Here is a 57671-nt window from a genome sequence, read left to right on the forward strand (position 1 = left end):
CTTATAGACATTGAATAGTTTTTCCCCAATTAATTCATTATCATTTGGAATTTTTAATAATAACAAAACCCCTATACTGTAACAAATAGCTACTAATCGATCATACTCAATACGAATCATTCTTTCTCCCCTTCACTTTGTATTTTATTATCGATTTTAGCTATTATTACCATACTATACAATCTTTTTATAGAGGATAACGTAAAAAAGTTCCTTATAAATATATAAAGAACCTTATTAATATACACTATGAATTAAAAAATCAATATACAATTTTCACATAGAGATTTCTTCAAAATATGTTGGATCATGTATTGTAATTTTTTTATCTAAAATTGTAACAATGCTATCATTTTTTAATTGTTTTAATACGCTGCTAACTGTCTCTCGAGATGTTCCAGATATTTTGGATATTTCAATTGTTGTAAGTGGACATGAAATTACAATCTTTTCCCCACTCTGTTCTCCTAAATCCTGCATTAAATAATTTAACGTTTGGATCACACGATCTTGTGCATTAGGAATTGTAATATTTTGCACTCGATTTTCGTTCAATTTTAATATAGATGATAATTGCTGAACAACGTACATCAATTGCATTCTGCTGGATTTTACCATTTCTTCAAAGATTACCGTTGGAATATAATATACCTCCACATCCGTCATTGCTTCTGCTGTATAGTTATATCCTCTGTCTGTAAACATACCACCATAAGGAAAAATAGAATATCGCTTCACATAGTCATCGTATAATAAGTTCCCATTTTGATTAACCCGCTCTAACTTTACAAAACCATCTAACATGAAGTAAATTCTTTCTCTTGAATCCCCTTCTAAAAATAAAAATTGACCTTTTTTATAAGTTCGCCAATAAACAAACTCTGTTAAGCCTTTCAATTTTTTTTCTGTTAAATGAGCAAATAATTCGAACTGCTTTAAGTCTTTCACTACGTTCCGTCTATTCATAAAATTCCCTCTCTCTTGCTGTATATTGGAGCGAAAAAATCAAGAAAGCGTATTCAATTTGAATTTTATCATAATTAACTTACATATTCAGATTTCATCATGAAAACTTTATGAACAATGAGTACAAAAAATATTAATAAATAAAAAGAATGAAGTTACTAACTCCATTCTTTTTTACTACTAAGTAGCGTACATAAGAATTTAAACATACATGCATACATTCTGTTTTGAAATAATAGTACCAGCTTTTTCTTCTAGTGCTTCATATACTTTTTCTAAAGACGTAATAATTGTTTTTCTTTTTGGATTTGTATTAACAAAATTAATAGCAGCTTCAATTTTTGGAAGCATGCTTCCCGCAGCGAATTGTTGTTCTTCAATATATTCTTCTAATTGATTCACTGTGACATGCTCTAATTTTTTTTGATTCGGTTGATTATAATTTACATACACATGATCAACTGCAGTTAAAATAACGAGCGTATCGGCATCTACTAATTCTGCTAATTTCTGTGCAGCGAAATCTTTATCGATAACCGCTTCAGTTCCTTTTAACCCTTCTTCGGAATCAATTACTGGAATTCCACCTCCGCCAACAGCTATCACTATATTTCCATCTTCGACCAAAGAATTAATCACTTTATGTTCATGAATACTTACAGGCTTCGGTGATGGAACAACACGTCTCCATCCTCTACCAGCATCTTCTTTAAACACTGCTTTTGTTTCATCCATTAATCTTCTGGCCTCTTCTTCTGTATAAAAAGGACCGATTGGTTTAGTTGGATTTTTAAATGCCTCATCTTTTTTATCCACAACAACGCGTGTTATAACCGTTGCTACGTCTTTTTTTATATTCCGTTTTTTCAATGCCTTTTCAATCGCATTTTCCATCCAATATCCAATCATTCCTTGGCTCATTGCCCCACAAGTATCTAATGGCATTGCAGGTGTCTTTTCCGTTTCTGCAGCTTTTTGCTGTAATAAAATATTCCCCACTTGTGGGCCATTTCCATGCGCAATTACTATATCCACATCATTTTCCATTATTTTCACAAGTTGTTCTGCCGTTTTTTCCAACGCTTCTTGCTGCGCTCCCGCAGTAGCTTCTCCAGACTGTATCGCATTTCCCCCTAGTGCAACTACAATTTTTCTTCGTGCCATATTCCAGCCCTCCAGTTGATTTCGCTTTCACAGCGCTTTATAAAGTAATACTGCCTGTAATTAATCCATAAATCGCAAAGAATGCTAAAGCACCAATTGCTACGGATGATGCTAATTCCACTCGAGTAAATATTTGCTTCGAACTCTTTTGCTTTTGAACATTGTAAAAAATAAAAATACCTGGCGCATATAAAGTCATTGTTAATAATAAATACTCTAAACCAGCTGCATAAACTAGCCACACGCCATAAATACTGGCTATCAAGCCAATTATTATATTTTTATTTCGATCTGCTTCTTCAGACTTTAAGCTATGCTTCAGTTGATAAAACGCTGAAAAAGCATATGGGATTAAAATAGCTGAAGATGCTAAAGAGAATGCAAAGTTATACGCCTGATCAGAAACGACGAATGTTAACAAGAACATTTGTATTAAACCATTTGTTATCCATAATGAATTTACTGGAGCCTTATTTTTATTTTCTTTTGCAAACCATTTTGGAAATACTCCATCTTTAGCCGCTAAATATGGAATTTCAGAAGCGAGCAAAGTCCAACCTAACCAAGCACCTAATACAGAGATGACCAAACCTAAATTAATAAAAATAGCACCCCATTTTCCAACAACACTTTCAAATAAATAAGCCATAGCCGGATTTTTCAAACCTGCAATATTTGCTTGCTGCATAAGTCCAAGAGACAATAATGTGATTAAAATGTAAATGATGAGTGTACCAATTAAGCCAATAACGGTTGCTTTCCCTACATCACTTCTATTTTTTGCTCGACTGGATAAAACAACAGCTCCTTCTACCCCAATAAATACCCATAAAGTTACAAGCATTGTACTTTTAACTTGACTGCCAACTGCTCCCCATGAAAAGGAACCAGTTTGCCCCCAAAATCCATCTAAGAACGTATCAATATGAAACGCAAAGATTCCTATGACAATAAATACAAATACAGGTACTAATTTTGCGATTGTAGTTACTAAATTCACAAGTGCTGCTGATTGAACTCCACGTAAAATTAACATGTGAACACACCATAATAATACGCTTGCACCAATAATGGACGCTACATTTTGCCCGCCTTCAAAGATTGGGAAGAAATATCCTAATGAAGAAAACAATAATGTACCGTAAGCTACATTCCCAAGCCAAGCAGATAGCCAGTATCCCCACGCACTATTAAATCCCATAAAATTACCAAACCCTGCTTTTGCATAGCTAAAAATACCACCATCTAAATCTGGCCGTTTTACAGTTAGATTTTGAAAAGATAATCCAAGTGCAATCATCCCAATTCCTGTTATAACCCAGCCAATAATAATGGCTCCAGCACCAGCACCTTTTGCCATATCACTCGCTAAATTAAAGGCTCCACCGCCAATCATAGACCCAACTACAAGAGCCGTTAGTGTAAACAACCCTAATTTCTTATCTTCACCCATTCCACTCACCTCTCTTAAATTGCAATAACAATACAAAAGCAATAGTGAATGATAGTGTCTAAAGGAGGAGAAAGAAGAAAGGAAGACTCCCTTTCTTCTTTACTCCATGTTTCCTAAAGTAGCTGCCATAACCGCTTTAATTGTATGCATTCTATTTTCAGCTTGATCAAATACTTTTGAATGTTTACTGCGGAATACTTCGTCAGTTACCTCCATTTCTTTCAACCCATATTTCTCATAAACTTCTTCGCCATACATCGTTTCAACATCATGAAATGCAGGTAAACAATGTAAGAAAATCACGTTTTCATTCCCTGTTGCTTTAATCATTTTCATATTTACTTGATAAGGTTTCAATAACTCGACACGTTCAGCAAATTTTTCTTCTTCCCCCATAGACACCCATACATCTGTATAAATTACATCTGCATTCGCAACAGCTTCTTCCACATTACTTGTTATCATTACCTGTTCATTATATTTTTTTGCTAAATCAATTACTTCTTGTGCAGGCCATAAAGATTCCGGTGTACAAATACATACATCCATTCCAACGATTGCTCCACCAACTAGTAAGCTATTAGCAACATTATTTCGTCCATCGCCAACGTAAACGAGCTTCACATTTTTCAATTTCCCTATATGTTCTCTAATTGTTAATAAATCTGCTAGTGTTTGTGTTGGATGCCACATATCTGTTAATCCATTCCAAACCGGTACACCAGAATTTTGCGCTAAAGATTCTACGGTTTCATGATTAAATCCACGAAACTCAATTCCGTCAAACATACGCCCTAACACTTTTGCTGTATCCTCTACAGATTCTTTTTTCCCAAGTTGAATATCACCTTTCCCTAAATATTCAGGATTTGCCCCTAAATCTGTACATGCTACTGTAAATGCACAACGCGTACGAGTAGAAGTTTTTTCAAATAAAAGCGCTACATTTTTACCTTCTAAATAATGATGCGGAATACCATTTTTCTTTTTCTCTTTTAATTCTGCTGCCAAATCTAGAAAATATAACAATTCTTCTTGTGTAAAATCTTTTTCTGCTAGAAAGCTTCTTCCTTTTAAATTTGGTCTAGTCATTAACATACTTCATCCCTACTTTCTCCGTTATTTATACTAAATATCTTTACGAACAATTGGCATACTCATGCAACGTGGACCCCCACGACCACGAGATAATTCCGAACTTAGCACCTCAATCACTTCTATACCGTGTTCACGTAATAACGTATTAGATACATAGTTGCGATCATATGTAACAACTACACCTGGCGCAATTGCTAATGTGTTCGAGCCATCATTCCATTGTTCACGAGCAGAAGCAATTACATCTCCTCCTCCACATGGAATAAGAACTAATTCACTTAAGCCTAATACCTCTTTTAATGCTTCCATTAAAGAAGTACGATGTGTAATTTTAAGAGTTTCCTCATCTGATTCTTTTTCTAAAATATAAATATTCATATTCCCTTTTGGCCCTTGAATGGCTGGGTGAATTGTAAACTTGTCATAATCAACCATTGTAAATACTGTATCTAAATGCATAAATGCTCGACATTTTGGAATTTCTATTGCTAACACTTTCTTAATTTTATTTTGTCGGCTAAAGAGATTTTTAGCTAAACGTTCAATTGCTTTAGCTGAAGTACGAGCAGATACTCCAATCGCAATTGTTTCTTCATTTAAAATTAGCTCGTCGCCACCTTCAATTGGAAATTTATAATCACGATCTAACCAGATTGGTACATTATGTTTTGCAAATCTTGGATGATATTTAATGATGTACTCCATGAATAATGATTCACGTCTACGCGCTGGTTCTCTCATCTTATTTATCGTTAAGCCATCGCCCACGCTAGCTGCTGGATCACGAGTAAAATATAAATTAGGCATTGGATCTAAGTAAAACGGATAGTGATCTTCCATTAATTCATATAAATGTGTCTTCTTACTTGTTTCAATTTCGTTTTTCCGTACACCGCCCATAATTTTTTGAATTAATTCTTCATTTGAAAAGGAAAGTAAATATTCTTTTAAAGTTTGATGTGCAACATTTACGTCGGCCTGTCCTTCTTTTAAAATACGATCAACAAATTCTTCTCGAAGTTTTTTATCTACTAACGCCTCAGCGGCTAGTTTTTCTAAATAAAGAACTTCAACACCCCGATTGCGTAACGTTTGTGCAAAATAATCATGCTCTTTTTGAATAATTGGTAAGTATGGAATATCGTCAAATAATAATTGCTGCAAATAATCTGGCGTCAAGTTTTCCACTTCTTTACCCGGCCGTTTTAATAAAACCGTTTGTAATTCCCCAATTTCTGAAGTAACATGTATCGGATGTTTCATTTGTTGTACCTCCTTTTAAATATGTTTGATGTCTTACAAGTACATAATAAATGCTCTGCACTTTCATCTTTGTGAAAGCATCCACATTATCATTGTGAAATATTAAACAAGTTATTTTTTTAAAATCATACGAATATGTATTTTTATAACAAACTATCTCGCTTTCTCAATAAAAAATACATATATTACGCATATATGTTGAATATTTAACTTCCGTATTTAAACAAAAATCCTGTTTTTAATTTTATTAAAAACAGGATTTTTGCATCTAAATAATTAAATTTAATCTTTCTTCTATAATCTCCCTATCTGATTTCGACTGTGAAATTATAAGGCATGTATCATTTCCACATATACATCCTATTTTTTCTTTCCAATCTAACTCATCAAATAAAACACCAATAACATGTGCATTACCAGGTAATGTTTTAATAACCATTAATTGATCTACACAATCAATTTTTACAACAACTTCTCGTAATTTTTTCTTTAACTTTATATCAGTTTGTAAATGCTCTTCTGAGAAAACTTTATATATCATTAATCCTTCTTGAGAAGGTACCTTCGTTAAGTTTAACTCACGAATATCGCGAGAAACCGTAGCTTGTGTTACTAATACATCTTTTTTTGCTAACAATTCTACTAATCTTTCTTGCTTATCTATTTCATACTCCTTTACAAATTGTTTAATTAACCGTTGTCTTTTTTCTTTTTTCATAAAAGACACCCCTTTTAATATTATAGCTCGCTATAATTTTCATCCGAAAGGGGCAGAAAAGAATGTTGCGGAAACGTTCATAGTTTAACTGTAAATATTAAATCAAGCTAAATAAAAAAGAGAAGAACAGCATTCTGTTCTTCCTTTTACATTGAAAATCGTTCAATTGTTTGTTTCAAATCAGTTGCTTGCTTCTCTAAATCCTTTAATAATTGATCGATTACTATCATATTTTTAGACTGTTGTAGCGTCACACGCGCCACTTCTTGCGAACCAGCTGACGTTTCTTCAGCAATTGATGCTACAGCTTTTGTTTGTGCTCCTGTTTGATGAATGTGGCTCACTTGTTCATTCATATAACTACTAATTTGCTGAGTTGCATCGGCTACTTCCATAACACTTGATGACATTTCTTTTAAAATTAATTCCGTAGCTTCCCCACGTTTCGCCTCTTCTTTAGCTATTTTCACTTGTTCTGTCATTTTCATTGCAACTTGTTGTACTTCATCTTGCATATTCCGTAATAACTGCGATATGTTTCTTGCAGAATGATCACTTTCATCAGCAAGTTTACGTACTTCTTCCGCAACAACCGCAAAGCCTCTTCCATGCTCTCCTGCGCGAGCTGCCTCAATAGAAGCATTTAGTGCTAATAAATTCGTTTGGCTAGCAATCGCACTCACAACAGACACAATATGTTCTACTTGTTTCATTCGTTCTTCTAACTTCTGTACATTTTGCATTGAATCTTCATTTTCTTTTGCCAATGTTTGAATACCTTGAATTAAAGACGTAAAGACACGAGTACTATGCCCTAAAGCTTCAACCATTTCTGAAGACAATGTATCAGACTGCTTCGCTTTTTCTTCTACTTCACTTGCAATAGAAGTCGTTGTATCAACAGCAGAAACAATTGCTTGAATTGATGCCGCTGATTGCTCAGCGCCTGAAGAAATCTCTGCAAGTGTCTCAGATACACCTTGCGCTTGTCTCGTTGCTTGGCCTGTTTGTTTTCTAATCTGCTGTACTTGATTATTTGTATACGAAAATGTTGTATCAATATTTTTTACCATGCCTCTTAAGTTTCCTAACATCATATTAAATGCAACACTTAAAGATTTAATTTCATCATCTGTCTTCGGTAATGGAACATCTTCACGAATATCACCCTCAGCTGCTTTTCTTGCCGCCTCCTCTAACTTGCGAAGCGGTTTAATTAAAAATAGGGCTGCTCCATATGCTAAAATTCCAGACCATACTACCCCTAATAACATAACGATAATATTATATACAGTTTGACTTACATAACTTTGAAAATAATCGTATATCACGTAAATAAAAAAGATACTTGTTGAATATGTAATGAAAGCTAAAACTGTAGTGAATAGCATAAGTTGTGTACGTAATCCAAAAGAAAATGTTTTCCTTTCTTTTTCCATCTTCCCTTTCCCCCTTTTTATAAGCAATATAAATACTACCTATATATTATTATCCACATTTTCATTATAGAAGGATATAGAGATTTTAAAAAATATTATTTCTTTGAATATCAAATTGCACGAAAAAAATAAAGGATTCTGACAATTTATGACTAATAACAGAAATAAGGGGCAACATTTGTAAAATATATTTTTAACTGGGGGTTTTGTATGATTCAAGTTCGAAATCTAGTAAAATCATTCGGTTCACTTGATGTGTTAAAAGGAATTGATTTAGAAGTAAAAGAAAAAGAAGTTGTTGTTTTAATTGGTGCCAGTGGTTCTGGTAAAAGTACATTACTTCGCTGTCTTAACTTTTTAGAAATGTACGATGAAGGCGAAATTCACTTACAAGGTGAGCGAATTGATCCAAAGCATTCAAATTTAAATAAAGTCCGTGAAAATGTCGGCATGGTTTTTCAGCACTTTAACCTCTTTCCTCATATGACCTCACTAGAAAACATCATAGAAGCACCTATTCACGTAAAAAAATTAGAGAAAACAAATGCAAAGGATATTGGAACTCAACTTCTCCAAAAAGTCGGCCTTCAAGATAAAGCGGATGTAACTCCTCATCTTCTTTCAGGTGGTCAAAAACAGCGCATTGCCATTGCACGAGCTCTTGCAATGAGCCCTAAGATTATGCTATTTGATGAGCCTACCTCAGCTTTAGACCCTGAACTTGTTGGAGAAGTATTGCAAGTTATGAAAGAACTTGCTGAAGAAGGGATGACAATGGTTATTGTTACTCATGAAATGAATTTCGCAAGAGATGTAGCTGATCGCGTCATCTTTATGGATGATGGAAAGATTGTAGAAGATGCTCCGCCAGCACAATTCTTTTCAGCTCCCTCACATGAACGGGTAAAACAATTTTTACGCAACGTTTTATAATGTAACTTCTGTTTCAGACGAAAAGGAATACATTCATACGGTGCACAACTAATCATCCAAATTAAATATTTCAATAACATACTAAAAACCATCCGTATGATCAATATATAGGAGGGGTTTTATGAAAAGAAAACTATTAACCATTGTTGCTAGCATTACACTATGTACATCTTTCATACTAGGAGCTTGTAGCAAAGAAAGCTCTACTACTTCAACAAATGGTGAAAAAGAATTTCGCTATGCGATGAGTGGATTATACAAACCTTTTAACTATAAAGAAAATGACGGCAAACTTGTCGGTTTTGATGTAGAAATTGGTGAAGCTCTTGCTAAAAAGATGAACATGAAGGCTACGCCAGTTACAAACCCATGGGAAACGCTGATTCAAGGTCTTCAAGCGAAGAAATATGATGTAATACTGGGTAGTATGGCAATTACAGAGGAGCGCTTAAAAGCTGTTAGTTTCTCAAATCCGTACTATCGCTCTGGCGCCCAAATTTTTGTAGCTAAAAAGAATAACGCTATCTCTTCTCCAGAAGATTTAAAAGGTAAGAAAATTGGTGTTGTAAAAGCTAGTACCTTTAAAAATCTTGTTGCAAAATATACAGATCAAATCACAGAATATGACAGCGATATTACTGCTCTTATGGATTTAGAGCCTGGGCGTGTTGATGCAGTAATTACGGATCAAATGGTTGGTCTACGTATGATAAAAGAAGGAAAATCCAATATAAAAGAAGCCGGAAAACCATTAAATCTTGATGAAATGGGAATTGCTATTCGCAAAGATGATAAAGAAATGGTTGAGAAAGTAAATAAAGCGTTAGATGAAATCATTAAAGATGGTACGTATGAAAAGATCAGTAAAAAATGGTTCGGGCGTAATATTCTCGGTGAAGAGGAAAAAACGAAGTAAGTTAGCCATTCAAAAGATTCATAAACAGTGCCCCACTGATTAAATGTTCATTTTATGTGGGGCATTTCATTCTCTACTAAAATCTATACAATATGAGGTGAAACACATGTTTGAAATTTTTATCTCTACCTATCCCACACTCTTAAAGGCTACTATTGTCACATTACAATTAACATTAACCTCCCTAGTACTCGGTTCATTAATTGGATTATTATTTGCTTTCTTTCGAATCTCGAATAACAAAGTTTTAAATAGCATTGCTCATATCTATATTGCTATTATTCGTGGTACACCTTTAATCGTTCAAATCGCAATTCTCTATTTTGGCATTACATCTATCATTGTTTTCTCCCCTTTTTGGGCAGGAGCAATCGCTTTAGCGATTCATAACGGTGCATATATTACGGAAATTTTCCGAGGATCCATTCAATCCGTCGACCGGGGACAATTGGAAGCCGCTCGCTCCTTAGGTATGCCTTACCCTTTAGCTATGCGCCGGATTATATTACCACAAGCATTTCGTCTGTCTCTTCCTCCTCTAGGAAACCAATTTATTATCGGATTAAAAGACTCTTCACTTGTCGCTTACGTAGGACTGTCCGAATTATGGGGATCAGGTTTATCAATTGCAGCAGGTAACTTCCAACAATTAGATACTTACATAATCGTTGGTGTATACTATCTCGTACTTGTTCTTCTATTTACTTATTTTGTTAATCTTTTAGAAAAACGACTACAACGAAAAGAAACTAACTCCGTCCATTTCCATAAAAAGAACAAAAAGGAAGTTTCTTTATAAGAAAAAGCAAGCCTGAGATGGCTTGCTTTTTCATTGCAAAAATATATTAATTTTTACTGATTTACTTTTTTAATACTCTTTTCTTCCTCTATATGTTCCTCACGATATGAAATATTATGAGGATCTAGTCCATTTCCTAAAGAACCATAGAAATGCTCTCTATGCGGATCCACTAATTCACTTCCTTGATAATACACACGTGGTGTATTCCATAGCGCTGCCAAAGCTTTTGTCATCGGCATCTCATGATAGCGTTCCGGCCACATTTCTTTAATCTTCTCTTTTACTAACGGATAGTATTTAGAACTCATAGCAGGAAACAGATGATGTTCTGTATGATATGAGAAATTGAAATGTAAAACGTCTACCCAGCGCGGCACTGTTACTGACAAACAGTTTGCTAACGGATCATTTACTGGAACAATTGGATTTAAGCGGTGATTTGTTGCGATATATGCCATTACAATAAAGTTAGCAATTAACAACGGAATGACATATGCAAATAACCATTTTCCAGGTCCCATAATAAACAATAAACTAATCCAAACTGTCCAAGGCAAAAGAAGTTGAAGCCATACAGATTTTTGATTGGATGACTTGAACTCTTTTATAAAATGAAAGAACATTCGAGTCGAATGCAATGTAAATTGAATTGTTAGTGACAGAAAACTAAAGAATGAACGTACATGTAAAGGCATACGATATACCCAACTCAAAAACTTACTCTTCTTAAGTTTCTCAAGTGTCGGCCATGCATCCGGATCATTCTCTTCATGCTGTGTATGAACATGATGCGTTGCATTATGCCACTTTCTCCAAAGCTTTGGCCCTGTTGATAATGGCATAAATGCAATCGCGCCTAAGAAGTCACGAAGCCATGCCTTTCTTACAACAGTTCCATGTAAAATTTCATGCCCTAAAAATCCAAGTGAAGCAAAACATAATCCAAGAACAATCGCAATTCCTAGATTCGCCCACACATTCAATTCAAATACACCAATCGATATTAACCCCGCCAATGCCACAAGCAAATAAGCCAGTCCACCAAATAAACGAGTAGGCACTGGTTTAAATGCTTTTTTCGGCAAATGTGGTGATACACGTGCTGCATACCACCCAAACGTATGAAGCTCCTTCATCCTTTTGCTCCTTTCTTATGCCGCGCCTTGCGCAACTTACATATATCAATTCTTGCTTCCAGATTGATTTTACTAGATGATCCAAAAAGCATCTATTATAAGGAAAATATACTCACTCTATCGTCACTTATTTTTCGCTTTTATTATCAATGAAAAACATTTCTCTTTTTACTCTCTATCAACCTTTCCACATGATGAATCATAACAATAGAATTTCTATATTGTCAACACCTTTTATGACCTAGTAATAAAAGGTGGTTATATTTTTATAATCATACTTTATTTCACTAAAGAAAATGTATAGATTCCATAAGGATTTACCCACTATATATAGACATTTTCTTAAACGCCATAGACTCTATCTCATTCAATAACTCCCTATGTAATCAACAAACAGAATCACTTGAATTTAGTTTTATATAAATCCTACCACTTCATAATGCCCCATCTAATTAATTATATTAAAATAATTTGTAACCTCTTTTAATAAAAATAGACTACTTCTAAAACAGCACACATGAATTTCATATATTATGGAAATATTAAAAGGAAAATTGTTCTAAAATCAGGAGGTTTCCGCAATGACAAGTGATACATTTCCACAACTGCCGCTATCTTATTGGATTGAATCTACTCAGTTTCCTACTTTCCCTCGTTTATCCGAAAATATAAAGACGAAAGTTGCTATTATTGGTGCTGGGATTACAGGTATTACTACTGCCTATTTACTTGCAAAAGAAGGCATCGATGTTGTTTTAATTGATTCTGGTCGTATTTTAAACGGAACGACTGGGCATACAACAGCGAAAGTAACAGCACAACATGATCTTATTTATGATGAATTAATATACCATTTCGGTGTAGAAAAGGCCGGGCTTTACTATGAATCAAATAATCAGGCTCTACAATTCATAAATGAAACTGTTCAAACATATAAAATCGACTGTAATTTCTCAAATGATGATTCATATTTATATACAACTACCGATAACGGATTAAGAAATTTATCGAAAGAATATGAAGCTTATCAAAAATTAAATATACCTTGTGACTATGTTCAATCTCTATCGATTCCTATTCCAGTACAATCTGCGCTTATAATGAAAAATCAAGCACAATTCCATCCCCTTCTTTATTTAAAAACACTTTTAGAAAAGTTTGTGGAGATGGGCGGAAAGCTCTACGAACAAACAACAGCTATGGATGTGGAAAAGGGAGATCATCCACAAATAATTACAAAAGAGGGCCATCATATCACTTGTGAATATGTCGTCTCTTGTTCACATTTTCCTTTTTATGATGCAAATAGCTTTTTCTTTACGCGAATGTACGCAGAACGCTCCTACGCTCTTGCAATAAAAGCAAAAACGGATTATCCAGGTGGCATGTATTTAAGTATTGATGATCCAAAGCGCTCCTTACGCTATATAACAAACAATGGAGAAAAATTAATTTTGATTGGCGGAGAGAGTCATAAAACAGGACAAGGAATAAATACGATGCTTCATTATGAAGCACTTTATTCTTTTGCTGAAGCAACTTTTGGAATAGACGAAGTTCCTTATAGATGGTCAGCACAAGATTTAATCACTCTAGATAAGCTTCCTTATATCGGACATATTAACGAAAGAAATCCAAATATATTTGTTGCAACTGGGTATCGCAAATGGGGCATGACAACTGGAACTGCTGCCGCTCACCTACTGAAGGACTCCATCCTAAAAGTCCACAGTCCCTATAAAGAACTGTATGCACCATCACGCTTCCATGCAAATCCAGATATAAAAACGTTCCTCTCCCAGAACATTGATGTTGCGAAACATTTAATTGAAGGAAAGATTGAAACCGCATTACGTAAGCCAGAAGATCTCGAAGTTGGTGAAGGATCTGTCGTACATGTTAACGGTAAACGAGCAGGTGCTTATAAGGACAAAGAAGGAAAATTACATATCGTCGATACAACTTGTACACATCTCGGCTGTGAAGTTGAATGGAATAATGGTGATTGTACTTGGGATTGTCCTTGCCATGGTTCTCGTTTTTCAATTGAGGGAGACGTTCTTGAAGGCCCAGCAGATCAACCGTTAAAACGCGTTGATAATGAGTAAACAAATAAAGAAGTTCAACAGAATTACGGTTGAACTTCTTTATTTGTTATAAAACCTGTTCAGATAAATTTCGACACAGGGAGGAAAATATTAACATTAAATAAAATAATATATTCATCTACAAATTAAAAGAGGTGAATATTATGCAACCTTCAGCTCCACCTCATCTAGAATCTACAGAAACTATCTTTTCAAGCTCTATTACAAAACTTGTTGTTTTTATTTGTTGGCTAGCCATTTTAGCTGATGGATATGATTTAGGTATTTACGGTGCCGTTCTACCAAAGCTCCTAGAAGACAAAAGCTGGGCGCTATCACCAGCGCACGCTGGTACAATTGCAAGCTATGCTTTATTTGGGATGTTTATTGGGGCTATTCTAGTTGGAACGATTACAGATCTAATTGGGCGTAAATGGACGCTTATATGCTGTTTAGCACTTTTTTCTATCACAATGGGTTTAGCGGCTATCGCTTCTTCTCCTAAGTTATTTGGATTATCTCGATTTATAGGAGGAATCGGATTAGGCGGTGTTATCCCAACGGCTTCAGCACTTACTGTTGAATATTCACCAAAAAAAAGGCAATCTTTTATTTATGCTCTTATGTTTACTGGCTATCCTTTAGGTATCGTATTAGGTGCTATTTTGTCTATGTTTATGTTAGAAGATTTCGGATGGAGAATTATGTTTGGTATCGGAATGATTCCACTACTCCTCATTCCTTTCATTATTCGCTATTTACCTGAGTCCATTCAATTTTTATTATCACGTAATCGCCAAGAAGAAGTGAACCAAATTCTTAATCGTTTTCAAATTGAATTTCATGTAAAAAATAAAACTCATCAAGCTCCATCTACTATACGAAAGAAAAATGGATTTTTTACTTTATTCTCAAAAGAATACATAAAAGCAACACTACTTTTTTGGATCACTTATATAATGGGAATGTTTTTAATATACGGTTTAAATACTTGGTTACCACAGATGATGCGCCAGGCGGGATATCCTCTTGGATCTAGTCTGTCTTTTCTACTTATGCTAAATATTACCGCAGCTGTTGGTGCGTTATTCGCTGGAGCAATTGCTGATCGTATAGGCGCAAAAATTGTTATTAGCATCTCTTATCTTATGGCAGCCATATGTATCGGACTATTAACAATTAAGCCATCTGTTACAATCATTTATCTTTTAATTGGCCTTGCTGGTATTGGATCGGTCGGTATTACTCAAATATTAAATGCATATGTAACACAATACTTCCCATCACATATCCGAGCTACCTCCTTAGGCTGGGGACTGGGACTTGGCCGAGTTGGTGCAATTGCTGGCCCTATTCTCATCGGTATTATAATGACAATGCAATATGACTTAGCATGGAATTTTTACTTATTCTCCTTTGCAGGTCTTGTCGCAGCTATATCTGTTTTCTTCATTCCTACAAAATAAAAAGAGCACAAACTTACTTGTGCTCTTTTTCATATGCTTCAAACAGCATGTCTCGAAATAGTGTATTTAAAATTTCAATATCGATCCCTGATCCCTTTTCAATTCCTTTTACATATTGCCCATAGTAATGAATTTGTTCTTCTAAAAATTGATTTAGCACCTTAATTTTCAATCCAACATCTAATTCAGTACCTGCTTTTTTCTTTATTAACAACTTTTCAATCTCATCTAATACACTACGTTCTAATGGTAATTCTGTAATCAATCGATCAAATTCTACAGGTGGTAAAGTTGCTTTCTCTTCTAGCCACTTACAAGCTAAAATAGGACGTAATACATAAAAGTACTTTTTCAGCTTTACATTCTCACCTTGCAAAAATTCACGATAATTTTTCGACGCCATATGTAAATAATGATATATCGTTGCTTTTGGATCAAAATTCTTCTCACTCATCTGTTGAAGTAGTTCTGGAAAATTAGAGTTTTTCGAATAAAAAATTGGTGATCGAATCCACTCAAGTAAAGCTGGGTTCGACTTCGCGAATAGTTGCAACGCCTTTTTAATATCCCAACCACTTATATCTAAATCATCACTAATTGGATATTCAATTACATCACGTTTGTCATGAATTGATAAATACCATTCTACCGGATGTATATAAACAAACCTAACATCATAATCGCTATCTTTCGATGGAAACCCCCAAGCACGACTCCCTGATTCCACCGCAAATAAAATTTTCACATCATTCTCTTTTTCAATTCTTTCTAACTCCAACTCGATTTTCTCTCTCATTTCATAACATCTCCATTTTTTGATTATTTCCTTGGAAATTCGACAATACACTATTAATGTTACTACATACTAAAAAAACTGTCAGAAATTACTGACAGCCTAATAAAACTTCTATTGTTGCTTTTCAATTACAGTAGCAGCAATTCGTTCAAACTCTTTTTGAATCTCCTCTTTATATGCATCTACTATTGAAAAATCCATAGCAGCAATATAAATTCGTTCTAATTTATCACGAACCGATTTTGCTTTCGCTAAGAAAGACATTGCCTCATTCATTTTTGCTTTATACTGAATGGAAACATCACGAATTTCCTTCGCATATTTCTCATCAGTCCCTGGCGTAACAATAAGGGCATACATATCAATAATTTCATCACCCTCACGACTTGGAAAATATTCATGCGGTGCGGTGCTATCAAAAATTGCAAAGCCTAATTCTCTTACGATAACCATATCAAGACTATGCGGGTCAAATCCGCAATGATATACTTCAACTTCAAATCCTTTTTCTTCAGCTGCCTTAGCTAACTTTTTGAGCATTGTTGATTTTCCAGAGCCTGGGCGCCCTTTTATAAAATAACGATGTGGTAACCCTTCTGTTAAATTAGGAACAAAGTCAACTGCTCCTTTCGGTGTTGCAGCTCCTAAAAAACGATGTTTGACAAGAGATTGTCTCCCGCTTTTATCTGCAAATAATTTCTGGATTAGCTGATCGGTTAGTTCATTTGCTTTATTAAAATCTATATTATCAATATATATCTTCTCCCACTCATCATGTATAACCAATGCCTCTTTAAAACGTGCGTAAGCAGACTGAAAAGCTTTGCTTGCTTCTGAAACAAATCTTTCAATTTCTAACTTCTGCTTTCTTAGTTTATCTGAGTCCCAAGCAATTCCTAAATTTATATACTCTTCAACAACTCCTGGCATTTTTGGCTCAATAACATGCGGTGATGTCCCATCAACAATTCCTACTTTTAATTGTGGGATAATTACACCATCAACCGATTTATTGTCAGAAGAACAATGTAAAAATTCAATATCATATCCTTTTCCAACCCATTCACGACCTATTGCCTTTATTAAAGAAGATTTTCCCGTTCCTGGACCACCCTTTAAGATAAATAATCTGTCTAATCCTTTTAAATTCTCTTCGTATAAATTGTGAAATCCCCTAGCTGTATTACCACCAGCATAATAATTCAATACATTTCCTGTCACTGCACTCACTCCTTCGCAGCATTCTATTTACATAAGCTACAATATGCGAGCGGCTTTATTTGGGTGAATACCTATTTTGTATTGCACATAAAAAGGAAATGAATTACAATTTAACTATCAGAAAATTAAGATTTTGAAACCGAATACTTCTTTATCAAGAGAGGCAGAGGGACTGGCCCTTTGAAGCCCAGCAACCTCAGTTTATACGAACTGAATAGGTGCTAATTCCTGCAAAATGCATTGCATTTTGGAAGATAAAACTCAACTAGCATGTAAAGCTCATCTTTCTTGATACTGAAGGATGAGCTTTTTATTATTTGAAAAACATATATTGGAGGTATGTAAAATGAAAGTAATTGATTTATCACAAACATTTGAAAATAATATGTCTCAATTTCCTGGAACACCTAAAATACAACTAGAAGCTGTTACAAGTGTTGAAGAATCAGGCTATCAAGTTACAGATTTTCATTCTGTCGTTCATGTTGGCACGCATTGTGATGCTCCTGCGCATTTTATTTCAGGCGCAACGACCATCGATCAATTACCGCTGGATCAATTTGTAGGTGAAGCTGTTCTTATTGATGTAACTCATGTACAAGAACGAAAACTACCTAAAGAAGTACTGCACGATGCTGATATAAAAGAAGGAGATATTGTTATTTTCCATTCCAATCTATCTACTAAATGGAACACGGAGGCGTATGAGAAAGAAGCTTTTTATCTTTCTGAAGAATTAGCCGAGGAACTAGTACAATTAAAAGTAAAATCTGTCGGTTTAGATTTTATTTCTCCTGATGAGGTAACGACAGAAACATCACCAATTCATCACATACTACTTGGGAATAATATTTATTTAATCGAAAACTTAACAAACTTAGATGCCATTCACACGAAACGTTTCTTCTTCTCAGCAGCACCTTTAAAAATTAAAGATAGCGACGGTGCTTTTGCAAGAGCATTTGCTGTAATTTTTTAAACAAACTATACAAAAAAGCAAAGATCATCATTGACCTTTGCTTCTATTTTTTTTATTTAAATTAAGAAAGAATTGCTCAACATGAGGACGTAACCAAGCTAAATAATCCTTCTCTTTCTTCTTTGTACAAGCTATTTCTTCCCCATCTACCATTTCAACAAGTTCTAGTTCTAACAGTTGCTTCGTGAATGCTAACATATTCACTTCTTCGGATGGATACTCTTCTTTTAATTTCTCCTCAATTTCCCCCAATAAAAAACCGTCACGCATCATTGCCAATGCATCAATCCAAAGTGGCGGCATTTCATATTTTTCTCCTGTAATTGTGTCTTTTACAGTATAATTCTTTTGCTCTTTTCGAAATTGAATCGTGTGTAAACATACAGTCGAATTTAATGTTAATTCCATCATACCACCTCTTTCATAATATCTGCATAGAAAAAAGGATGCGCGTGCACCCCTTCTTATCTTTTCATAACACTACTGAACCGTTACATGAGCAATCAATCTCATGTCGATATTTTCCTCCATTATAAACGAAGTATTTTATAAAAAAAACCCTTCTTGAAACATTTTATAAAATGTTTATATTTACACAACAAGAACACTTTTCTGAAAAATCTTTTCTCAAATACATTAAACGGTCGGCAGAAAAATTTCTACTTTCGTTCCTACTCCTAGACTACTTTGGATCGTGATACTCCCTTGATGTTCCTTAATAATTTTATATGTAATCATTAATCCAAGTCCTGTACCATTCTCCTTTGTTGTGTAAAACGCCTTGCCGATTTTTTCTAACTTCTCATTCTCTATACCACATCCTTGGTCTTCAACAGAAATACACAAATGTCCTTGCGTTTTTTGATATGCACGGATATGAATTTCTCCACCCTCTGGCATTGATTCTATTCCATTTTTAATGATATTTAATAACACTTGTTTTAATTGCTTATCATCTCCGTTTATAGCCGTTAAATTTCCATCTACTTGTAAATTACATTTAACTCTATATTGCGTTGCATAACTTTCCATTAGATGCACAACATATAGAAGGGTGTCTCGTATATTACACCTTTCATAATTTGTTGGCTTTGGTTTCCCTAACAACATCAATTCACTAACAAATCCATTAACCCTTTCAATTTCTTGTAGCATAATGTCGTAGCTCATCGTATCAGTTGGATTTCTTTCTTTTTGCATTTGCGTAAACCCTTTTAACGCTGTTAGTGGATTTCGAATTTCATGGGCAATTGTTGTAGACATAGTCCCAATCACAGCTAAATTTTCCGTCTCTTTCATATTGTTCATCATTTCAACCACTGTTCTTACATAAGATTGAAATCGTTTTAATAAAGAATGTGAAATAATGAAATAAAATACACATAAAACAAGTGGAATTATCACTTTTAAATCTTGTAATAGCAATGTGAAAAATACGTACTTTCCAATTACACTAAAGGAAACTAAATAAAAGTATTTTCTATTCACGAAAACTGGGGCAAATAAAATTAACAACATTTCTACCATACTACCATGTTCAAAAGGTCTATCCGTTCGCAAATAAATCATTAAATTATTAACAAGATTGATAAACATGTATCCAAATAAAAATAAATATTTTACAGAATATACATACCCTCTTTTTTGAAGATATATAGAAATAGGAAATAATGCTATTACAAATATAGGCACACCTATCCCAAGACTACCTTCTGGCCACCCTACCGCTGTTCCACTAATATTCATAGCAGGATATACAAAATAATATATAGCGTCATATAAAAAGAATATAATATAAAATAATAATATAAATACCTTTAAGGCTCTTCTTTCTTCATAAATCAAGCTCTTGTATTTGTTCATATAAAAACTCCCCTTGATCGATACAAAAAACTTTCATTGTTATCTCCTTAAAGTATAAGTATGAAATTGCTTTCAGGGCAATATTTAACCTTATAATACTAAAAGGAAGGAGATCTCTCCTTCCTTTTAGTAACAACTTATATCCACCTTACCCTATCATGTAACAATCCATCAGTAAAATTATTATGCCCTATTACAAAATCCTTCATATATAAATTTAAATACTCACCGTACTTACTTTCTGTATTTAATAACAACTCCTCGACGTAATAAGCACCTTGTTCAAATTGATCTAAAAGTAAACTAGACAAGCCCGCATAAATTCCGCACCCTACCTGAAAATACGTTGCATTCGTTTTATATTTACGAAAAACTTGGCTACTATTCATTACATTATACATATATGTCTCACTATTTTCATAAACGAGTAACACACCGACCAAGTCCTCTCCAGCAACCTCTTCTTCCGCTGGATTAAACACTTTACGATTCCAGTTCCATAAATCTTCTACTTGATCTAAGTTCTGTCTAATTATATTTGTTGTATACTCATTAATTCGGTAAAGAAAACCAACTTCCATATTGAAGTTTTTCCCTAAAATTAATACTTCCTCATGTGGCATTAAACAACCATAGAATTCTTTTTCTCCTAACTTCACTTTATACTCTGAAGCATATACATCTTCATAAAAGTAAAGAGGCCGATGATGACTCATATACATCGGATAACTCCAGATTGCTTCATCTAAAAATCGCTCTACTGCCCATGAAGCATAAAGTGTATGTGGCTTTATAAGTGCTGTATCATGCAAAAACGACGTGTCATGTTCTACAATATAACATGCTCTTGGCCTTTCATTTGGTCGTTCCTTCATAAGCTCAACAACCATCCATTGAACAACACCTGGATTCATACCTGAACCTATAATCGCTTTTGTATTTGTAAATTTCTCTTTCTCCTTCTCAAACCTTGTATATCTTTCCGTAAGCTGAAAGCCGATTAAGCTGTCGTCCTGATCTACTGCTTCATTTTCCAAGGCTGAATTAATATAACAAATTCCTAATTCATTACAGCAGCTTAATACTCTAACTGTATCTGCCCCTGAAACATCAATCACAACACTCGTACTTTTTTCTTTTAAATGTTGTTTAAATTCCACTACATTTTGAAGGTTTATCTCATATAAATATAATTGATCTTTCAAATTCGAAAACAACTCATCGTAATAATTCCTATCTTTTTGTTTTATATCCACCAAATGAAATTTAGCATTCTTTAATACTTCATAAATTGGATCTTTTTCATTTGCTATCGCTTGATTTAAAATTGCTAAAACTGCTTTTGCTGCTCCACCAGCACTACCAAGCAATGTAATTGATAACGAATTCGGAAACTGCTCCACAAACAAAACCCCTTTAATAAATTAGTTGAGCAGCTCCTCCTCAAAAAATAAATTGAATACATAAAAAGATAGCTCGTACACAATTTTTATAAGTTAGTGCAAAGTTACCTTTTAAAAAATCACACTATACTATGTTTATATTCAATTCATTTTCCCCTCATATCCAAATTAAACTAAAACAAATAGGCTCGACCTTTTCTTCTCCGGATAAAAGAAAAAGCCAGCCCTTTCAACTAATCTACGGACAATGGACGGATTTTACATGTTGAATATTCACATACATTTTTGCATCACGTGCTTTTGATATTTCAATATGACCTTCATCAATTTTCGCCATTTTTCCAATTTTATTGGACTCCTCACCTAAATCGAACACCATAATTTTCCCAGCCATTTTAATAAGCTGTTCTTCAAACGTTCTAGCTAACGTAATATTTAACGGATTTACGGGGAGTTCATTTTTATTGAGGGCATACGGTACTTGGTTTTCTTTATACGGAATTAACCATTTTAAATGCTTTAAAGATATATATACCGTTTTATAAACCGGACTATAAAAAACAATATAGTCGTTCATCACACTTGTAACATAACCATGTATTGGAGCATTTCCTGCTACATAAACTTCTGTAAAAATCCCTTTAGAAGTACTTAATACTTTTCTCAAAGAAATTGAAGGGGATTCCCTCTTAATTACAGAATCAACATCTGGTTTTAGTATGTCTTCGTCATGTGCTCTTAAAAATTTATAGTATTGTACATGATATAAAGATATATATACATAGTCTTGTCCATTGTAAAGAACAATAATGTCATTTCCTACGTCTATTAATATACCTTTAAACCTTTTTTCACCGATTAATTTAACATATATATTTTCCCCAATACTTTTGTTTAACTCATTCATCTATATCCTCCTTCCTATGAATTTCAGCTTTACTATCTTCCATTTCAAAAAAATAATCAGGGCAATGTTCTGTCTTAATAGTAAGTAATTCCTTTTCATACTATCGAAATAAGAAATTGTTCTTCTCTTTCCCTCATAATGCCCCTCTTATTTATTAAACATTATTCATCTTCATTCTTTTTACATTTCACTACTTGACTCACACTCTTAATATGATAATTAATGATATAAATAACTTCATCACCGTTTACTAGCGTAATACATTCTTCATGCACTTCACTTAATAAGCCTTCTACACACTCTGGGCCGCCACGATTAATCTTTACCCACTTATACTTCAAGTCACGTAATACATCGACAAAAGTATCATCATCAGAGCAGAAACATGAAACATAGCCATCGCCACATTTACTTTCTTTCACTTTCTTAACTAGACTTTTCACATGTTTCAATTGGTAATATACTAATTCACCAAGAGGAAGTTGTAATGTAAGGTAATCTCTTCCTAACGATACAAGTACCCCCACTCGACTCTCTGGTCCACGAAGATTTACTTTTACAGTCTCACCGACTAAGCCTTTAATTTGTTCACAGCATAATATACTTTCCAAATTTATATCCTCCTTTCTTATTATCTTCCTCTTCTTGACTGTCTTTGTGCGCGAGCTCGACCTGAATTATTACTTTCACTTTCGCTTTCACTTTCGCTTTCTTCGCTCTCTCTACAAGGTACTGTTACACTCTTAATATGAGATACTGCAACTAATATAACTTCTTCTTTTACAATTAGTGTCACAAATTCACAAGAAACATCTTGTAAAATACCTTCAACTTTCTCTGGGCCACCACGATTAATTTTCACCCAGCAATATTTGAAGCTTTGAAGTAACTTTTCAAAGTCATCTTCACATTCACATTCCAACCATCTGCAATCATCTGCTTTACAATCTTTCGCATTTTTTGTAATACTTTTCAGATGACGAATCTGATAGTAATAGAGCTCTCCTTTTTCATTCTTTAATACAAAGTAATCCGAACATACAGCGACTATTGTCCCTTTTTGAGATTCTGGACCACCCCTGTTTACTCTCACAAAAGATCCAATTAAGTCTTTCAGAAAATCACAATGAAATAAACTCACGAGAAAACCCCTTCCATTAATTTATAAGCTTTTGCACTGATAGTATATGTATCTGTACAGGTTACGTTCTCTATGTTTGTCCTAGCTAGAAAAAAATATGCTTTTAACATGGTAGACTACTACCTATCAAAATTTGAAGAAAGGCTAAGAACTCCTTATGTTTTTGATATCTTTAAACAAAAAATCCCTTATGAATATACATTTCTGCATATCTTCATAAGGGATTTTCCATAGTTTAATCTTCGTCTTTAACATCCATATCTTCTGGAATTGGTTCGTTCAATATTTCTTCCACTAATTGCTTATATTTCTCCATTTGTTCTAAATGTGTATTAAATTGTTCTTTATTTACTAAATATTGCTCTCCATCGAATAGCGCACGAATTTTCTTTTGCTGAATTAACTCTTCAATATACGATTTTGGTAAATTCAAATACTCCGCAGTCTCTTCTACTGTTATATACAATGCGTTCATTCCTTTATTATTTTTTCATCTATACTGTATCTTACTTTACTTTATTTTTGTAAACAAATAAAAAAGATTTTGTAAATGCAGTTCAAAAAGCAGGTAGATGCATTCCATATATTGTATAGTATTATATAGTAAGAATTTTTTAAATATAGAATGGTATTACCCATTTACACAAAGGAGAGTTAACATATGGCTACTCGTCACATCATTACAATGTTAGAAAAAACACTACAAGTTGAAACAGAAAACACAATTTCTCATTTAAATGTATCTTTATCTGATCGTTTTCTTTCTCAAAGCACAGCAATACATGAAAAAAATTGTTATCATACAATTGGTGAATGGTACAAAAATCATTTCTTATTCCAACAAGATGATTTCCTTTGGGCTAAATATGCCTTCTATGACGCATATTGTGAAGCCATCAAAAAACAAGGTCATCTTACAAAACGTGTTCGCCAAATATTAGAATCATTAGCTCGAATGCATGGAAAACAGTATATTGCTTCTATACTAAATATGCCATTTCCTAATGAACGCGCTAAAGGGACAGCGTAATTTAGCCATGTTCTGCGTAAGCAAAACATAGCTAAATTATTTTCTAGGATGCTTTACCAATAAAATGTTCATATCATATGAACTGATGAAACCGGTGTCATTATAATGATAGAAAATATAGTAAACAGGAAAACCCCCACGTACATCTCTCATCCATTGGAATAGAGAAATACGTGGGGGTATACTTGTTCCTTATTATTTCATCATCTGCTTAATCAGTTCGCGATTTCTCTTCTTAAATACTTCATTATGAGAAGAAACCATTCCATACTCACTTGCATCTGGTTGGATAAATTGTTTTGCTTTATTCACAGCATTTCCAGCATCTTGGAATGCACCTGCAATTAAGTGTAGTTTCCCTTCGTGCTTTAAAATATCTCCAGCAGCATATAATCCATCTACTGAAGACTCACTATTTGCATTACCTGCAATATAATAATTATCTATAATTGCAACGTCTAACTCACTATTTTCTAATAATGTAATGTCGCGTTCATATCCATGATTAATAATAACTTCATCAATAGGTAAATGAGAAACCTCACCTGTTTCATGATTTGTTAATTCTACATATTCGATCGCTTCATGATTATCACCAGCAATTAATTTTGTAATCGATGTATTAAAGAAACACTCCGCTGAGCTGTTCATAAGTTGTTTTACTTGTGCTTCATGACCAGATAATTCTTCTTTTCTATAGGTTACATACACTTTTTTCGCAATTGGTTCTAATTCATTTGCCCAATCAACAGCAGAATTGCCTCCACCGGAAATAATAACTGTTTTACCTTTAAAACGCTTTAAAGATTTAACTGTATAATTTAAATTTGATACTTCAAATCGCTCAGCACCCTCAATAGATAACTTTTGCGGTTTCAATATACCACTTCCTGTTGCGACGATAACTGTTTTTGAAAAGTGTTCTTCCCCAGTACTTGTTTTTAATGTAAAAGTACCATCTTGATTACGAATAATTGATTCCACTTTTGTATCTAATACAACTTCTGGCTTAAATGTTAACCCTTGCTGTACAAGTTGTTCAATTAACTTATCACCTGTAACTGGTAATAGTCCTCCTACATCCCAAATCATTTTTTCCGGATACACATGTATTTTTCCACCTAAATGTGGTTGAAATTCTATTATTTTCGTTTTCATTTCTCTGAGTCCACTATAAAAAGCTGAATAAAGCCCTGCAGGTCCTCCGCCTATCACGGTTACATCAAACAATTCTTCTCGATTCATTCGTGCTCACTCCTCAGCTACTAATCATTGATTATCATTCTCAATAAAATATAACCTGTTTCCGCAAAATTTACAATCAAAATTACTATTGACAATACACCTATATAAAATTATATTATTTAAAGAATCAATAGTGATAATCATTATCATTTTGTTAATAATTAGCAAATTTGAGATTACATCTTCTTTCATTAATATGGTTATTACCATATTATAAAATCTCATATTCAAGATTTTTAATAAATTATTTTGCATTACCACTACTATTTCAAAAAGATTACAGTTAAACAAATTATTGTATACACATATCATCTATGTTAAAGGAGAAAGACGATGAAAAAGTTATTTATTTCACTAACAGTCCTTTTCGTTCTTGTTATGAGCGCTTGTAGCAATAGCTCTACAGACAAAAAGGACGATGCAAAAGGTAGCAAATCAGAAACAATTACATACCAATCTGAAAATGGTAAAGTAGAAGTTCCTGCAAATCCAAAACGCGTTGTTGTATTATCATCATTCGCTGGTAACGTAATGTCATTAGGTGTAAATCTTGTTGGGGTAGATTCATGGTCTAAACAAAACCCACGTTTTGATAGCAAACTTAAAGATGTTGCTGAAGTATCAGATGAAAATGTTGAAAAAATCGCTGAACTAAATCCAGATTTAATCATCGGTTTATCAAATATTAAAAATGTCGATAAGTTAAAGAAAATCGCGCCTACTGTAACATACACTTACGGAAAAGTTGATTACTTAACACAGCATTTAGAAATCGGTAAGTTATTAAACAAAGAAAAAGAAGCAAAAACTTGGGTTGATGACTTCAAGAAACGTGCACAAGAAGCTGGTAAAGAAATTAAAGCAAAAATCGGTGAAGATGCTACAGTTTCTGTTGTAGAAAACTTCAACAAACAGCTTTATGTATACGGCGAGAACTGGGGCCGTGGAACAGAAATTCTGTACCAAGAAATGAAATTAAAAATGCCTGAAAAAGTAAAAGAAAAAGCATTAAAAGAAGGTTACTACGCATTATCTACTGAGGTATTACCTGAATTTGCTGGTGATTACTTAATCGTAAGTAAAAATAAAGATACTGATAACTCATTCCAAAAGACAGAATCATATAAAAACATCCCAGCAGTAAAAAATAATCGCGTATATGAAGCAAACATGATGGAATTCTATTTCAATGATCCACTTACATTAGATTTCCAACTAGACTTCTTCAAGAAGAGCTTTCTTGGTAAATAATACAAACATGAGGAATTCTTAATTTAAGAATTCCTCTTCCTTTATTCTATGAACAGAAAAGATGTGAAACGAATGACAAAAGATCATGACAATCCACGTTCTATAGCTTTTACATACAAACTAATTTTAAGCTTAATTGCATTCTTTCTTATTTTTATGGTTGCAATGGTATTAGGTGCTGCAGATACTTCGATAAAAGATGTATGGTCAGCACTCACTTCCTCCGCTAAAGGAGACAAAATATCTATTATTCGAGAAATACGTTTACCACGTGAAGTTGCTGCTATTTTTGTAGGAGCTGGATTAGCCGTTTCTGGAGCAATTATGCAAGGATTAACACGAAATCCACTTGCGGATCCTGGATTATTAGGGCTATCTGGTGGAGCAAATGCTGCGCTTGCACTGACACTTGCTTTCAACCCTTCCATCAGCTATCTTTACTTAACATTAGCTTGCTTTATCGGTGCTGCAATTGGCGCAATTATGGTATTTGGAATTGGTATGGTGAAAAAAGGCGGCCTTTCTCCTCTTCGAATTGTATTAGCGGGTGCTGCAGTTTCAGCATTTCTACTCGCAATTTCAGAAGGAATTGGCATTTACTTTAAAATTTCACAAGATGTATCACTTTGGACTGCTGGTGGCGTAATTGGAACAACTTGGAACCAATTAAAAATTATTATTCCAGTCATTTCAATTAGTATCTTTATCGCTATCTTACTAGCAAAAAAATTGACAGTTCTTAGTTTCAGTGAGGAAGTGGCTATTGGACTAGGTCAAAAAATTATTGTTATTAAAACTATTTTATTTATCATTATTATCTTACTTGCAGGTGCATCTGTAGCGCTTGTTGGAAATATGGCATTTATCGGCTTAATGGTACCTCACATGGTACGCCCAATTGTCGGTCCAGATTACCGATTTGTTATACCGATGTCAGCAATTGCTGGAGCTTCCTTTATGCTACTTGCAGATACAATCGGACGTACTATTAACGCTCCATACGAAACACCAGTTGCAGCAATTGTCGCGATTGTAGGGTTACCATTCTTCCTATTCATTGTACGTAAAGGAGGAAAAACATTCTCATGATGCAATCTATTTTAGGAAAACAGCGTCTCATTATACTCACTTTACTTATAGTAATCATCACAACCATTGTAGTTGGAATGGGACTTGGTTCAGCATCTTTATCTTATGATCGACTACTCCCAACATTAATGGGGCAAGGGACTTTTAAAGAGGAGTTTGTTTTATACTCTTTAAGGCTACCTAGAATTGTCATTACATTATTAGCTGGTATGGCTCTCGCTTTATCAGGAGCTATTCTTCAAGGAATTACTCGAAATGATTTAGCTGAACCTGGTATTCTTGGTATTAACTCTGGGGCCGGTGTTGCTGTTGCTATTTTCTTTTTATACTTTCCAATAGATGTAGGTTCATTTCTCTACTTACTACCTGTAGTTGGATTTATCGGAGCATTTCTGACAGCTGTTCTAATTTACGTATTTTCATATAGTAAATCAACTGGACTTCAACCAATCCGATTAACATTAACCGGTATCGGTTTTGCATTTGCACTATCTGGAACGATGATTGTCCTTATTTCATCCGCGGATCGTATGAAAGTAGACTTTATTTCAAAATGGATTGCCGGAAATATTTGGGGAGATGACTGGATATTCGTTTTAGCAATGCTCCCATGGCTAATCGTATTAATTCCGTTTGTTTTCTATAAAGCAAATCGATTAAACATTTTAGCATTAAACGAACCAGTCGCAATCGGTGTTGGAATTGAAATTGAAAAAGAACGTAGGTACTTATTAGTTGCAGCTGTTGCACTTGCAGCTGCAGCTGTTTCCGTAACAGGAGGAATTAGCTTTATCGGATTAATGGCTCCTCATATCGCGAAATCTTTAGTAGGCCCAAGACATCAAATCTTCATGCCTATCGCCCTTTTAATCGGCGGATGGCTATTGTTATTAGCAGATACAATTGGAAGAAATATCGTTGATCCTAATGGCATTCCAGCAGGTATTGTCGTTGCTTTAATTGGGGCTCCTTACTTTATGTATTTGTTGCTTAAAAAAGCTTAAAAGACACCCTCAAGATCTTTTCTTGAGGGTGTCTTTGTTTCATTCTACTGCTGCCCATATCCTTCAAACTTCTTCGCCAAATTCTCCATCTCATCTTCTGGCAATAGCTTTGGTTCCCCAATGCTTTTCGTTTGATAATAAATTTGAGCACAAAACTCAATCTCTTCTGCAACAGTAAATGCCATTTTTATATTATTTGCACCTGCAATTAAACCGTGGTTCGCAAGTAAAACAGCACGGCGATCAATCATGCCTTCAAAAGCAGCCTCTGCTAATTGCTTCGTACCAAATGTTTCATACGGTGCACAGCGCACATTCGGTCCTGCGAAAGCAATTAAATATGACACAGCCGGAAGCTCCCATCCTAATGACGCAATCGTCTTCGCGTAAGGAGAATGTGTATGCACAAGCGCATTTATATCTTCACGCTTCCTATAGTAAATAAGGTGCATATCTAATTCACTTGATGGTTTTCTCTCTCCTTCTACTACTTCACCATTTAAGTTTAATATAACTACATCTTCAGGCTTTGTTTCATAATACTCTAAACCACTTGGGCTAATCGCAACAAGACCTTGTTCACGATTAAAGATACTAATATTACCACCCGTCCCCTTTGTTAAACCACTAGAAATCATTTTCTTTCCATACGCTACAATTTCTTCTCTTTCTTTTTGTAATAACATATACATCCCCCTAAGTATGAAGCTTATGATGACTGACTTTTATATTTATCTACTTATTGAAATATCTTTTTTAAATTCTCCGTAAACGGTGCCTTTACAATCCCTTTTTCTGTAATAATCGCTGTTACATTTTCATGTGGAGTAACATCAAATGCTGGATTATATACTTTACTTTCTTTCGGAGCAGAATATTGTCCGAAGCGATTAATCACTTCAGAAGCATCTCTTTCCTCGATGGGAATTTCTTTTCCTGTCGGTGTTTTTAAGTCAATTGTCGGCGTTGGCGCTGCTACATAAAACGGAATGTTGTAGTATTTCGCTAAAATAGATACGCCTAATGTTCCAATTTTATTTGCTATATCACCGTTCGCTGCCACACGGTCGCATCCAACAATTACAGCGTCAATCTTCCCTTGTGACATGACCATAGCCGCCATATTATCCGTAATGACAGTAACATCAATTCCCGCTCGCTGTAGTTCTAATGCCGTTAACGTTGACCCTTGTAATCTTGGACGTGTTTCATCCGAAAAGATTTTTAAGTCCCATCCTTTTTCTTTTGCTAAGTACATTGGAGCCGTCGCAGTACCATACTTAGTCGTCGCTAACGCACCAGCATTACAATGTGTTAATACTCCCATTCCATCATGGAATAATGTTAATGCATGTTCTCCAATTTGACGGTTAATTTCTTCATCTTCTCTATGAATTTCTTTTGCCTCTTCTAGTAATCTATCTTTCAACTGTAAGATTGATAAATGAATATTATCTGCCGCTACACTTTCCATTCTTTCAAGTGCCCAAAATAAATTTACTGCAGTCGGTCTTGATGTCGCCAAGTATGTACATACCTTTCTTACTTCATCCATAAATCCTTCTTCCGTACTTTCAGCAAATTCCTTTACCCCTAAATACACTCCATAAGCTGCTGAAACACCAATCGCTGGTGCACCTCGTACTTTCATTACTTGAATGGCATCCCACACACTTTCAGCTGTTTTAAATGATTCATAGACAATTTCATTCGGTAATAACGTTTGATCTAACAAAACTAAAGCATCATCTTTCCACTGAATTGGTATTAATTGCTCTTCCATCATATTCTCCCCTTACTCCGCGTAGTGCATTGACTGTTCTTTTAACGTTTCTACAAAACTTGTACCTGTTCTATATTGATTCGCTCGTAAAATAAAACTCCTCGCTACTTTAAGACAAATTCGCTCCGCTCTAGCACGTGCTTCCTCATTCTCAATACAAGTAATATCTTTTACTTTCGCTAATCCAACAATACGGCGGATTAATTCAAGACCTGTCACTGCAGCTGTATCCTCTAATACAGATTGTAAATATACTTCGTTAAAGCCTTCTTCCTTCGCCATAATCTCGGTCACATGAATATCCCAAGCATCTAAAAACTTCTTCTTAAATAAATCAATTACCTCTACCATCGTAGTTTGTAACCAATCCATATACGTATCTTTCTCAGCTCCAGGTGGCATCGTTGCATCTGCATTCACCCAAGCAAACATTAAATTCGCCATTACATTCCCAACGTCATATCCCATAGGTCCATAAAAAGCAAACTCAGGATCAATAACCTTTGTAGAATCATCTCTTACAAAAACAGAACCAGTATGTAAATCACCATGAAGCAATGCCTGTGCATTCGTCATAAAAGAAAATTTACGTTTCGCTACTTCCATACGAAGCTCTTTATCACTATAAATATGCTCCCTAATCCATCCCTCATTTAAAGGAAATAACTCATTACGCTTATTATGATTTGTAAATGGTTCTGAATATACGAGGTCCTCTGTAATCTCACATAATCCAGGATTTATATAATTCTTCACAAGTTCCTTCTTCTCTTTATGATTCATTACAACATCAGATGTTAATAAAAGTGTATTTACCATAAAAGTAGTTAAGTCGTCAGCAAGCTGCGGAAATATTTGATGATTTATAAGTGCTGTACGTAATATTGTGTGATTCGATAAATCTTCCATTACGCAACAGTTCATCACACTATCAAATAAATACACCTTAGGAACAAGTCCAGGTGCTAACTCATTCTCTAACTGCAAAACATCTGATTCTATACGAATACGATTCGTCGATAACTTAAACTCATCTGAAATGCGAGCTGTATCCCCAGCTTGCTTTACGATGACAGACATGTTCTCTTTTTCATCCCAAACGCGGAACACATAATTTAAATTGCCATCACCTATTTCTTTACACTTTAGCCCCTTTGCATGTTCAAACTTAGATAATTTCTCTTTCACATATGCAATCACATCGCTAGCTTCCATTAAAAAATACTTTGTGAACTTAGACATGGTTTCCCCTCCACACCAATTGTAAGCGTTTTCTAAAAGCTATAAAAAATAATAGGTTGAATTTTTTCATCCTATAAATATGTATTCTTCTTTTTGAAAGGTATATCTAGGTTTTATTATATCTTGTTAGCACTTTGAGTCAATGTTTCTAACTATCAGCGTAATATACTTCCTAATTATATATTTGAGATGACAAAAATTGTTCAAAAAGATTTCGATTCATTTTATTTTATTTATCGCACAATTCTTTGTAAAATAGAAATAAGCAGTTCCTTTTCAAATACATAACTTCTAAGAAATATTTCCTTCCTAAGAATTTACACTTACACCATATCTCTAACATACACACTACTCTTTCAAACAATCATTGAAAATTTATAAACTGAAAGTTACCTTTCCATTCCCTGTTAGCCTTAATTGAGAATAAATATTAATTAAATTGGTATAAAGTTGGTTTATTCTCTTGACAAAATAACCACTTCTATATGATAATTAATATCGAATTAGAATTATTATAGTTAATTAAAAAATATATTTTATGAGCACACTATTTTTTGATGCTCAAAACCAACATTTAGGAGGAATTTTAACATGTTATTAATCGGCACAGAAGTAAAACCGTTTAAAGCTAATGCTTACCATAATGGAGAATTTATCCAAGTTACTGACGAAAGTTTAAAAGGAAAATGGAGTGTAGTTTGTTTCTACCCAGCTGACTTCACATTCGTTTGCCCAACTGAACTTGAAGACTTACAAAACCAATACGCAACTCTAAAAGACTTAGGCGTTGAAGTATACTCTGTATCTACAGACACTCACTTCACTCACAAAGCATGGCATGATAGCTCAGAAACTATCGGCAAAATCGAGTACATCATGATTGGTGACCCAACTCGCACAATCACTACAAACTTCAACGTTTTAATGGAAGAAGAAGGTCTTGCTGCTCGTGGTACATTCATCATCGATCCAGACGGCGTTATCCAATCTATGGAAATCAATGCTGACGGTATCGGCCGTGACGCAAGCATTCTTGTTAACAAAATTAAAGCTGCTCAATACGTACGTAACAACCCAGGTGAAGTTTGCCCAGCTAAATGGCAAGAGGGTTCTGCAACACTTAAACCAAGCCTTGACCTTGTAGGCAAAATCTAAGGAGTTCGATCAAAATGATACTAGATGCAGATATAAAAACACAACTATCCCAATACCTTCAATTAATGGAGAACGATATTTTACTTAAGGTAAGCGCAGGAGACGATAACGTATCTAAAGATATGTTAGCTCTAGTAGACGAATTAGCTACTATGTCATCTAAGATTACAGTAGAAAAAGTTGAATTAGAGAGAACACCAAGCTTTAGCGTAAACCGCCCTGGTGAAGACACTGGTGTCGTATTCGCTGGTATTCCATTAGGACACGAATTTACATCATTAGTGTTAGCTTTACTACAAGTAAGTGGACGCGCTCCAAAAGTTGAACAAAAATTAATCGATCAAATTAAAAACATTCAAGGCGAATATCATTTTGAATCTTATATCAGCCTAAGTTGTCATAACTGTCCTGATGTTGTACAAGCTCTTAACGTAATGAGCGTTCTTAACCCTGGTATTACACATACTATGATTGATGGCGCTGCATTCAAAGAGGAAGTAGAAAGCAAAGACATCATGGCAGTACCAACTGTTTACCTAAACGGCGAATCTTTCGGAAGCGGTCGTATGACACTTGAAGAAATTTTAGCTAAAATGGGTAACGGTCCAGATGCATCAGAGCTTTCTGATAAAGATCCATACGATGTTCTTGTTGTTGGTGGGGGCCCTGCTGGTGCAAGTGCAGCAATTTACGCAGCACGTAAAGGCATCCGCACTGGTATCGTTGCTGAGCGCTTCGGTGGTCAAGTAATGGATACTATGGGCATTGAGAACTTCATCAGCGTAAAAAAGACTGAAGGTCCTAAGCTAGTAGCAAGCCTTGAAGAACACGTAAAAGAATACGACATCGATGTAATGAATCTACAACGTGCGAAACGTTTAGAGAAAAAAGAACTTATTGAAGTGGAACTTGAAAACGGCGCTATTCTGAAAAGTAAGAGCGTAATCGTTTCTACAGGTGCTCGCTGGCGTAATGTTGGCGTACCAGGTGAAGCTGAGTTCAAAAATAAAGGTGTAGCATATTGCCCACACTGTGACGGCCCATTATTCACTGGAAAAGACGTAGCAGTTATCGGCGGAGGTAACTCTGGTATTGAAGCAGCTATCGACTTAGCAGGTATCGTTAAGCACGTAACTGTTCTTGAATTCATGCCAGAATTAAAAGCTGATGCTGTATTACAAGAGCGTCTTAACAGCTTACCAAACGTAACTGTTCTGAAAAACGTTCAAACGAAAGAAATCACTGGTACTGATAAAGTAAACGGTATTTCTTACATCGATCGTGAAACTGAAGAAGTTCATCACGTTGAATTACAAGGTGTATTCGTACAAATCGGTCTTGTGCCAAACACAGACTGGTTAGGTGAAACAGTTGAACGTGTTCGCGGTGAAATCGTAACAGACAAGCACGGCGCTACAAACGTACCAGGAGTGTTTGCTGCAGGTGACTGTACAAATAATCCGTACAAACAAATCATCATCTCTATGGGTTCAGGTGCAAACGCAGCTTTAGGTGCATTTGATTACTTAATCCGTAACTAATAAAAAACAGGTGCCTTGGCACCTGTTTTTTTATTACCCTAATGTATAAACTAAAAACCTCTCATTCCCATTCTTCTCATAAGCACCTGGCAATCTAACTTCTTTCTTCAGCTCAAACGCAGTCTGATTTTCTAAGAAGAAAATATAGTCCTCAGAAGGATAATATAAAATAATATCCACTTCTCTCCCCGTATTTTCTACTGAAAGCAAAATGTTATTTACTACATTCATAAACACTTGCACAGAAAACGGATTAAAGAAATAAAACCTATTATCATGTGGATCAATCTTATATTCCTGCGCTAAACAACATTGGAATTGAATTTTCCCCTTACTGTTTCGTGCCTTTCGGGCATAACGATCTCGATTATCCATCGCTTCTTTATAAAATTCTTCATTCATTTCAATTCCAACTGCTGAAGCCCCACATTTATGATGCATATAAAAGTTTAATCGCCCTTTTCCGCACCCAAAGTCTACAATTCGGTCGCTACTTCGTATTTCATATTGATTCAATAACTCATCTAACCCGCTATACGGCGTCGGTTCGTAGCGGTGATAATGCATAGACTTGTTAAACCCTTTTTGCTCACCGACTGTTTTTATATGTAAAACTGCATCGTAATATTGTTCGTTCATTCGTTTTCTCCTATTAAAAAATGGTACTTATTATTATACACCATGTACTGGAGGCTCATTTTTCATCAAATTAATAGGTACGTGAAATTATATTAACGATTTTCTTAATATATCTATCGTAACTTCAAATATATCAACGATTTTCTCAATATATCTATCATAACTTCAAATATATCAACGATTTTCTCAATATATCGATTTACCGACAATTCACGACAAAAAAACAGGAGCTCTTTAGCCCCTGTCTTCTAACACTTTCAATACAGTTTGTTTCAATATTTCTACCCCATCCATAATACAACTATGATCAAACCTCATATACGGATGGTGTAATCCAGGTTGTAGGTCTGCTCCTAGTCCAAGCATGACAGCTTTTAAATGTGGTCTTTTCACTGTATAGTAATGGAAATCATCGCTTCCTGTCGTATAGAGAGGCCCTGTGCATCTCTCTTCCCCATACACTTCGAGAATACCTTTACGCATAAAGCGCTCTGCTTCTTCAGAAACCTCTGCTCCTGGTGCAAGATCCATCCATTCGTATGAAGTTTTCGACCCCATCGATGCAGCTGATTCTATTACATGCTCAATCTTTTTCTTTAATTCTTCTAATAGTATATTACTCTCTGCTCTTACATCTAAACTGAAATGACCATTTCCCGGAATAATATTTAAATTATCACCACCAGCTTGGCATCTCGTCATTTTTACTGAATAAGAACTTTGCGGTGGCAGCCAAATATTTTTCAAACCGACATTAATCATGGAAATGACATCAATCGCATTCACACCTTGGTGTGGTCTTGCCCCGTGTGCATCCTCCCCATGAATCATACCCTCTAAAAATCCTGCTGCTCCATGGCGAATAGATGAGGCTGCTTGTTTCAAAGATAGTTCTTCAATTGGTCTTAGATGGACGCCAAATAAGAAATCGGCATCATCTACAGCACCTTTCTCCACCATCTTCAAAGCACCATTACCCTTCTCTTCTGCCGGCTGAAAAATAAATCTAACCGTACCACTTTTCCATCTCATATTTTTCAATTGTAAAATAAGTCCCATTACAATGGTCATATGAGCATCATGGCCACATGAATGGTTCGCTTTAAATTCTCCATTTACTTCTTGCCAAAGTGCATCCATATCAGCACGAATCGCAATAACTGGATTCCCGCCTCCAATCTCAGCAATTACACCTGGACAATCATCAAATGTTCTATATGAAATTCCTTCTTCTTTTAAAAAGTCAGTAATATACGTTGTCGTTTCATATTCTTTCCAACTTACTTCAGGGTTTTCGTGTAAATGCTGAAAAATCTCCGTTAAGCGCTCTTGTAGTTCTAATGTTTTCAACGTTCCAGTCTCCTTCCCACATTACAAACGATTCGGGTTAATTATACTTATGAAAAACAGATGTTTTTATGAACATATTGAATTTTAAGAAAAAAGTCAATTGTTTATTTTTAAATACTTAAAAACCTTACTCTGCACTTATATTACAAACTAAACAAACAACTAGAACATTCCTTATTTTCTGTTTTTTATGTTGACGCTTACATAAACTTTTAGTTATCATAACCTAATAAACGTCTATTTTACGACAATTCTAAAAATACAAACAAACATACGTAACAAGGAGGAACTTTATGAAAAAAGAAATACCTTTTGGAATAGCGATTATCCCTATTATCATTACCGTTGCAGTTATGATGGTTACAATTGTTGTATTAAAACAAACCCCTCACGTTCCACTTATTATCGGTACAACCGTTGCTTCTATTGTCGCTTGGCGTTATGGTTACAAATGGAATGATCTTGAAGAAGCAATGTATAAAGGGATTCGTCTTGCATTACCTGCTATCGTCATTATTATTCTTGTTGGCTTAACAATTGGTGCTTGGATTGGCGGTGGAATCGTCGCAACGATGATTTATTACGGTTTAAAACTTTTAACTCCATCACTATTTTTAGTTTCCATTACCGTCATTTGTTCTATCGTTGCATTAGCAATTGGTAGCTCTTGGTCTACAATGGGGACAATTGGTGTTGCTGGAATGGGAATTGGCCTAAGTATGGGAATCCCAGCTCCAATGGTTGCTGGTGCCATTATTTCAGGCTCTTATTTTGGCGATAAAATGTCACCGCTTTCAGATACAACTAACCTAGCCGCAGGATTAACAAATACAGATTTATTCGCACACATTCGTCATATGTTATTTACTACAGTTCCAGGTTTAATTATTACTCTTATCGTTTACGCGCTCTTAGGAAGAAGCTTCGGCGCTAACAATATTGATGCGAAGAGCATCGATCAAACGTTACAAGTATTGCAACAAAACTTTGTTATCTCACCTTTCCTACTCATTATACCCGTAGTCGTTATGGTATTGGTCGCAAAAAAAGTTCCTGCTATACCAGCGATTCTCGTCGGTATTATTTTAGGATTTTTATCACAAGTCTTTATTCAAGGTGGTTCTGTCTCAGCATCTGTCGGTGCACTCCAAGCTGGATTTGTTATAGACACTGGAAACAAGCTAGTAGACGAACTATTTAACCGCGGTGGCTTAGATTCGATGATGAATACAGTCTCTATTACAATTGTCGCTATGACTTTCGGAGGAGTATTAGAACATACAGGTATTCTTCGCTCAATTGTAAATCAAATTTTAAAGTTAGCGAAATCAGCAAAAGGGCTTATCGCTTCTACTATCGCATCTTGTTTTGCAACAAACCTTACTTGCTCTGAACAATATATTTCAATTGTTGTCCCTTCAAGAATGTACGCAAATGCATACACAGAAAAAGGACTATATTCAAAAAACTTATCCAGAGCATTAGAAGATGGCGGAACATTAACTTCTGTCTTCGTTCCTTGGAATACGTGCGGTGTATTTATTCTCGCTACACTTGGCGTAGGTGCATTTGAATATGCCCCTTATGCTATTTTGAATTTCATCGTACCTATTATCTCAATCATTTATGGCATAACAGGCTTCACAATTGTAAAACTATCAGACATTGAAAAAGCAGAATTACTAAAGAAACAAAAAGCTCAACTAGAAGCTTAAAAATAGCGGTAAATTCAGTTCATATAGTGCGCGAGGTCGCCCTTGTTGATAGGGCATTTCCTCGCCACAAATATGAGCATACCCGTAATCAACTAATTTCTTTAACAACCTTTCTGTCGATCTTCGAGTCACTTGTAAGTACTCAGAAAGGTCAGCTGCTGTAAACTTCAATGACGGATGCGATTGACTAAATTGAATGATTTTTGACAAGTTGGCCGGACTAAGCTTCGTTTCCTTCGCTATTTTCATTAGTTCCGGATTATCATTTTTCAAACTTTGTACTCTCTGTTCTTTCGGGAACGGACCAAACAAATCTTTATCACTTGTTAGTATATAAAAACAACGATCTATTGGATTATTCTTTGCAAAACTTTGAGCAATTTTTGCATTTTGCTCCGCCTCTTTCACGGTTTTCCCATAACCAAATCCAATAGCTATCGTTCCTTCTACGCTCGCAAACAAGTTATCTATCGCATTTGTTTTAATAATTGATTCGATATCACCACGAGTTGTATACAAAATGCATGTCATTTCATCCACTTGTTTAAATGAACCACGTAGTTCTTTTGAAATGAAATCTAGTTTTTCAAGCAAACTCGCTCGTAATTCTAAGGAAGAAATAATACAAGCACCAACAGTAGCTGAATAGCTTTTTGCTAACTCAGCTTTTATTTTTGCATCTTTTAGCCCATGTATAATGGACTGTGTTGGATCAATCATACGCTCTGAAGGAACACCTATTTTTTGAAGCTCATCGTAAACAGCGTGAATACTAGTTAAAGCTAAATGAGCCTCTCCAGATTGATATTTAGCTACATGAAAATCGATAACTCTATTTATTTCATCTTTACTCCACAGCATATTTTCATAATCCAACACTTGCGGGCTTTCTTTTATACCAATATCATGGAACACATTTGTAATAAACGAGCGGTCTACTAAATCGATGGAAATGTTATGTGGTTGAATACTTTGATGATACATGATAGAAAGAATTGAAGATGCGACAGTTGTCTCGTCTTGCTGTAAGTATGTACTTGGAATTCGTAATTGTTCTCTTATTTCTTTTGCCATATAATAAGGTAAAGCACCTGAGAAAAAGATGACATCACAAGGCTTTAGACACTTTAATAATTCAGAAGATTCCGCCGGATGAAGGTAAATATATGGATCAATTTCTATTCCTTCTAATTTTTGAGCAATAGGAAAAAGGTTCTCCATAAACTCCTTTGAACCGACAACTGCAATTTTTATCATCATTTTCTCTAACTCCTTATCATTAATTAACGACTATTTAACGTCAACTATATCAAATGTACAAAACTATTGTAAACAGGAAGGGGTTTCTATTCAATGAAAATTACAGCTATTCATCTTTACGCAATTCGTTTACCGCTTCGCAATCCGTTTGTTATTAGTTATGGCTCTTATTCTGATATGCCCTCTATTATCGTCAAAATGGAAACAGATGAAGGTATTATCGGTTACGGTGAAGGCGTTGCTGATGATCACGTCACAGGTGAATCATGGGAAAGTACTTTCCATACTTTAAAACATACGCTAACCCCTGCTCTAATCGGGAAAAATCCAATGAATATCGAAAAAATACACGACATGATGGACAATACAATTTACGGTGTTCCAACAGCGAAAGCTGCAATTGATATTGCTTGTTTTGATATAATGGGCAAAAAACTAAATCAACCTGTATATCAATTAATTGGCGGGCGCTATCATGAAGAATTCCCTGTCACTCACGTTTTAAGTATTGCCGATCCTGAAGATATGGCTGAAGAAGCTGCTTCTATGATTCAAAAAGGTTACCAATCTTTCAAAATGAAAGTTGGTACGAATGTAAAAGAAGATGTGAAACGTATTGAAGCTGTACGAGAACGTGTAGGAAATGACATCGCTATTCGCGTTGATGTAAACCAAGGCTGGAAAAATAGCGCAAACACATTAACAGCACTGCGGTCATTAGGACATTTAAACATTGACTGGATTGAACAACCTGTTATCGCGGACGATATTGATGCCATGGCTCATATCCGTTCTAAGACAGACCTCCCGCTTATGATTGATGAAGGACTAAAAAGTTCTCGTGAAATGCGCCAAATTATTAAATTAGAAGCTGCTGATAAAGTGAATATAAAACTAATGAAATGCGGTGGCATATATCCAGCTGTAAAGCTCGCTCATCAAGCTGAAATGGCCGGCATTGAATGCCAAGTGGGATCAATGGTCGAATCATCTGTTGCCTCTTCCGCAGGATTCCATGTCGCTTTCTCAAAGAAAATCATTACGAGCGTAGAGCTAACAGGACCATTAAAATTCACGAAAGACATTGGAAACTTACATTACGATGTACCATTCATTCGCTTAAACGAAAAGCCCGGACTCGGTATTGAAATAAACGAAGATACACTACAAGAACTAACCGTCTTTCAAGACGTTGTACGCTAAAGGAGGACTATCATATGACGGTTCTATACAAAGGAACATTAAAACAAAATAACGAATCATTTCACGTTACATTACTATCACTAGAGCACATCGAACAAATTTTATCACTACAAAACATCGTAGTTGAAGCACTAGAAGATAAAAGTCGTTTACAACCACTCTCACTAGAAGAATTTCAATACATTCTAGAAGGAAACGGCATGATGATCGGTGCTTTTATCGAAAACAAACTCATCGCATTTCGCGCTCTACTCGTCCCTCCTATCGACGATGAACATTTAGGGCTTGATATTGGTTTGCCAGAAAGTGAACTACACCGCGTCATCTATCAAGAAATCTCAAACGTTCATCCGAACTGCCGAGGAAATGGTATGCAAAAAATATTAGCAAAAGTCATTATGGAAGAATTACAAAAAGAAGACAGCAAATATGATTATGTATGCTGCACCGTTGCTCCTTTTAACATTCCGAGTTTGAAGGATAAGTTTGCGCAAGGGATGGAGATTGCTGCGCTGAAGGAAAAGTATGGTGGTAGTCTGCGGTATGTTTTTGTGAAGGAATTGCGTGAAGACAAGAAAAGAGATTGGACGGATGTTCAAAGTATTCTAATGAGTGATGCTAGTGGACAGCAGGCTTTGCTTTCGGAGGGGTATCGTGGGTATGAGATGGGGAAAGTTGATGAAGATTTTGTTGTGAAGTTTGGGCGATAATCTATATACTCGAAAAGAGGAGATGTCTGCTGTGACCTCTCCTTTTACTTTCGCTTCATTGAACATATCGATTGCAACTCCAAATATATCAGCGGTTTTCGAAATATATCGGCGCAACTCCGAATATATCAGCGGTTTTCGAAATATATCGGCGCAACTCCGAATATATCAGCGATTTTCGAAATATATCGGCGCAACTTCAAATATATCAGCGATTTTCGAAATATATCGGCGCAACTTCAAATATATCAGCGATTTTCGAAATATATCGACTTACCGACAAAGATTGACAATAATTGCAACCTATACAAAGCGCAACATTAAACCGTCATCTTCCAACTAGATAAAGCTAACCAGTTCTCCATTTCCTTATAATCGGGCATGATTTTCCCGACAAGACGCCAAAACGATCGATCATGATTTAAATGAACCATATGACACATTTCATGAACAACTACATAGTCAATTACTCGCTGTGGTGCCATTGCTAGCTTCCAATTGAATGTTAGTTGTAAATTCGAATCGCAAGTACCCCAAGTACGACTACTATCTGTAATACGAATAGAACGTGGTTTTGTTTTGAAATTACTTTGATGCGCTTTAATACTCTTCTCTACTAAAGATTTACACTGCTTATAGTAAAATCGTTTTAAAGCTTGTTGTATTTTCTCATCCTTAAGCTCTTTCACATAAATATGTAACTTATCCCCTTTAAATACTGCGTTGTCTTGCTCAATGCTTGCATCTTGGGAAATCTGTATCGGATACGTATTCCCTAAATACAAAAAGCCTTCTCCTTGATCATAATCCTTTTCCTGTGGTCCATGCGCTCGCTCCTGCATTTCTTTACGTGTTGTCTGAATCCAACCCCACTTCTCTTCTAGCAACTGGACTAAGTATTCAACAGGTGTCCCTTTCGGAGCCTGTATTTCTACATTTCCATACGAATCTACAAAAAGACGCACGGACTTTTTCTTCTTATAAGTTATATGAAAATTAATTGTCTCACCTAAATATGTATGTACCATTTCATCACCTAGCATAGTATTTTTACAAATAAAAAAGAGTAGGATACGAACGTCCTACTCTACCTATTATATCATTTACTGCTTTAACGAACTCATTATCCTCTATACTTTACACCTAATCCCTTAATGAAATTCCTTGCGTATCTATCGCCGCACTCTTTGTAATTTTTATGACCTTTTTTTCTTAATAGAGCGCCTAACTCTCCTTTTGTTACCGTAACGCCCACGCTATCTAATATATCAAGTACATCCTCACTCGTTAAAGATAGTGCGATTTTCATTTTCTTTAGAAGAAGGTTATTGGCACTCTCCTTGCTCTGTACAGGTGCAGGCTGCCCTGGTTTCGGATCTTGCTTTCCTCTTTTTAAAGTAATAAATCCATTTAAAAATGCCTCTAACATCATCATATCGCATGTTTTTACGTACTCATCTTCAGCTACCTCATCATTTTCAGCTTCATGCTGAGGAGCTCTCTTTATTTTTGTAAGCATATCAACTACGTCTTCTTTCGTTACTTCCATCCCGCCAAGTTTAAAGATTTCTACCATATCTATATCTTTTATATCTAAAGCGTATCGTACTCTTTTTAATATATCGTTGTTGCTCATTGCCATTGGGTTTCCTCCTGAAATGTTGATTATTTATTCAGCGGTTAAAGTTTATGCTATAACCTGCTTTAAATTATCATGTTTAATCTAACCTTTTAGTTATTGTCCGCTAAATTAATACTTTAACATTTTAAAGATATGTTTTATAGTCTTACCCGAACTTTTCTCTATCATTGTATCTACAGAGCTCTTACATGTTTTTTATATGCCTATAAAAAGATTTCTCTCTTAACATTAACTAAAAGAAAAAAACAGTGCTTTGATTTCTCAAATACACTGTTCTTTTCCAGCTCTGCACTTATTTTCAACTCACTCATGTCATGCACTACATATGAAATGATTTAACTGCTTAAAAGTTAAACCATCTCACTATCCTGAGCCTCACCAACACTATCCTCAAACTTATCCAACAAAGCACGCACCTCATCCGTCGACTTCGTGCTCATCAATTGATTTCTCAATTCAGCAGCTCCAGGGAAGCCTTTTACATAAATTTTGAAGAAGCGGTGAAGCCCTGTGATTGAGCGTGGCAGTACTTCTGCATATTGATCTTGTAAATCAAGTTGTAGTCTTAAAAGATCTAGATGTTCTTTACTGCTATGCTCTCTTGGCTCTTTTTCAAAAGCAAATGGATTTTTGAAGATGCCTCGTCCGATCATTACGCCATCAATGCCGTATTTTTCAGCAAGTTCCAGTCCCATTTTACGATCAAGGATGTCTCCATTGATTGTTATTAACGTATTTGGTGCGATACGGTCACGTAATTTTTTAATTTCCGGAATTAGTTCCCAATGCGCATCTACTTGGCTCATTTCTTCTCTTGTACGTAAGTGAATAGAAAGGTTTGCAATATCTTGTTTGAAAATGTGCGTTAACCAATCTTCCCACTCGCTTAACTCTTTAAAGCCAAGTCGTGTTTTTACGCTGACAGGTAGTCCGCCCGCTTTTGCTGCTTGGATAAGTTCTGCCGCAACGTCTGGACGTAGAATAAGGCCACTACCTTTTCCTCTTGATGCAACGTTCGGAACTGGGCAACCCATGTTAATATCAATGCCTTTAAATCCTAGCTCTGCCATACCGATACTCATTTGACGGAAGTATTCGGGATTGTCTCCCCAAATATGTGCTACCATCGGCTGCTCGTCTTCTGTAAAAATTAAACGGCCACGTACACTTTTCATACCTTCTGGATGACAATAGCTATCCGAGTTTGTAAACTCTGTGAAGAATACGTCCGGACGACCAGCTTCACTTACTACGTGACGGAAAACAACGTCTGTTACATCTTCCATTGGTGCAAGTACGAAAAATGGCCGTGGTAATTCACGCCAAAAATTATCTATCATTTTAAATTCAAATCCTCTCACTATGAATACAATTTCAAAATCTCAATTTATAATTTGTGAAAATCAGCAATATTTATTTTAACTAAAATCGCTTATGAATGGTATTTTTGTAAACCAAAAAGCAGATGGTATAGATTTTTTCTATATCAACTGCTTTCCTATTATACTAACTTAAGCCAAGCCACACACTCCACATGCGTCGTATGCGGGAACATATCAACAGGTTGTACTTCCTGTGTTTTATATCCGCCTTCTTCTAGTACTTTTAAATCACGTGCTAATGTTGCTGGGTTACATGATACGTATACGACGCGGTTTGGCTTCATGTCAATGATTGTGTTTAGTAATGCTTCGTCACAGCCTTTACGCGGTGGGTCTACGACCATTGTGTCAGCAATTACGCCTTCTTTGTACCATTTTGGAATGACTACTTCTGCTTCTCCTACGCCAAATTCAGCGTTTGTCATGTTGTTTAGTGCTGCATTTCGGTTTGCGTCTTCAATTGCTTCTGGGACGATTTCAACGCCGTACACTTTTTTCGCTTTTTGCGCTAGGAATAACGAGATTGATCCGATTCCGCAATAGGCATCAATTACTGTTTCGTTACCGTTTAATTTTGCGTATTCTAACGTTTTATCGTATAGCACTTTCGTTTGTTCTGGGTTTACTTGATAGAATGAACGTGCTGAAATCGCAAATTTAATGTCACCGATAAAGTCATAAATATATTCTGATCCGTACAGTACTGTCGTTTTATCTCCGAAGATTACATTCGTACGCTTCGTATTTACGTTTTGAACAATGGATTTTACTTCTGGGAATTTCGCTGCAATTTCTTCAATGATTGCGTTTTTGTTCGGCAATTCTGCTGTACGTGTAATGAAGACAAGCATAATTTCCCCTGTTACTTGTCCGTAACGAGCCATTACGTGACGAAGTGTTCCTTTGTTACGCTCTTCGTTGTACGCAGTGATACCGTGCTTTTCACAAATACGTTTTACTTCTTGAATTAATGTATCGTTTTCTTCTGCCTGAATTAAGCATGATTCCATATTAATGATATCATGCGTTCCTTGGCGATAGAAACCAGCTACAAGTCCGCCTTCACGTTCTCCGATTGGTACTTGTGCTTTATTGCGATATACCCACGGATTTTCCATGCCAAGTACAGGATGAACAGGAACATCACCTAGTCCTCCGATACGTTGCATAACGTCACGTACTTGTTTTTCTTTCGCTTGTAATTGTCCTTCATAAGTTAAGTGCTGAAGCTGACAACCGCCGCACTGATTATATACTGGACATTCAGCATCTTTACGATATGGACTTTCTGTATGAAGCTTCATTAAACGACCAAATGCGAAGTTTTTCTTCACTTTAATAATTTTAATTTGCGCTTCTTCACCTGGTAATCCGTTTTTAACGAAAATAGGATAGCCCTTTACTTTCGCAACACCGGCACCATCATGTGTTAAATCTTCAAATACTACATCTATAAACTCGTTTTTCTCAACTGGTGGCGTCATTTTAGTACTCATTTTCCGACCTCTCTTTTTCATAACACTGCGTTACATTTTATCATACTTATATGGTCTTTTTCTATTGGAAGAAAAAAAGCTATTGACGATACTTCTCTGTTAATGTTACGCTACTACTAATTTAATACGGACGATGTTACCTCATATATACTTGATAATATGGATCGAGAGTTTCTACCCGGCAACCTTAAATTGCTGGACTATGGGGAAAACTAATGAATATTAGCCTATGCGCAAAAAAGGACTCATATTGATTAGCTTTCTCTCATAGATGAAAGTGAATCCATATGGGTCTTTTTTTATTTTTATTTTTCTAAAAGGTCAGACATCTTACGTATGACATAAAACCTCGTTCTTTTATTTTTAGTAATATAACGAGCGTTTTATGTACAAACTTTATACGAACTTCTGAAAGGGGCAACTACATGCAATATGTAATGAGCATTATCGGTATTCTTGCCGTGTTAGGTTTATGTTTTGCTTTGTCAAACAACAAAAGTAAAATCAACTTCCGTGCAATTGCAATTATGATTGGTTTCCAAATTTTAATCGGTTGGTTTATGTTTGCTACAAAGGTTGGTCAACAAATCATTATTTTCATTAGTAAAGTTTTCAACAAACTAATTAAACTTGGTACGACAGGTGTCGATTTTCTCTTTAATGGAATTCACAGAGATTTTGTCTTTTTCTTAAACGTATTATTAATTATCGTATTTTTCTCAGCACTACTTTCAATCTTTAGTTATTTAGGTGTTTTACCATTCATCGTTCGCGTTGTCGGCGGTGCTATTTCAAAAATTACTGGTTTACCACGCGTTGAGTCATTCCACGCAGTAAACTCTGTATTCTTCGGTTCAAGTGAAGCATTAATCGTTATTAAAAACGATTTACAGCATTTCAATAAAAACCGTATGTTTATCATTTGTTGTTCTGCGATGAGCTCCGTTTCTGCTTCTGTTACAGCATCATACGTAATGATGTTAGATGCAAAATACGTACTAGCAGCTCTTCCGCTAAATTTATTCTCAAGCTTAATCGTTTGTTCGTTATTAACACCAGTTGATACGAAGAAAGAAGATGAAGTGATTCAAAAATTTGATAGAACTCTATTCGGGGACAGCTTTATCGGTGCAATGATTAACGGTGCGCTTGATGGTTTAAAAGTAGCTGGTATCGTTGCCGCATTAATGATCGCCTTTATCGGTGTGATGGAAGTTGTAAACTACGTAATTAGTGCAGCTTCAGGCGCAATGGGACATGCCATTACTTTACAACAAATCTTCGGTTACGTACTTTCTCCATTCGCATTCTTAATGGGTATTCCAACTCAAGATATTATCCCAGCTGGTGGTATTATGGGTACGAAGATTGTTTTAAATGAGTTTGTAGCAATCCTTGATTTAAAAGACACAGCTACAACATTAGCTCCACGTACAGTTGGAATCGTTACAGTATTCTTAATTAGCTTTGCAAGTATTAGCCAAATTGGTGCAATCGTTGGTACAATCCGTGCCCTTTCTGAAAAACAAGGAAGCGTTGTTTCTAAATTTGGTTGGAAAATGCTATTTGCATCAACACTTGCTTCTATTTTATCTGCGACAATCGCTGGATTGTTTATTTAATAAAAAATCACCTTACTTTAACGAGTAAGGTGATTTTTTTGATTCTTTATGAAACCGAGTGAAATTCAACTGCTTCTTCTGTATTGATAATCCTATCTTTATATATACCTTTTATTGAAATGTAAATGATAGATTTGTTTATGTTTTTTAACTTTCCTAATGAAAAATGATAAAGCAATCCATTACTTTTTAAAGTCCACATCTTCCCACTCCATGGACCAGTAGCTTTTTGTTCATCCGACGCCTTGATTTCACCTTCATATTCGCATTCTCCCAAAGGAGTTTTAATTGTATTCTTCTCTGTATCAATTCGAATATTTTTAATTAGATTCAAATTTTCATCAGAGAGAATTTGAATTTCATGATCTTTCTTTTTAAAAAAGAGTTTTCCGTCTTTGGTATTTATATATTCTGCATTATCCATTTTATCTATCATAAAATCATATTCTTCTTTTGTAATACCTAAGTTTTGATGATAAGGAAACGTTTTTTCGGTATAATTTCTTCTTCGGCATACTTCAAATACCAATCTAAATTATTTGTAATACTATCGCTCATTTTATTTCCGATTTTCTCTAATTTCTCTTTTATCTCATAAGGAAATTCAAGTGTCATAATATCCGCCGTCACTTCCGCATTCATAAGATGCGATGGAATATACTCTTCCACGCTATTCGCTTTACTCACTTCACTTTGACAACCAACTATAAATAGCGATATGAAAAAGATATATATTATTTTTTTATATTTCATTTCTATTCTCCACTCCATACATTATTCTTACTTAGTTTTATAGCGGTTTTCATTATAGTATAAAATCTTTATATTTTAATAAAAATACATATCCTTATGCAAAATTGCATATTAATATGTATTCTTCTTACTTTAAAATTAGCTTAAATAACTTTCCAAATTATACAAATAACAAGTTTAAAATGTTATAATTTTCAAAAAAAAAAAAAAAACCATTGGAGGATATTATGAAAGCTCACGCAATTTTCGATTTCTTACATTTACTAGTCTTAACGCTGAAAAGCTATTATGTATGGGGAATGCCTATCTATGTCTTCATTATTCCTCTTATCTTTGTAGTCGGTTATATTATTATTAATTCTAATAAGAAACAAAAAAATACATCTATTCAAAGTCACTAATCTATTACATTAATAACCTCCTAAAAATCATATTCCCCTCATTTTCTTCAAATGATATGATGAACAAGGGTATATCCCCACCACTCTTATAGCGGTGGGGATTTTAATGTAAATATGCAACATACTACACAATAGAAGGTGATTTTTATGAGAAAATACGCAGCAATTGCTTTATGTACGTCTGCCATTCTAGCAGGCTGTAATACTAACAATGTAAGTCCAGAACCTAAAAAAGAGAAAACGGCTCAAGGGATTAAGAAACAAGAAGAGACTGTGCAAGAACAAGGTAAAATCTCACATAATTCAGTTACACACGAATCTACAAACACAAGTATTCATATTACAGACATAAAAGATTCTTTAAATGAAGTACAATATAAAATTTGGCGCACAGCTGATGGCAAGGAAAGTGCTAAATCTTTTTCTTCTAAAGAAAAAGAGAAACAATTCACACTTCCTTTTGATATAAAGGAATTTGAAGGAAAACGCGGTGAGTTCCAAATTGAAGCAACAGGAATGAAAGAAGATGGGAAAACAATCCCGCTTACGAAATCTACTATTACTTTCGAACAAAAGGTTCCTGTTCTTATGTATCACGCAATTGATGATTATCATGGTCAAGGCATTAAAGATTTATTCGTATCACCAGCTAACTTTGAAGCACAAATGAAACATTTAAAGGACAATGGTTATACGCTTTTAACGTTTGAACGCTGGGGCGATATAAATACAGTAAATAAACCGATTTTCGTTACATTTGATGACGGTATGAAAAATAATATGAATGCATTTCGCATTTTACAAAAGCTAAAAGATGATACTTTTAAACCGGCAGCAACAGAATATATGATTGTTGATAACGTTGATGTAGAAGGAGCATTGTCTACTTCTGAAATAAAAGAAATGGTTGATTCCGGCATTTTCTCGGTGCAATCTCATACTGCAACACATGCAGACTTACCGAAAATTACAAACTATGAGGAAGAGTTAAAAGGTTCAAAAGAAAAGCTAGAAAAAATAACAGGTAAGCCTGTTATCGCGATTGCTTATCCATTCGGTCATGTAGATGATAAGGTTGTTGCAGAAACGAAGAAGTATTATCAATTTGCGACGACGACAAAGCCTGGGCAATTCATTACGAAGGGTGAACCTGATGAATTGTTAAAGATGAAGCGCGTTCGTATACACCATACAACGACTGTAGAGCAGTTTGCTTCTTCAATTAAGTAAATATAAGGGCTCAATACATTTTGAGCTCTCTTTTTACTTTATATTTATATATATTTTTAGAATTTTCTTGTATTATATATAGTAAGAAATCTTTCAAATTAAAGGAGATTATACATATGTCATTTGAACAAACGTTAGAGAAATATGCTGCTCTTGCAGTTAATGTTGGTGTTAATATTCAACCTGGACAAACTTTATCAATTAGTGCACCTCTTGAAGCTGTACAATTTGTACGCCTCGTTACAGAAAAAGCATATAAATCTGGTGCAAAACACGTATATGTAGATTGGAATGATGAGACGTTAACACGCTTAAAATTCGATCTAGCTCCTGAAGAAGCTTTCGCTGAATTTCCATCTTGGAAAGCACATGCTCGTGAAGAATTAGCAAAAGAAGGCGCTGCATTTATGTCTATCTATGCGGAAAACCCTGATTTATTAAAAGGTGTAGAACCATCGCGTATCGCAACAGCTCATAAAGTAGCTGGAGAAGCAATGAAAGTATACCGTGATTACGTACAAGCAGATAAAGTAAGCTGGTGTGTCATTTCTGTTCCTACGAAAGAATGGGCTGCGAAAGTATTCCCTGACGTAGCGCCAGAAGAACAAGAAGCAAAGTTATGGGATGCTATTTTCAAAGCTACTCGTGCTGATTTAGAAAATCCTGTAGAAGCATGGAAAGAACATGATGAAACATTACATACAAAAGTGGATTACCTAAACGAAAAGCATTATAAAGCTCTTCACTATACAGGTCCTGGAACAGATTTAACAATCGAACTTCCAGAAAAACATGTATGGGCTGGTGCTGGTAGCTTAAATGAAAAGAACGTACCATTTATGGCTAATATTCCAACTGAAGAAGTATTTACAATGCCACTTAAAACAGGTGTAAACGGCCAAGTTTCTAGTACAAAACCGTTAGTATTTGCAGGTAATATTATCGATAATTTCACGTTAACATTTGAAAACGGACGTATCGTAGACTATAAAGCTGAAGCTGGTGAAGAAGCTTTAAAACATTTAGTAGAAACAGATGAAGGTTCTCACTTCTTAGGGGAAGTAGCTTTAGTACCTCATGACTCACCAATTTCAAACACAAATGTTTTATTCTACAATACACTATTTGACGAAAATGCATCTTGCCACCTTGCGATTGGAAATGCTTACGCATTTAACTTAGTTGGCGGAAAAACAATGTCTAAAGAAGAACTTGCTGAAAACGGCGCAAACGCTAGTATTACACACAACGACTTCATGATTGGATCAGCTGAGCTTGATATTGACGGTATTACTGCTGATGGCAGACATGAACCTATCTTCCGTAAAGGTAACTGGGCGTTTTAAATTTATTACCATAAAGAAACACATTGGATAATCCAATGTGTTTCTTTATTTATTTGGTTTCAATTCAAATTTTATTGTTCTATTTTCACGCGTAAACTCTGGTCTATACGTAGCGATATACGTATTTTCTTTCGCTACGTCAAATAGCATGATATCTTGAATTTTTTCTTCTGGTGCTAACTTTTTACTAATAAAGCTATCAGGGTTATTATATTCTTTAAATCTTGTACCTTTCTTATCGGTAATCTCAAATTCATAAAATGCAAAAGGTATTTCCTTTTTACTATTATTTTCTACTTTGAAAATAATCCCCAAAATCTCCTCTTTCTTTTTATCCTCATCATAATCCGGATATCCTAATTTAACTGAATCGATAGTTACTTGCAAACCATCTACGTCTACTGTCTCCCCTATTTTATACACTTTATCTTGAACATCTTCTTGTTTACTTTCATTACTATCTTTAGTCTCAGTGCAAGCACTTAAACTAAAAGCTATGCCAAAAATTAAAACAATTTGACTCACCTTTTTTAACATACTCTTTCCCCCACATAAGACAATATTTCATATGTATCATAACAAAATGCTTTACGCTTTCTTGTCATATTTTGTCGTATTAATTGCTAACTGCACAAATAGAAAAAAGCTATCTTCTACAAAAGATAGCTTTCATGATGCCGATGAAACCTTAAGCCCAATGACACCCAAAACAATAAAAAGAATACAAAATGCTTGAAATAAACTAATATGCTCTTTAAAAAAGTACACACTAATGATTGTAATAAGTAATGTTCCAACGCCAGACCAAATAGCATAAGCAATACTTAAATGGATCTTTTTCACAACGATGGCGAACACGCTGAAACAAATTCCATAAAACACGAAAATCAGTACACTTGGAACGAGCTTTGTTAAACCATTTGATAGTTTCATCGCAATTGTTCCAGCTACTTCAAAAATAATTGTAACAAGTAATAATAGCCAATATACCATACTAGAATCTCCTTCTCTGTTACCTTATAGAGATTCTAGTATACTACTTATAGTCCCAATGAAATATATTTAATTTCTAAATATTCCTCGATGCCGAAATGGCCTCCTTCACGGCCGATACCACTTTCTTTAAATCCACCGAATGGTGCTTGTGCAACTGATGGAAGACCGTCGTTTAGACCGATAATACCGTACTCTAACGCTTCACTAATTTGGAATGCTTGGCTAATGTCTTTCGTGAAAATATACGCAGCTAAACCGTATGGTGTATTATTTGCACGTTCGATTACTTCATCAACTGTTTTGAATTTCGCAACTGGTGCCACTGGCCCAAATGTTTCTTCATTCATACAAAGCATCGTATCATTTGCCAACCCAATTACAGTCGGTTGAATGAAATGTCCCTCTAACTCTGCGACCTTTTGACCACCATATAAAACTGTTCCACCTTTTTGAATAGCATCTTCAATATGTTCTTGTACTTTTGAAACTGCATTCTCATCAATAAGTGGCCCAACAGTCGTTCCGTCACCGAAACCGTCTCCTACTTTCAACTGCCCTACTGCCTTTTGGAACTTCTCTACAAATACTTCGTATACTTCTTCTTGAACGAATACTCGGTTTGTACATATACACGTTTGTCCTGCGTTACGGAATTTCGAACCAATCACCGCTTCTACTGCTTTATCTAAATCTGCATCATTCATTACGATAAACGGAGCGTGACCACCTAACTCAAGTGAAACTTTTTTCATCGTTTGCGCCGCACTAGCCATTAACTCTTTCCCAATTTCCGTTGACCCTGTAAAGGACACTTTTCGAACGCGACTATCTTCCATCCATGTATCAGCAATTGCTTTTGCACTACCTGTTACGATATTGATTACGCCCTTTGGAATATCTGCTTCATGGGCTAATTCCGCTAATTTCAATGCAGTTAGCGGCGTTTGACTTGCCGGTTTCACAACGGCTGTACAGCCTGCTGCAAGCGCTGGGGCTACCTTTCTCGTAATCATAGCAGCTGGGAAGTTCCAAGGTGTAATAGCTGCCATAACGCCAACTGGTTGCTTCATAACTAAAATGCGCTTATTCGGATGAGAAGCAGGAATCATTTCACCATATACACGTTTCCCTTCTTCTGCATACCATTCAACAAAACTATTTGCATAATTTACTTCACCAAGCGCTTCTGCAAACGGCTTTCCTTGTTCCTTCGTCATAAGCGCTGCGATCTCTTCTTTATTTTTATCAATAAGCATGAACCACTTTTTTAACTTCGTTGCACGATCTGCTGCCGTTAACTTAGACCACGTTTTAAAAGCTTCATGTGCAGCATCAACAGCTTGCTTTGCCTCTGTTACTCCGCCTTTTGGTACAGTTGCAAATATTTCCTTCGTCGCAGGATTATTTACTTCAATTTGTTCTTGTAGTGTAATCCACTCACCATTTATATACATCGCCTTTTTATCTATACTTACGAAAGTCGCCTTTTTATCCAATGTTTTCTTCCTCCTCTATGAACTTCTTAATTTTCCTAGTAGCAGCAGATTGACTAATTTGCAAAAACTCAGCTACTTTATAACTTGATCCATACGTTTTATACGCTTTAAGAATAATATTTCTCTCTACCTCTTCCAGCATTTTATAAAGGCTTTGCCCCGATTGTTCAACTGCAACCTCTTGCATAGAGAGTGGCAAATCCTCTACCGTTACAACATCATCGACAGTAATAACAATTCTCTCAATTACATTCTCTATTTCTCTATTGTTTCCTTCCCACGGATATCCAACAAACATTTGTAACGTACTCGGCGCTAGTTTCACATCACGTCCGTATTTTTTATTAAAGTGCTGCAAGTAATGATAAATAAGCGGTAAAATATCTTCTGTTCTTTCCCTAAGCGGGGGAATTGCAATTGGAATGACATTCAAACGATAGTATAAATCTTTCCGAAATGTTCCTTGTTTCACCATCATACTTAAATCTCTATTTGTTGCCGCCACAATTCGAACATCCACTTTTTTTAATTCTCTTCCCCCTATAGGACGAAATGTTTTTTCTTGCAATACTTGCAAAAGCTTTGCTTGAATTTCAATCGGCATTTCACCGATTTCATCTAAAAAAAGAGTTCCTTTATGCGCGGATTCTAATAGTCCTTTTTTCCCTTCACGATTCGCACCTGTAAAAGATCCACCTGAATATCCAAAAAGCTCTGATTCAATTAAATTAGTTGGCAATGCCGCACAATTAATTTCATAGAAACTTTCATGCTTACGGTGACTCACTTCATGTAAATGGCGTACCAATCGACTTTTTCCTACTCCAGTCTCGCCTAAAACGAGAACAGTACTATCCACTACAGATACTTTTTTGATTGTATCGACTATTTTTTGCATAGCTAGACTTTTAAAAATCAGTCCTTCATGCTCATATGTTTCTCTTAATTCTTTTTTATATGTTTTTAGCTGATTATCCATTTCCTCTACCTTTTGACGTAATTGATAGAGTTCAGTAAGGTCGCGAGAATAACTAATCACTCTTCTTAAATTTCCCTCATCATCAAAAACAGGCCTTGTACGAACGTGTAAATACTCTCCTGATTTTGTAGTTTGAACGAGTTCAATTGGCCTCTTTTTTTCAATCACTTCTAATGTCGCTGATGGATAAAAGATTCCATCCTTTTGTAGTTCTTTTACATGCTTACCAACTAACTCTTCGGCAGCTAGTTGGTAGTGCCTTTCACATGTACTATTTACACGCACAACGATCCCTTGCTCATCTGTAACAAAAATTTCGTCAAACGCATATTCAAATACATCTTTTAAATCCATTAACACTCGTTCCTTTTCTGCAACCATCCTAGCCACCCCTAACTTCAAATCCATCGATCCACTTCACTACCTTTATTATAAAGTGAATTTTCTGCATTTAATATAGAGTCAGCTAGAATGTTTGCTATTTATACTTCAGTTTTTAAACGCGAGCGATGTTTGTTTGTTCATAACAAGCTTGCAACGATTCTTCAATTATTGTTAATCCTTCTTCAAGTTGCTCATCTGTAATAACTAAAGGCATTAACACACGGATAACATTTCCATATGTTCCTGCTGATAATAACAGTAACCCACGCTTATTTGCTTCTGCACATAGATTAGCCGTTAACGTTTTGTCAGGTGCTTTCGTCTTACAATCTTGAACGACCTCAAATGCACACATTGCACCTAACCCACGCACATCGCCGATGCAATGATATTTATTTTTCATCTCTTCGAATCGGTTCATTACGACTTTTCCTAATTCTATCGCTCTATCATTTAATTTCTCATTTTCTATTACATCGAGAACAGCTAATGCAGCCGCACATCCTAGTGGACTTCCTGCATACGTTCCACCAAGTTCACCTGGTGCAGACTCATTCATAATTTCTTTACGTCCAATGACACCACTTATCGGTACACCAGCACCTAACGATTTAGACACTGTAATTAAATCTGGAACGACATCATAGTGATCAATTGCAAAATATTTTCCTGTACGACTAAAGCCTGTTTGTATTTCATCCGCTACAAATAAGATGCCGTTCTCTGAACAAATGCGGCGTACTTCTTGAACAAATTTCTTACTTGGGACGATAAATCCACCTTCCCCTTGAACAGGTTCCATTACAACAGCTGCAATTGTTTCTGGTGCTACTTCCGATATGAAGAAGTTCTTAAACTCTTCAATAATAAAATCATCATACTGCTCTTCCGTTAATCCCTCTGGGCGACGGTATTCGTATGGAAATGGTGCTTTATATACTTCTGGAGCAAAGGGACCAAACCCAAATTTATATGGCTTCACTTTACTTGTCATCGTCATTGTCATTAATGTACGCCCGTGGAAACCTTTAGAAAATGCGATAATACCAGGTCTCTTCGTATATTTACGAGCGATCTTCACCGCGTTCTCAACTGCTTCTGCACCACTATTTAAAAAGAGGACTTGCTTATCGAAACTTCCTGGTGCCAATGCCGCAAGCTTTTCCGCTAATTCAATATATGGCTCATACATCATGACATTAAATCCAGTATGAATGTATTGATCGACTTGTTTATGGAGCGCTTCTTTAACCGCTGGATGACAATGCCCTACGTTAATTGTCCCGATTGCTCCTGCAAAATCAATGTACTGATTACCATCAACATCTGTTACAAGAGCACCATTTGCAGATTGTACAAACGTTGGGATGCCGTTACTTACTCCTTTTGGTACTATATTTTGACGGCGTTCTAATAAAGATGCCGCTTTCGGTCCTGGAATTTGTTCATTTACTTTAGCAAATTTTTTTGTGTTCATTGCGTACCCCATCCTTTTCTTTACATTGTTTTCTCTTTTTATTGCAAAATGTATGCCAACTTTCTTTTCTAGCATTTATCCTATATTCTTTGTATCCAGGCATAAAAAATAAGTCTATAAAGACTCATTAAGAGTCTTTATAGACTTATTTTCCTTACACATTAGACTTTTCTTTCTCCCAGAAAAACTCACCCGATTGAGAAATAAACTCTCCAACAGAATCTAACACTAAATCAGAAAGTGGTTCTAATGTTGGACGGTCTCCCGTACCAGATAGCACCCCAATTGCATAGCAATCGCCATTTTTGGCTAAATGTAAATCAGTTGGCGTATCTCCAACAACCGCAACCTCACATGATGCTAAATTAAATTTCTCACAAAACACTTCTATAATCTTTTTATCTGGTTTTTGCGCAGGGAATGTATCCGAGGCTATAATATAATCAAAAAAGTTCTCCAACTTATATTGTCTTAAAAATAATTCTGTTGGTGCGAAATC

At 35.3% G+C, this 57671-nt stretch carries 53 protein-coding genes, 3 pseudogenes and 2 riboswitches (2 of these 58 cut by a window edge); of the genes and pseudogenes, 19 read left to right on the forward strand and 37 right to left on the reverse strand.

Annotation, left to right across the window (positions count from 1 at the left end; translation table 11 throughout):
- The 9 genes and pseudogenes from QO049_RS13135 to QO049_RS30940 form a co-directional block, all read right to left on the reverse strand.
- Positions 1–120: the 5' portion of a hypothetical protein gene (locus QO049_RS13135; RefSeq protein ID WP_000619194.1), read on the reverse strand. The gene continues 564 nt to the left of window position 1, outside the view; the window shows 120 of its 684 coding nt (coding positions 1–120); the start codon lies at positions 118–120; the stop codon falls past the left edge of the window.
- A 156-nt stretch (positions 121–276) separates the two neighbouring features.
- Positions 277–966, reverse strand: coding sequence for a Crp/Fnr family transcriptional regulator (locus QO049_RS13140; protein WP_246961804.1), 690 nt, complete (start codon positions 964–966; stop codon positions 277–279).
- A gap of 201 nt (positions 967–1167) precedes the next feature.
- A complete protein-coding gene (arcC, locus tag QO049_RS13145; protein ID WP_000113948.1) occupies positions 1168–2130 on the reverse strand; it encodes a carbamate kinase in 963 nt (320 codons plus the stop codon).
- A 37-nt stretch (positions 2131–2167) separates the two neighbouring features.
- A complete protein-coding gene (gene arcD / locus QO049_RS13150) occupies positions 2168–3583 on the reverse strand; it encodes an arginine-ornithine antiporter (RefSeq protein WP_246961802.1) in 1416 nt (471 codons plus the stop codon).
- 99 nt (positions 3584–3682) lie between these two features.
- Positions 3683–4681 carry an ornithine carbamoyltransferase gene (gene argF / locus QO049_RS13155; protein WP_000930288.1) on the reverse strand — a complete coding sequence of 333 codons (999 nt, stop codon included), beginning with the start codon at positions 4679–4681 and terminating at the stop codon, positions 3683–3685.
- Between the two features lie 30 nt (positions 4682–4711).
- Entirely contained in the window at positions 4712–5944 is a 1233-nt protein-coding gene (gene arcA, locus QO049_RS13160) for an arginine deiminase (protein WP_246961800.1), read from the reverse strand.
- Between the two features lie 268 nt (positions 5945–6212).
- Entirely contained in the window at positions 6213–6662 is a 450-nt protein-coding gene (gene argR, locus QO049_RS13165) for an arginine repressor (RefSeq protein WP_000711826.1), read from the reverse strand.
- 146 nt (positions 6663–6808) lie between these two features.
- Positions 6809–7381, reverse strand: a pseudogene (locus QO049_RS30935) (methyl-accepting chemotaxis protein); the annotation flags it as partial.
- Between the two features lie 369 nt (positions 7382–7750).
- Positions 7751–8101: pseudogene (locus QO049_RS30940) on the reverse strand (HAMP domain-containing protein); the annotation flags it as partial.
- 210 nt (positions 8102–8311) lie between these two features.
- On the opposite strand from QO049_RS30940, the gene QO049_RS13175 reads away from it, so the two are divergent.
- The 3 genes from QO049_RS13175 to QO049_RS13185 all read left to right on the forward strand — a co-directional run bounded on the left by QO049_RS13175 (position 8312) and on the right by QO049_RS13185 (position 10749).
- Positions 8312–9034 carry an amino acid ABC transporter ATP-binding protein gene (locus QO049_RS13175; RefSeq protein WP_246961796.1) on the forward strand — a complete coding sequence of 241 codons (723 nt, stop codon included), beginning with the start codon at positions 8312–8314 and terminating at the stop codon, positions 9032–9034.
- 121 nt (positions 9035–9155) lie between these two features.
- Positions 9156–9950 (forward strand): ABC transporter substrate-binding protein, encoded by a 795-nt coding sequence (locus QO049_RS13180; RefSeq protein WP_000823768.1) that lies wholly within the window; start codon positions 9156–9158, stop codon positions 9948–9950.
- Between the two features lie 43 nt (positions 9951–9993).
- Positions 9994–10749, forward strand: a complete 756-nt coding sequence (locus QO049_RS13185) for an amino acid ABC transporter permease (protein ID WP_284489294.1) — start codon at positions 9994–9996, stop codon at positions 10747–10749.
- A 53-nt stretch (positions 10750–10802) separates the two neighbouring features.
- Here QO049_RS13185 and desB read toward each other — a convergent pair whose 3' ends face one another.
- Positions 10803–11888, reverse strand: coding sequence for a Delta(10) desaturase DesB (desB, locus tag QO049_RS13190; RefSeq protein ID WP_000661226.1), 1086 nt, complete (start codon positions 11886–11888; stop codon positions 10803–10805).
- Positions 11889–12469: 581 nt separating this feature from the next.
- Between desB and QO049_RS13195 the strand changes: the two genes are divergently transcribed.
- Positions 12470–13996, forward strand: coding sequence for an FAD-dependent oxidoreductase (locus QO049_RS13195; RefSeq protein ID WP_284489295.1), 1527 nt, complete (start codon positions 12470–12472; stop codon positions 13994–13996).
- A gap of 143 nt (positions 13997–14139) precedes the next feature.
- Positions 14140–15441, forward strand: coding sequence for an MFS transporter (locus tag QO049_RS13200; RefSeq protein ID WP_246961794.1), 1302 nt, complete (start codon positions 14140–14142; stop codon positions 15439–15441).
- 13 nt (positions 15442–15454) lie between these two features.
- On the opposite strand, the gene QO049_RS13205 is transcribed toward QO049_RS13200, so the two are convergent.
- Both QO049_RS13205 and QO049_RS13210 read right to left on the reverse strand, forming a co-directional pair.
- Positions 15455–16237 carry a nucleotidyltransferase domain-containing protein gene (locus tag QO049_RS13205; RefSeq protein WP_001208232.1) on the reverse strand — a complete coding sequence of 261 codons (783 nt, stop codon included), beginning with the start codon at positions 16235–16237 and terminating at the stop codon, positions 15455–15457.
- Between the two features lie 111 nt (positions 16238–16348).
- On the reverse strand, positions 16349–17458 hold the full coding sequence (locus tag QO049_RS13210) for a PRK06851 family protein (protein WP_000147485.1): 1110 nt from the start codon (positions 17456–17458) through the stop codon (positions 16349–16351).
- A 148-nt stretch (positions 17459–17606) separates the two neighbouring features.
- Positions 17607–17719: riboswitch (SAM riboswitch) on the forward strand.
- Between the two features lie 85 nt (positions 17720–17804).
- Between QO049_RS13210 and QO049_RS13215 the strand changes: the two genes are divergently transcribed.
- Positions 17805–18437, forward strand: coding sequence for a cyclase family protein (locus tag QO049_RS13215; RefSeq protein WP_000862983.1), 633 nt, complete (start codon positions 17805–17807; stop codon positions 18435–18437).
- 27 nt (positions 18438–18464) lie between these two features.
- On the opposite strand, the gene QO049_RS13220 is transcribed toward QO049_RS13215, so the two are convergent.
- From QO049_RS13220 to QO049_RS13250, 7 genes are all read right to left on the reverse strand, one after another.
- Positions 18465–18845 carry a hypothetical protein gene (locus QO049_RS13220; protein ID WP_000424119.1) on the reverse strand — a complete coding sequence of 127 codons (381 nt, stop codon included), beginning with the start codon at positions 18843–18845 and terminating at the stop codon, positions 18465–18467.
- Positions 18846–19073: 228 nt separating this feature from the next.
- Positions 19074–20300, reverse strand: coding sequence for an ATP-binding protein (locus QO049_RS13225; protein WP_001046107.1), 1227 nt, complete (start codon positions 20298–20300; stop codon positions 19074–19076).
- 137 nt (positions 20301–20437) lie between these two features.
- Positions 20438–21703, reverse strand: a complete 1266-nt coding sequence (locus QO049_RS13230; RefSeq protein WP_000434717.1) for a hypothetical protein — start codon at positions 21701–21703, stop codon at positions 20438–20440.
- A 238-nt stretch (positions 21704–21941) separates the two neighbouring features.
- On the reverse strand, positions 21942–22610 hold the full coding sequence (locus QO049_RS13235) for an LSm family protein (RefSeq protein WP_001004265.1): 669 nt from the start codon (positions 22608–22610) through the stop codon (positions 21942–21944).
- A 161-nt stretch (positions 22611–22771) separates the two neighbouring features.
- Positions 22772–23221 carry a hypothetical protein gene (locus QO049_RS13240; protein WP_000443836.1) on the reverse strand — a complete coding sequence of 150 codons (450 nt, stop codon included), beginning with the start codon at positions 23219–23221 and terminating at the stop codon, positions 22772–22774.
- Positions 23222–23241: 20 nt separating this feature from the next.
- Positions 23242–23751 carry a hypothetical protein gene (locus tag QO049_RS13245; RefSeq protein ID WP_000051534.1) on the reverse strand — a complete coding sequence of 170 codons (510 nt, stop codon included), beginning with the start codon at positions 23749–23751 and terminating at the stop codon, positions 23242–23244.
- Between the two features lie 235 nt (positions 23752–23986).
- Complete coding sequence (locus QO049_RS13250) at positions 23987–24226, reverse strand: helix-turn-helix domain-containing protein (protein WP_001998970.1); 240 nt, start codon at positions 24224–24226, stop codon at positions 23987–23989.
- 186 nt (positions 24227–24412) lie between these two features.
- Between QO049_RS13250 and QO049_RS13255 the strand changes: the two genes are divergently transcribed.
- The gene (locus tag QO049_RS13255) at positions 24413–24781 is read left to right on the forward strand and encodes a hypothetical protein (RefSeq protein WP_098607501.1); all 369 of its coding nucleotides are present in this window, start codon (positions 24413–24415) and stop codon (positions 24779–24781) included.
- A gap of 195 nt (positions 24782–24976) precedes the next feature.
- Here the strand turns inward: QO049_RS13255 and QO049_RS13260 are convergent, their stop codons facing one another.
- On the reverse strand, positions 24977–26026 hold the full coding sequence (locus QO049_RS13260; protein ID WP_001078268.1) for an NAD(P)/FAD-dependent oxidoreductase: 1050 nt from the start codon (positions 26024–26026) through the stop codon (positions 24977–24979).
- 333 nt (positions 26027–26359) lie between these two features.
- Here QO049_RS13260 and QO049_RS13265 point away from each other — a divergent pair, with 333 nt between their 5' ends.
- From QO049_RS13265 to QO049_RS13275, 3 genes are read left to right on the forward strand one after another with little or no spacing between them, the layout of a single operon-like run.
- On the forward strand, positions 26360–27277 hold the full coding sequence (locus QO049_RS13265) for an iron-hydroxamate ABC transporter substrate-binding protein (protein WP_246961791.1): 918 nt from the start codon (positions 26360–26362) through the stop codon (positions 27275–27277).
- Between the two features lie 48 nt (positions 27278–27325).
- Positions 27326–28366, forward strand: coding sequence for a FecCD family ABC transporter permease (locus QO049_RS13270; RefSeq protein ID WP_001998969.1), 1041 nt, complete (start codon positions 27326–27328; stop codon positions 28364–28366).
- Positions 28363–29370, forward strand: a complete 1008-nt coding sequence (locus tag QO049_RS13275) for a FecCD family ABC transporter permease (RefSeq protein ID WP_098567400.1) — start codon at positions 28363–28365, stop codon at positions 29368–29370. The genes QO049_RS13270 and QO049_RS13275 overlap by 4 nt, the downstream gene beginning before the upstream one ends.
- Positions 29371–29414: 44 nt before the next feature.
- Here QO049_RS13275 and QO049_RS13280 read toward each other — a convergent pair whose 3' ends face one another.
- Genes QO049_RS13280 through mtnK form a run of 3 tightly spaced genes read right to left on the reverse strand, consistent with a single transcriptional unit; the run spans position 29415 to position 32395 of the window.
- Positions 29415–30056: an L-fuculose-phosphate aldolase gene (locus tag QO049_RS13280; RefSeq protein ID WP_058839959.1), complete on the reverse strand. Its 642-nt coding sequence runs from the start codon at positions 30054–30056 to the stop codon at positions 29415–29417.
- A gap of 53 nt (positions 30057–30109) precedes the next feature.
- Positions 30110–31156, reverse strand: a complete 1047-nt coding sequence (mtnA, locus tag QO049_RS13285; RefSeq protein ID WP_002196141.1) for an S-methyl-5-thioribose-1-phosphate isomerase — start codon at positions 31154–31156, stop codon at positions 30110–30112.
- Between the two features lie 9 nt (positions 31157–31165).
- Entirely contained in the window at positions 31166–32395 is a 1230-nt protein-coding gene (gene mtnK, locus QO049_RS13290) for an S-methyl-5-thioribose kinase (RefSeq protein WP_284489296.1), read from the reverse strand.
- Positions 32396–32986: 591 nt separating this feature from the next.
- Here mtnK and ahpC point away from each other — a divergent pair.
- Entirely contained in the window at positions 32987–33550 is a 564-nt protein-coding gene (gene ahpC / locus QO049_RS13295) for an alkyl hydroperoxide reductase subunit C (protein WP_000924420.1), read from the forward strand.
- Between the two features lie 14 nt (positions 33551–33564).
- Positions 33565–35091 carry an alkyl hydroperoxide reductase subunit F gene (ahpF, locus tag QO049_RS13300; RefSeq protein ID WP_000599501.1) on the forward strand — a complete coding sequence of 509 codons (1527 nt, stop codon included), beginning with the start codon at positions 33565–33567 and terminating at the stop codon, positions 35089–35091.
- Between the two features lie 33 nt (positions 35092–35124).
- On the opposite strand, the gene QO049_RS13305 is transcribed toward ahpF, so the two are convergent.
- Both QO049_RS13305 and QO049_RS13310 read right to left on the reverse strand, forming a co-directional pair.
- A complete protein-coding gene (locus QO049_RS13305) occupies positions 35125–35730 on the reverse strand; it encodes an SAM-dependent methyltransferase (protein WP_001005631.1) in 606 nt (201 codons plus the stop codon).
- Between the two features lie 234 nt (positions 35731–35964).
- Positions 35965–37080 (reverse strand): M20 peptidase aminoacylase family protein, encoded by a 1116-nt coding sequence (locus QO049_RS13310; RefSeq protein ID WP_000853546.1) that lies wholly within the window; start codon positions 37078–37080, stop codon positions 35965–35967.
- Positions 37081–37373: 293 nt separating this feature from the next.
- Between QO049_RS13310 and nhaC the strand changes: the two genes are divergently transcribed.
- Positions 37374–38795, forward strand: a complete 1422-nt coding sequence (nhaC, locus tag QO049_RS13315; protein WP_097856388.1) for a Na+/H+ antiporter NhaC — start codon at positions 37374–37376, stop codon at positions 38793–38795.
- Here nhaC and QO049_RS13320 read toward each other — a convergent pair.
- A complete protein-coding gene (locus QO049_RS13320; protein ID WP_097856387.1) occupies positions 38784–40055 on the reverse strand; it encodes a transcriptional regulator in 1272 nt (423 codons plus the stop codon). The genes nhaC and QO049_RS13320 overlap by 12 nt on opposite strands.
- Before the next feature lie 93 nt (positions 40056–40148).
- Here QO049_RS13320 and QO049_RS13325 point away from each other — a divergent pair, with 93 nt between their 5' ends.
- Together QO049_RS13325 and QO049_RS13330 are read left to right on the forward strand one after the other, a co-directional pair.
- The gene (locus tag QO049_RS13325) at positions 40149–41258 is read left to right on the forward strand and encodes a mandelate racemase/muconate lactonizing enzyme family protein (protein WP_098022947.1); all 1110 of its coding nucleotides are present in this window, start codon (positions 40149–40151) and stop codon (positions 41256–41258) included.
- A 14-nt stretch (positions 41259–41272) separates the two neighbouring features.
- On the forward strand, positions 41273–41968 hold the full coding sequence (locus QO049_RS13330; RefSeq protein ID WP_097856386.1) for an N-acetyltransferase: 696 nt from the start codon (positions 41273–41275) through the stop codon (positions 41966–41968).
- Positions 41969–42288: 320 nt separating this feature from the next.
- Here QO049_RS13330 and QO049_RS13335 read toward each other — a convergent pair whose 3' ends face one another.
- The 4 genes from QO049_RS13335 to rlmD form a co-directional block, all read right to left on the reverse strand.
- A complete protein-coding gene (locus QO049_RS13335; RefSeq protein ID WP_000233735.1) occupies positions 42289–42996 on the reverse strand; it encodes a M48 family metallopeptidase in 708 nt (235 codons plus the stop codon).
- A 95-nt stretch (positions 42997–43091) separates the two neighbouring features.
- Entirely contained in the window at positions 43092–43610 is a 519-nt protein-coding gene (locus QO049_RS13340; protein WP_001251702.1) for a YehS family protein, read from the reverse strand.
- A 350-nt stretch (positions 43611–43960) separates the two neighbouring features.
- Positions 43961–44950, reverse strand: a complete 990-nt coding sequence (locus tag QO049_RS13345; RefSeq protein WP_000566705.1) for a tRNA dihydrouridine synthase — start codon at positions 44948–44950, stop codon at positions 43961–43963.
- Between the two features lie 161 nt (positions 44951–45111).
- Complete coding sequence (gene rlmD / locus QO049_RS13350; RefSeq protein WP_097796303.1) at positions 45112–46488, reverse strand: 23S rRNA (uracil(1939)-C(5))-methyltransferase RlmD; 1377 nt, start codon at positions 46486–46488, stop codon at positions 45112–45114.
- A 121-nt stretch (positions 46489–46609) separates the two neighbouring features.
- Positions 46610–46711: riboswitch (purine riboswitch) on the forward strand.
- Between the two features lie 202 nt (positions 46712–46913).
- On the opposite strand from rlmD, the gene QO049_RS13355 reads away from it, so the two are divergent.
- Positions 46914–48110 (forward strand): NupC/NupG family nucleoside CNT transporter, encoded by a 1197-nt coding sequence (locus tag QO049_RS13355; RefSeq protein ID WP_001200493.1) that lies wholly within the window; start codon positions 46914–46916, stop codon positions 48108–48110.
- A gap of 46 nt (positions 48111–48156) precedes the next feature.
- Here the strand turns inward: QO049_RS13355 and QO049_RS13360 are convergent.
- Positions 48157–48863, reverse strand: a pseudogene (locus tag QO049_RS13360) (hypothetical protein).
- A 227-nt stretch (positions 48864–49090) separates the two neighbouring features.
- On the opposite strand from QO049_RS13360, the gene QO049_RS13365 reads away from it, so the two are divergent.
- The 3 genes from QO049_RS13365 (at position 49091) to QO049_RS13375 (ending at position 51840) form a co-directional block, all read left to right on the forward strand.
- Positions 49091–49264 carry a hypothetical protein gene (locus QO049_RS13365; protein WP_000643592.1) on the forward strand — a complete coding sequence of 58 codons (174 nt, stop codon included), beginning with the start codon at positions 49091–49093 and terminating at the stop codon, positions 49262–49264.
- 147 nt (positions 49265–49411) lie between these two features.
- Entirely contained in the window at positions 49412–50494 is a 1083-nt protein-coding gene (locus QO049_RS13370) for a polysaccharide deacetylase family protein (protein WP_001233709.1), read from the forward strand.
- 116 nt (positions 50495–50610) lie between these two features.
- A complete protein-coding gene (locus tag QO049_RS13375; RefSeq protein WP_000007357.1) occupies positions 50611–51840 on the forward strand; it encodes an aminopeptidase in 1230 nt (409 codons plus the stop codon).
- Between the two features lie 45 nt (positions 51841–51885).
- Here the strand turns inward: QO049_RS13375 and QO049_RS13380 are convergent, their stop codons facing one another.
- The 6 genes from QO049_RS13380 to QO049_RS13405 all read right to left on the reverse strand — a co-directional run.
- Positions 51886–52377 (reverse strand): DUF4352 domain-containing protein, encoded by a 492-nt coding sequence (locus tag QO049_RS13380; RefSeq protein ID WP_000915105.1) that lies wholly within the window; start codon positions 52375–52377, stop codon positions 51886–51888.
- Positions 52378–52509: 132 nt separating this feature from the next.
- Positions 52510–52833 (reverse strand): DMT family transporter, encoded by a 324-nt coding sequence (locus QO049_RS13385; protein WP_000263262.1) that lies wholly within the window; start codon positions 52831–52833, stop codon positions 52510–52512.
- 47 nt (positions 52834–52880) lie between these two features.
- Positions 52881–54332, reverse strand: coding sequence for an NADP-dependent succinate-semialdehyde dehydrogenase (gene gabD / locus QO049_RS13390; protein ID WP_000358130.1), 1452 nt, complete (start codon positions 54330–54332; stop codon positions 52881–52883).
- Positions 54325–55692 carry a sigma-54 interaction domain-containing protein gene (locus tag QO049_RS13395; RefSeq protein WP_000225133.1) on the reverse strand — a complete coding sequence of 456 codons (1368 nt, stop codon included), beginning with the start codon at positions 55690–55692 and terminating at the stop codon, positions 54325–54327. The genes gabD and QO049_RS13395 overlap by 8 nt, the downstream gene beginning before the upstream one ends.
- 115 nt (positions 55693–55807) lie before the next feature.
- Positions 55808–57172 carry a 4-aminobutyrate--2-oxoglutarate transaminase gene (gene gabT / locus QO049_RS13400; RefSeq protein WP_002102677.1) on the reverse strand — a complete coding sequence of 455 codons (1365 nt, stop codon included), beginning with the start codon at positions 57170–57172 and terminating at the stop codon, positions 55808–55810.
- Between the two features lie 154 nt (positions 57173–57326).
- A protein-coding gene (locus QO049_RS13405; protein ID WP_246961784.1) for an HAD family hydrolase crosses the window boundary here: on the reverse strand, positions 57327–57671 show its final stretch. It continues 399 nt past the right edge of the window; the window shows 345 of its 744 coding nt (coding positions 400–744); its start codon lies beyond the right edge, outside the window; the stop codon is at positions 57327–57329.

The sequence above is a fragment of the Bacillus sp. RB3 genome (genome assembly GCF_030164735.1).
In the GTDB taxonomy this organism is placed as follows: domain Bacteria; phylum Bacillota; class Bacilli; order Bacillales; family Bacillaceae_G; genus Bacillus_A; species Bacillus_A cereus.

Bases quoted from the DNA above. Each gene is read 5' to 3' on its own strand.
- QO049_RS13140 (WP_246961804.1), bottom strand. From the start codon at position 966: ATGAATAGACGGAACGTAGTGAAAGACTTAAAGCAGTTCGAATTATTT.
- arcC (WP_000113948.1), bottom strand. From the start codon at position 2,130: ATGGCACGAAGAAAAATTGTAGTTGCACTAGGGGGAAATGCGATACAG.
- arcD (WP_246961802.1), bottom strand. From the start codon at position 3,583: ATGGGTGAAGATAAGAAATTAGGGTTGTTTACACTAACGGCTCTTGTA.
- argF (WP_000930288.1), bottom strand. From the start codon at position 4,681: ATGTTAATGACTAGACCAAATTTAAAAGGAAGAAGCTTTCTAGCAGAA.
- arcA (WP_246961800.1), bottom strand. From the start codon at position 5,944: ATGAAACATCCGATACATGTTACTTCAGAAATTGGGGAATTACAAACG.
- argR (WP_000711826.1), bottom strand. From the start codon at position 6,662: ATGAAAAAAGAAAAAAGACAACGGTTAATTAAACAATTTGTAAAGGAG.
- QO049_RS13175 (WP_246961796.1), top strand. From the start codon at position 8,312: ATGATTCAAGTTCGAAATCTAGTAAAATCATTCGGTTCACTTGATGTG.
- QO049_RS13180 (WP_000823768.1), top strand. From the start codon at position 9,156: ATGAAAAGAAAACTATTAACCATTGTTGCTAGCATTACACTATGTACA.
- QO049_RS13185 (WP_284489294.1), top strand. From the start codon at position 9,994: ATGTTCATTTTATGTGGGGCATTTCATTCTCTACTAAAATCTATACAA.
- desB (WP_000661226.1), bottom strand. From the start codon at position 11,888: ATGAAGGAGCTTCATACGTTTGGGTGGTATGCAGCACGTGTATCACCA.
- QO049_RS13195 (WP_284489295.1), top strand. From the start codon at position 12,470: ATGACAAGTGATACATTTCCACAACTGCCGCTATCTTATTGGATTGAA.
- QO049_RS13200 (WP_246961794.1), top strand. From the start codon at position 14,140: ATGCAACCTTCAGCTCCACCTCATCTAGAATCTACAGAAACTATCTTT.
- QO049_RS13205 (WP_001208232.1), bottom strand. From the start codon at position 16,237: ATGAGAGAGAAAATCGAGTTGGAGTTAGAAAGAATTGAAAAAGAGAAT.
- QO049_RS13215 (WP_000862983.1), top strand. From the start codon at position 17,805: ATGAAAGTAATTGATTTATCACAAACATTTGAAAATAATATGTCTCAA.
- QO049_RS13220 (WP_000424119.1), bottom strand. From the start codon at position 18,845: ATGGAATTAACATTAAATTCGACTGTATGTTTACACACGATTCAATTT.
- QO049_RS13225 (WP_001046107.1), bottom strand. From the start codon at position 20,300: ATGAACAAATACAAGAGCTTGATTTATGAAGAAAGAAGAGCCTTAAAG.
- QO049_RS13235 (WP_001004265.1), bottom strand. From the start codon at position 22,610: ATGAATGAGTTAAACAAAAGTATTGGGGAAAATATATATGTTAAATTA.
- QO049_RS13250 (WP_001998970.1), bottom strand. From the start codon at position 24,226: ATGAACGCATTGTATATAACAGTAGAAGAGACTGCGGAGTATTTGAAT.
- QO049_RS13255 (WP_098607501.1), top strand. From the start codon at position 24,413: ATGGCTACTCGTCACATCATTACAATGTTAGAAAAAACACTACAAGTT.
- QO049_RS13260 (WP_001078268.1), bottom strand. From the start codon at position 26,026: ATGAATCGAGAAGAATTGTTTGATGTAACCGTGATAGGCGGAGGACCT.
- QO049_RS13265 (WP_246961791.1), top strand. From the start codon at position 26,360: ATGAAAAAGTTATTTATTTCACTAACAGTCCTTTTCGTTCTTGTTATG.
- QO049_RS13270 (WP_001998969.1), top strand. From the start codon at position 27,326: ATGAACAGAAAAGATGTGAAACGAATGACAAAAGATCATGACAATCCA.
- QO049_RS13275 (WP_098567400.1), top strand. From the start codon at position 28,363: ATGATGCAATCTATTTTAGGAAAACAGCGTCTCATTATACTCACTTTA.
- QO049_RS13280 (WP_058839959.1), bottom strand. From the start codon at position 30,056: ATGTTATTACAAAAAGAAAGAGAAGAAATTGTAGCGTATGGAAAGAAA.
- mtnA (WP_002196141.1), bottom strand. From the start codon at position 31,156: ATGATGGAAGAGCAATTAATACCAATTCAGTGGAAAGATGATGCTTTA.
- mtnK (WP_284489296.1), bottom strand. From the start codon at position 32,395: ATGTCTAAGTTCACAAAGTATTTTTTAATGGAAGCTAGCGATGTGATT.
- ahpC (WP_000924420.1), top strand. From the start codon at position 32,987: ATGTTATTAATCGGCACAGAAGTAAAACCGTTTAAAGCTAATGCTTAC.
- ahpF (WP_000599501.1), top strand. From the start codon at position 33,565: ATGATACTAGATGCAGATATAAAAACACAACTATCCCAATACCTTCAA.
- QO049_RS13305 (WP_001005631.1), bottom strand. From the start codon at position 35,730: ATGAACGAACAATATTACGATGCAGTTTTACATATAAAAACAGTCGGT.
- nhaC (WP_097856388.1), top strand. From the start codon at position 37,374: ATGAAAAAAGAAATACCTTTTGGAATAGCGATTATCCCTATTATCATT.
- QO049_RS13320 (WP_097856387.1), bottom strand. From the start codon at position 40,055: ATGATGATAAAAATTGCAGTTGTCGGTTCAAAGGAGTTTATGGAGAAC.
- QO049_RS13325 (WP_098022947.1), top strand. From the start codon at position 40,149: ATGAAAATTACAGCTATTCATCTTTACGCAATTCGTTTACCGCTTCGC.
- QO049_RS13330 (WP_097856386.1), top strand. From the start codon at position 41,273: ATGACGGTTCTATACAAAGGAACATTAAAACAAAATAACGAATCATTT.
- QO049_RS13335 (WP_000233735.1), bottom strand. From the start codon at position 42,996: ATGGTACATACATATTTAGGTGAGACAATTAATTTTCATATAACTTAT.
- QO049_RS13340 (WP_001251702.1), bottom strand. From the start codon at position 43,610: ATGGCAATGAGCAACAACGATATATTAAAAAGAGTACGATACGCTTTA.
- QO049_RS13345 (WP_000566705.1), bottom strand. From the start codon at position 44,950: ATGATAGATAATTTTTGGCGTGAATTACCACGGCCATTTTTCGTACTT.
- rlmD (WP_097796303.1), bottom strand. From the start codon at position 46,488: ATGAGTACTAAAATGACGCCACCAGTTGAGAAAAACGAGTTTATAGAT.
- QO049_RS13355 (WP_001200493.1), top strand. From the start codon at position 46,914: ATGCAATATGTAATGAGCATTATCGGTATTCTTGCCGTGTTAGGTTTA.
- QO049_RS13365 (WP_000643592.1), top strand. From the start codon at position 49,091: ATGAAAGCTCACGCAATTTTCGATTTCTTACATTTACTAGTCTTAACG.
- QO049_RS13370 (WP_001233709.1), top strand. From the start codon at position 49,412: ATGAGAAAATACGCAGCAATTGCTTTATGTACGTCTGCCATTCTAGCA.
- QO049_RS13375 (WP_000007357.1), top strand. From the start codon at position 50,611: ATGTCATTTGAACAAACGTTAGAGAAATATGCTGCTCTTGCAGTTAAT.
- QO049_RS13380 (WP_000915105.1), bottom strand. From the start codon at position 52,377: ATGTTAAAAAAGGTGAGTCAAATTGTTTTAATTTTTGGCATAGCTTTT.
- QO049_RS13385 (WP_000263262.1), bottom strand. From the start codon at position 52,833: ATGGTATATTGGCTATTATTACTTGTTACAATTATTTTTGAAGTAGCT.
- QO049_RS13395 (WP_000225133.1), bottom strand. From the start codon at position 55,692: ATGGTTGCAGAAAAGGAACGAGTGTTAATGGATTTAAAAGATGTATTT.
- gabT (WP_002102677.1), bottom strand. From the start codon at position 57,172: ATGAACACAAAAAAATTTGCTAAAGTAAATGAACAAATTCCAGGACCG.